Raw genomic sequence first — 55492 nt, forward strand, 5'->3', positions numbered from 1 at the left:
GAGATCGAGGGTCTGCGGCGCTATCCGAAGAGCCCGCAGGTCAGCGACATCCCCAGCCCGAACGGGCGCGGCGCGGTGGTCGGCGGCCAGCGCATCGACAGCGCCAGCTACGTGATCGAGCGCCCCGGCCACTACAGCCTGCCGGCCATCGAACTGCGCTGGCGGGATGCGGCCAGCGGCGAGGAGCGCAGCGCCCGCCTGCCGGCGCAGGAGTTCGAAGCCAGCGCCGGTAGCCGCGCCAGCGGGCCCTTCTCCATCGACGAGGAACTGCGCCGGCTCGGCCACGGCGCGCGGATCACCCTGTCCCGCCACGCCCCGGCGCTGCTGGCGACCTTCTGCCTCGGCGGCGCCCTGCTCTACTGGGGTCTGGCCTGGTGGCGCCCGGCATGGCGCGGCCTGGGGCGCATGCAGCGTGCATGGCGGAAGGCCTGGCAGGCTTCCGCCGCGCATGCCTGGCTGCGCATTCCGGCGCAGCTGCGCAGCTCTCCCGCGCGGCTCGACGCCCTCTACCTGTGGGCCCGCCGCGCCTTCCCCGGCGCCAGCCCGCGGCTGCTCGGCCAGCCGCTGCCCGCCACCCTGCGCCAGCGCCTGCTGGCACTGCTGGACGCCTGCTACGGCCGCGACGGCAAGCGCGAGGAAGCGCTCGCCGCCCTGCGTCGCGAGCTGCCGGCACTGCGCCGCCAGGCACGCCGCAAGCTCCGGGAAGCCGCGCCCGACGCCCTCGCCCCGCTCAATCCCGAGCCCCAGGCTCCACCCCGCCGCTCGTAAAAATACGCGGTCACTCGGCCATTCGAACTATCGCCACCCGCCGCAGGTGGTGCGTAACGTCTGCACACAATTGCAAGCTGGTGAAAACCAGCCGGATATGCCGCTGCCCGCGAACAGCCGTTCCGGGTGCCAAGAAGAACAACAGAGAACCAAGGAGTCAGTCACATGCGTACCTTCAACCGCCGGCTGGCGGGGCTCGCACTCGGTGCTGCCACGCTGCTCGGCGCTTCAATAACTGTCGCAGCCGACAAGCCGAACATCCTGGTGATCTTCGGCGACGATATCGGCCAGACCAACATCAGCGCCTACTCCATGGGCGTGGTCGGCTATCGCACGCCGAACATCGATCGCATCGCCAAAGAGGGCATGCTGTTCACCGACTACTACGGCGAAAACAGCTGCACCGCCGGCCGCTCCACCTTCATCACCGGCCAGGCCTCGCTGCGTACCGGCCTGACCAAGGTCGGCATTCCCGGCGCGCCGGTCGGCATCCAGGACCGCGACATCACCATGGCCCAGGCGCTCAAGGGCCAGGGCTACGCCACCGGGCAGTTCGGCAAGAACCACCTCGGCGACCGCGACCAGTTCCTGCCGACCAACCATGGCTTCGACGAGTTCTTCGGCAACCTCTACCACCTCAACGCCGAGGAAGAGCCGGAAGCCGCCTACTGGCCGCAGGATCCCAACGATCCCTTCGTCAAGCACTTCTCGCCGCGCGGGGTGATCCACTCCTACGCCGACGGCAGGATCGAGGACACCGGCGCGCTGACCAGGAAGCGCATGGAAACCATCGACGACGAGACCACCGCCGCCGCCCAGGTCTTCATCGAGAAGCAGGTCAAGGCGGACAAGCCGTTCTTCGTCTGGATGAACACCACCCGCATGCACCTGTTCACCCACGTGCGCAAGGAGCATCAGGGCCAGAGCGGCATGCGCGGCAACGAGTACGCCGACGGCATGCTCGAGCACGACGGCGACGTCGGCAAGCTGCTGAAGACCCTCGACGACCTCAAGGTCAGCGACAACACCATCGTCGTCTACACCACCGACAATGGCCCGAACCGCTTCACCTGGCCGGACGCGGCGACCTCGCCGTTCCGCAACGAGAAGAACTCCAACTGGGAAGGCGCCTTCCGCGTGCCGGCGATGGTCCGCTGGCCCGGCCACATCAAGGCGGGCGAAGTCTCCAACGAGATGTTCTCCGGCCTCGACTGGTTCCCCACCATCATGGCCGCCGTCGGCGTACCGGACGTGAAGGAGAAGCTGCTCAAGGGCTGGGCGCCGGTCGCCGGCGGCAAGACCTTCAAGGTGCACCTGGACGGCTACAACCAGCTCGACTACCTGACCGGCAAGGCCAAGCAGGGCGCGCGCAACGAGTTCTACTACTTCAACGACGACGGCGACCTGGTCGCCATGCGCTTCGGCGACTGGAAGGCGGTGTTCTGCGAGCAGCGCAAGCCGGGCGGCTTCGAGGTATGGAGCGAACCCTTCGTCTGCCTGCGCATACCCAAGCTGTTCAACCTGCGCATGGACCCGTTCGAAACCGCCGACATCGTCTCCGACCAGTACAACGACTGGCTGGTCAGGAACGCCTACCTGATAGGCATGGCTACCATGAAGTCCTCGCAGTTCCTGCAGACCTTCGTCGAGTGGCCGCCGAGCCAGCGCCCGGCCAGCTTCACCATCGACCAGGTGCGCAAGGCCGTCGATGCGAAGATCGCCGAGAAGATGAAGCAGCAACAGGCTGCACAGCAGCACTGAGGCTGATCGTTCCCTCTCCCCGCGCGGGGAGGGGGAATACCCCCACGAAATCCTCCCCGCCCCACCCGCCACGCGGTTTGACATCCCCCCGGCAGTCACCGAAGCTGCTCGCTCCGTGAAATCCGCCGCCTATCCACATGCCCGATAACAACAACGCCCCCAATCCGCTGGTGCGCCGCATCGCCTTCGGCCTCGCCTGCTTCCTGCTGGTCGCCGCCGCCGGCGCCTGGTGGTATGTGCAGAGCAGCACCCCGCAGCCGCAACTGGCGCCACGTCCGCAGCCGCAGCAGGCCAAGCCCGCCGCCCCGGCGAAGGTGGAAGCGCCGGCCAGCCTGGTCGCCGAGCAGCAGTGCCAGGGCTGCCACCAGGACCAGTTCAAGGACTGGCAGCGCTCGCACCACCAGAAGGCCATGCAGGAAGCCAGCGCCGATACCGTGCTCGGCGACTTCAACGAGGCGACCTTCAAGGGCACGGTGGAGACCACCCGCTTCTTCCGGAAGGACGGCGCATTCTGGGTCAACACCCCCGGCGCCGACGGCAAGCCGGCGGACTTCAGGGTCGCCTACACCTTCGGCATCGAGCCGCTGCAGCAGTACCTGCTGGAATACCCCGGCGGCCGCCTGCAGGCCCTCGGCGTGGCCTGGGATACGCAGAAGAAGCGCTGGTTCGAGCTGATGCCCGGCGAGCGCATCGACCACAAGGACGAGCTGCACTGGACCCGTCCGACGCAGAACGCCAACTTCATGTGCGTCGAGTGCCACACCACCGGCTTCAAGCGCAATTTCGACGCGCAGAAGGACAGCTTCGCCAGCCAGTGGCATGCGCTTGGCGTCGGCTGCCAGTCCTGCCACGGCCCGGCGTCGAAGCACCTGGAATGGGCGGCCAAGCCCGACCGCAATGCCGCGAAAGGCTTCGACGTGCCGCTCAAGGGCAGCGACAAGGTCACCCTGGTGGAAACCTGCGGCCGCTGCCACGCGCGCCGCGCGCCGCTGGCCGACGGCTTCGAGCAGAAGCACCGGCTGATGGACGACTACCTGCCGAGCAACCTCACCCGCGAGCTGTACCAGATCGACGGCAAGATCAAGGACGAGGTGTTCGAATACGGCTCCTTCACCCAGAGCAAGATGTTCGCCAAGGGCGTGAAGTGCACCGACTGCCACAACCCGCACAGCGGCGAGCTGAAGGCACAGGGCAACGGCGTCTGCCTGCAGTGCCACAACACCGCCGGCAAGCCGACGCGCCCCGGCATCGACGGCGCCGGGCTGAAGGCGAAGAACTACGACTCGCCGGAGCACCATCATCACCAGCCGGGCAGCCCGGGCGCGCAGTGCACCTCCTGCCACATGCCGGGCAAGTTCTACATGGTCAACGACTACCGTCACGACCACGGCTTCACCCTGCCCAACCCGGCCCATGCACAGCGCATCGGCGCGCCCGACGCCTGCCTGACCTGTCACCAGGACACCCCGGCGAGCAAGGTCGCCAAGCAGTTCCGCCAGTGGTTCGCCGAGCGGATACCGGAACGCCCGGCGCCGTCGAGCAACCCGGCGCCGCGCTACGACGACAGCCTGTGGAAGGCCCGTGAAGGCAAGCCCGGTGCCTCCCGCGCGCTGCACCTGGCGCTGGAATCCAGGGACCTGCCGGCGATCCGCCGCGCCACCCTGCTCGCCGAGCTGCCGGCCTACCCCAGCCAGCGCTCCATGGAGCTGGCCGCCATCGCCCTGAACAACGCCGACCCGCAGGTACGCCACGCCGCCGTCGAGGCGCTCGGCATGCTCGCCCCGCCGCAGCAGCAGCTCAGCCTGCTGGTGCCGCGCCTGGGCGATCCGGTGCGCGCGGTGCGCATCGCCGCCGCCTGGCAGCTGGCGCAACTGCCGCCGCAGCTGCGCGCCAGCATCGACTCGCTGCTCGGCAAGGGGCTGGAGGAGTACGAGCAGGTGCAGCTGAGCCTGGCCGAGCGCGCCGAGGCCAATCTCAACCGCGCCCTGCTGTACCAGGCGACCGGCCGCGCCAACGAAGTGGAATCCGCCCTGCGCGCCGCGCTGAAGCGCGATCCCGGCTTCCTCCCGGCGATCGTCAGCCTGTCGCAGTGGCTGGAGAACAACTACCGCGCCGACGAGGCCCGGCAGATCCTCGACGACGCCATCCGCCGCTATCCGCAGGCCGGCCTGCTGCAGCACGCCCGCGGCCTGAGCCTGGTGCGCAAGGGCGAGCGCGAGGCGGCGCTGAAGGCGTTCAGGGACGCCGTGCGCCTCAGCCCGGACGACGCCCAGTTCCGCTTCGTGCTGGCCATCGCCCTGCACGACAGCGGCCAGCCGGACGCGGCCAACCAGGAGCTGGAGCAACTCCTGCAGCGCCACCCGGCCAACCGCGGCGCGCGCCTGACCCTGGTGGACTACCTGCGCGAGGGCGGACAGATGCAGAAGGTGCAGATGCTGATGGCCGAGCTGGAGCAGCAGAATCCGGATGATCCGGCGTTGCGGCGGGAGTAAGGTTTTCGCCGGTACCCCTGCGGCGGATAACGCTGGCGCGTTATTCGCCCTACGCGCTACCGGCTGCACGAACCTGTAGGAGCGGGCCATGCCCGCGACATCGCAATGGGTCGCGGGCATGGCCCGTTCCTACAAATGGCACGCGGCAGAAAGCCTTCAGTCGAGCAGCGCCACCTGCACGTCGCGCGCCCCCTCGTAGGGGTTGCGCCCGTGCCAGACCTGCAGGTTGTCGAGGATCATGATGTCGCCGGGCTGCCAGTCCCAGCAGTAGGTGACTTCGTCGAGGGCCCGCATGAAGACCTCGATCTCCGCCGTTTCCAGTCTCTGGCCATTGCCGAGGTAGGTACCTGACGGATGCTTCTGCGCCTTGCGCACCGCTTCGTGCAGTTCGGCGTTCTCGCCTTCCGGCCGATAGGCATCGTGGAACACGTGCACCAGCGAGCGGTAGAGCTTCCTGCCGGTCCGCGGATGGGTGACGAAGGGTTCGAGCAGGTTGAACACGGTCAGCGTGCCGTTGTCGTTCCACAGCGGCTGCAGTCCGCGCTCGGCGCAGAGCCTTTCCACCTCGTCGGGATCGTCGGTGCCGAAACCGATGTTCCAGCCGATCGTCTCCATGACCTCCACCGAGCGCTCCATGCCGTCGCTCTTCGCGCCGTAGTTGCGGGTCAGGCGCACGCCCAGGCGTTCGATCTTCTCCACCAGTTCCGCCGGCAATGCATCGACCAGGTTGCGCACGTCGCCGATCACGGTTTCGCCGCCACGGGTGGCCGGCTGGCGGCAGAAGAAGGCGATGCGCTTCGGATAGTCGCGCATGTAGGCCATCTCCGAATGCAGCGGCAGCTTCACCGGCGCCGCCAGGCGGGTCGCTTCCATCACCCGCCCGCTGATCTGCGTGCGCGGCGCCACGCCGCCGGCATAGCCGGTCTCGAAGGTCGGGAAGAGTTCCACCAGGCGGGCGAAGTCGGCGGTTTCCCGGGTCGGGAAGCCGCGCAGGACGACGCCGCCGTGCTCGACGATCAATTGGTCCAGCAGCGGCCGGCAACGTTCCGCCCAGGCCCGGAAGCGCTGCGCATCCTGCAGCGCCGCACCGCGCGGCTGGATGAACAGCGGCGGCCTGCCGGGACGCAGGACGTGGCACTGCACGTCCGCGCCCAGCTCCGCCGCCTCAACGGGCCAGATACCCGGGTTCATGTCGTTCATACGCTGTCTCCTTGTTGTTCTTGTCGGACTGTATGGGGAAATCAGTTGCGGAAGGACGGATCGCTGCGATCCAGTTCGCGCAGCACCGCGGCCCACTCCTGGCGGCCGCGGTTCTTCAGTTGGCCGAACAGCGACTTGCTGGTTTCCAGCGCCTCGCGGCTCGGCATGATCAGCTCGCCGGCGGCCATGGCGTCGACCTGGATGCGGCAGGCGCATTCCAGCCAGTAGATGTTGAAGAAGGCCTCGGCGGCGGTGGCGCCGCACACCATCAGGCCGTGGTTGCGCATGATCAGCGCGTCGTGGCTGCCGAGGTCGGCGAGCAGCCGCTCCTGCTGGGCGAGGTCCACCACCGGGCCGGTGAAGTCGTGGTAGCCGACCCGGTCGTGGAACATGTGCGAATGCTGGGAGATCGGCAGCAGCCCGCAGGCCATGGCGGATACCGCCGAGCCGGCGCGCGAATGGGTGTGCAGGACGACATGCGCATCCGGACGGGCGGCGTGCACCGCGGTGTGGATGACGTAGGCGGCGGGATTGATGCTGAAGCCGTCGTCGGGCTTGTACAGCAGGGTGCCGTCGAGGTGGATCTTGTACAGGCCGGAAGCGGTGATTTCCTTGTACAGCATGCCGAACGGGTTGAGCAGGATGTGCTCGGGTTCGCCCGGTACCCGCGCGGTGATGTGGTTGTAGATCAGGTCGGTCATGCCGTACGCGTAGATCGCGCGGTACAGCGCGGCCAGTTCGACGCGCATCTCCCATTCGGCCTGGGAAATCTCGCCCTCGACCACCTTCGTCTCGATCCGATGCATCTTCGCCATCATTTCTCTTCTCCTTGGAATATCCGTGCCCAGTTATAGAGAAATGCCACGGCGATCGACGATGACCTGAACGGCCAATTCGGTTGACAGTTTTGGTCATGCCTTCCTAGATTCGGAACTTTCGTCCCAGCCAGATGACCCCGCGTAATGGACAACGCCAGCGTCTCGATGCACTACGTCCGTGCCATCGCCGCCCTCCTGCTCGAACGCTCCATCGATCCCGCCCCGCTGCTCGACAGCCTGGGCATCGATGCCGGGCAGCTCCACCACGCATGCGCGCGCATGCCGACGACCAGCTTCGTCGCCCTGTGGGACCAGGCCTCGCGACTGCTCGATGACGAGTTCATGGGCCAGGACAGGCGGCGCATGAAGATCGGCAGCAGCGAGATGCTCTGCCACCTGCTGATCCACTGCGCCACCCTCGGCGAGGCGCTGCAGCGCATGGCGCAGTTCTTCAACCTGCAGCTGGACGACTTCCATTGCGTGCTGGAAAGCGACGGCCCGCATGCGCGCCTGATCGTCACCGAGCGCCCCGGCGCGCGGACACCGCGCGTGCTCGGCCATGAGGTCCTGCTGCTGCGCCAGTACGCCATCGCCTGCTGGCTGGCGGGGCGGCGCATCGCGCTGCTCGGCGTCGGCTTCGCCCATGCCCACGCGGAGTATCAGGAGGAATACGAGCTGCTGTTCGACGCCGACTTCCACTTCGCCCAGCCGTATTCCTCGCTGACCTTCGAAGCCGCCTGCCTGCAGCTGCCGGTGGTGCAGAACAGCCTGACGCTGGACGCCTTCCTGCACGACATGTTCGACCTGACGCTGCACCGCTACAGCAATGGCAGCGGCCTCGCGGCGCGCATCCGGCGCAGGCTGCGCACCCTGCCCTACGACCAGTGGCCAGGCTTCGCCTGCGTGGCGCAGCGCCTCAACGTCAGCCAGTCGACCCTGCGCCGACGGCTGGAGAAGGAGGGGCAATCGTTCCAGGCGATCAAGGACGACTTGCGCAAGGATCTCGCCATCGAACAGCTCGGCTGCTCGACCCGCAGCGTCGGCGAGATCGCCGCGCAGCTCGGCTTCGCCGAACCCAGCGTGTTCCACCGCGCCTTCCGCAAATGGACCGGCACCTCGCCCGGGGAATACCGGCGGCGGTTGCAGGACGATCGAGACTGACGCAGGGCGGGTGCAACCCGCCGGGGGATGTCGCATCAGGGCGGCGGGGTTCACCCGCCCTACGGTGGAACGCACGGAACTCGCCTTGCGGCAAGCACTCTGAGGGGGACGCAAATACCCCAGGAGCAATCATGCGTTTCCGCAGTACCGCGATCACCCTCGCCCTCGCCGCCACTCCCTTCGCTTCGGCACTGGCCGAAGACGCCGGCTTCTGGCGTGGCCTCCTCTCCACCGGAGCGACCAGCGCCACCAGCTATCTCACCAGCCGCAACGACCACAAGCTGGTCGGCGCGGTGCAGGACGACGCCAGCAGCTACGTCGCCAGCGCCGGCGCAATCCGCGGGCCGTACCTGGAAGCCGCGCTGCAGCGACTGCGCGCCGACGACCCGCGGCTGGCCGGGGTCAGCGACCTGCAGCTGGCCAGCGCGATCCTCGCCGGCAGCGCCGAGTAAGGCTGCCATCCGGCGGTTTCTCTGAACCGCGCGGCAACTCCGGGAATCCCAATCCATGAAACGGGTATTCCCAGGAGTTGCCGATGCGAATCCACAAACTAGCCGCCACCCTCACCCTGCTCGCCCTGCCTGTCGGCGCGGCCATGGCCGACAGCTTCTGGCGCGACATCATCTCCTCCGGCGCCACCACCGCGTCGACCTACCTGACCTTCAAGCACGATGACAAGCTGCTGCTGGCCGCCCGCGACGACGCCGCCGGCTACGTCGCCAGCGACGGCGCCATCCGCGGCCCCTACTTGGAGTCCGCGCTGCAGAAGCTGCGCGCCGAGCATCCGGACCTGCAGCAGCGCAGCGACATGGAACTGGCCAACGCCATCCTCTCCGGGGATGGTCGCGGCGATGAGCACTGAGCCCCGCCGGCGCTGTCCCTGGCGAATGCCGCGGGCAGCGCCCGGGTTGTGGGGTTATGCTGCGCGGGAAGCCCACCCGCAGACACGGAGCGTCACGACATGCCTGACCTCATCCCGCCGCTGAGAATCGTGCTGGTCCTGCTCATCGCCAGCGAATCCTTCTGGTTCGCCAACCGCCTGTGCCGGGCGGTTGGCTTCGAACTCTCCTCGCTGATCCCGCCGCCGCTGTTCAACCTGATCGGGATGCTCAGCAGCGTGTTGCTGATCCTGCTGTTCTTCTTCCTGTTCCGGCTGGTGGGAAGGCTGAAACAGTAGGATGGGTGGAGCGCAGCGATACCCATGCCGCATGGGTTTCGCAGGCTCAACCCATCCTACGGGGGCTTCTTCCTGTTCCGGCTGGTGGGGCGGTTGAAACTGTAGGAGCGCGCCATGCGCGCGACAACGCGGCCGGTCGCGGGCATGGCCCGCTCCTACAGAAGCTGCTATCTCGTTGCCATCGTTCCCACGCCCCCGCGTGGGAACCATGTGAATATCCCGGAGCAATGAAAAAGGCCGCCCGCAGGCGGCCTCTCCCATCACTCACGCGGTCACTCGCGATAGTCGTCCACCGGCACGCAGGCGCAGAACAGGTTGCGGTCGCCGTAGACGTTGTCCACGCGGTTCACCGCCGGCCAGTACTTGAAGGCGCGGGTGTGTTCGGTCGGGGCCACCGCCTCGGCGATCTCGTACGGGCGCTGCCACAGGCCGGTGACGTCGGCCAGGGTGTGCGGCGCGCGCTTGAGCGGGTTGTCCTCGGCCGGCCAGTCGCCGTTCTCCACCTTGGCGATCTCGGCGCGGATACTCAGCATCGCCTCGATGAAGCGGTCCAGCTCGTGCTTGGATTCGCTCTCGGTCGGCTCGACCATCAGCGTGCCGGGCACCGGGAAGGACATGGTCGGGGCGTGGAAGCCGTAGTCCATCAGGCGCTTGGCCACGTCTTCCTCGCTGATCCCGGTCTGCGCCTTGAGCGGGCGCAGGTCGAGGATGCACTCGTGGGCGACGCGCTCGTTGCGGCCGCGATAGAGCACCGGGAAGGCCCCTTCCAGCCTGTGCGCCACGTAGTTGGCGTTGAGGATCGCCACTTCGGTGGCGTCGGCCAGCTGCGGGCCCATCATGGCGATGTACATCCAGCTGATCGGCAGGATGCTCGCGCTGCCCCAGGGCGCCGCGCTCACTGCGCCGTTCAGCGGGTTCGGACCTTCGATGCGCACCACCGGGTGGTTGGCGACGAAGGGCGCCAGGTGCTTCTTCACGCCGATCGGGCCCATGCCCGGGCCGCCGCCGCCGTGGGGGATGCAGAAGGTCTTGTGCAGGTTCATGTGCGACACGTCGGCGCCGATGTCCGCCGGGCGCGCCAGGCCGACCTGGGCGTTGAGGTTGGCGCCGTCCATGTACACCTGGCCGCCGTGGCTGTGGATGACTTCGCAGATGTCGCGGATGCCTTCCTCGTACACGCCGTGGGTCGAGGGGTAGGTGATCATCAGGCAGGACAGCTGGTCACCGGCTTCCTCGGCCTTGGCCTTGAGGTCGTCGAGGTCGACGTTGCCCTGCTTGTCGCACTCGACGATGACCACGCGCATGCTCGCCATGATCGCCGAGGCCGGGTTGGTGCCGTGGGCCGAGGCGGGGATCAGGCAGATGTTGCGCTGGGTGTCGCCGCGGCTCTCGTGGTACCTGCGGATCGCCAGCAGGCCGGCGTACTCGCCCTGGGCGCCGGAGTTCGGCTGCATGCAGATGGCGTCGAAGCCGGTGATCGCGCACAGCCAGCTTTCCAGCTCGTTGATCATCAGCCGGTAGCCCTCGGCCTGCTCGCGCGGCACGAAGGGGTGCAGGTTGGCGAATTCCGGCCAGGTGATCGGGATCATCTCGCTGGTGGCGTTGAGCTTCATGGTGCAGGAGCCGAGCGGGATCATCGCCTGGTTCAGCGCCAGGTCCTTGCCTTCGAGCTGGCGCAGGTAGCGCAGCATCTCGGTTTCGCTGTGGTGGCGGTTGAACACCGGGTGGCTCAGGTAGCCGGAGCTGCGCTGCAGTTCGGCCGGGATGCCTTCGGCGACCGCGTTGGCGTCCAGGCGCTCGACTTCCAGGTCGTGGCCGGCGCCGAGAACGATATCGAACAGGCTGGCGACGGTTTCCGCGCTGCTGGTCTCGTCCAGGCTGATGCCCAGGCGGTCCTCGCCGACGATGCGCAGGTTGTAGCGGGCGGCGCGGGCGCGTTCGAGGATCTCGGCCTGCTGCGCGCCGACGTCCAGGGTCAGGGTGTCGAAGAAGTGCTGGTTGACCCGCTTCACGCCCTTGGACTCCAGGCCGGAGGCGAGGACGGCGGTCAGCCGGTGTACGCGCTGGGCGATGCGCTTGAGGCCCTGCGGGCCGTGGTAGACGGCGTACAGGCTGGCGATGTTGGCCAGCAGCACCTGCGAGGTGCAGACGTTGGAGTTGGCCTTCTCGCGGCGGATGTGCTGTTCGCGGGTCTGCAGCGCCATGCGCAGCGCGGTGTTGCCGCGGGCGTCCTTGGATACGCCGATGATGCGGCCGGGCATGGCGCGCTTGAATTCGTCGCGGCAGGCGAAGAAGGCCGCGTGCGGGCCGCCGTAGCCCATCGGCACGCCGAAGCGCTGGGCGCTGCCGAGCACCACGTCGGCGCCCAGCTCGCCCGGCGGGGTGAGCAGCAGCAGGCTGAGCAGGTCGGCGGCGACGCAGGCGATGGCCTGACGGGCGTGCAGGTCGGCGATCAGGCCGCGCAGGTCGCGGATCTCGCCGCGGGTGTCCGGGTACTGCAGCAGCGCGCCGAACACCTCGTGCCTGCCGAGGTTTTCCAGTTCGTCCACCACCACTTCGAAGCCGAAGGCGTCGGCGCGGGTCTGCACCACGGAGATGGTCTGCGGATGGCAGTTGGCGTCGACGAAGAACAGGTTGCTCCTCGCCTTCGCCACGCGCTTGGCCAGGGCCATGGCTTCGGCGGCGGCGGTGGCTTCGTCGAGCAGCGAGGCGCTGGCCAGGTCGAGGCCGGTGAGGTCGATGGTCAGCTGCTGGAAGTTCAGCAGCGCCTCCAGGCGGCCCTGGGCGATTTCCGGCTGGTAGGGGGTGTAGGCGGTGTACCAGCCCGGGTTCTCCAGCACGTTGCGCAGGATGACGGTGGGGGTGATGGTGCCGTGGTAGCCGGTGCCGATCAGGCTGGTCCAGAGCTGGTTCTGCTGCGCATACCCCTTCAGCTTGGCCAGCGCGGCCTGCTCGTCGAGCGCGGCGGGCAGGTCCAGCGGGCGGTTCAGGCCGATCGCCGGCGGGACGGTCTGGACGATCAGCTCATCGCGGCTGGCGACGCCGAGCGCTTCGAGCATCTCGCGCTGCTCGGCCTCGTCGGGGCCGAGGTGGCGGCTGAGGAAGGCGTCGGGCTGGTGCAACTGGGAAAGCGAAGGCGTATGCGACATGGTATCTGTCTCGGACGTGGAGCCACCCCAGGGGGGGAACGGCTTCGAAAGGCTCATCTACAAGGCGTGGATGATGAAAAACAAGGCCCCGACGAATCGAGGCCTTGTTAAGGATAGCGGACGATCAGGCGTCGGCGTCGCAGGCGGCGCGGTAGCCATCGGCGTCGAGCAGCTTGTCCAGCTCGGCGGCGTCGGCCGGCTTCAGCTTGAAGAACCAGGAGCCGTACGGATCGCTGTTGATGTTCTCCGGGGTGTCGGCCAGGGCTTCGTTGATCGCGATGACTTCGCCGGAAACCGGCGCGTAGATGTCGGAAGCGGCCTTCACCGACTCCACCACACCAGCTTCCTGGCCGGCGGCGAGGCTCTTGCCGAGTTCCGGCAGCTCGACGAAGACCACGTCGCCCAGGGCTTCCTGGGCATGGTCGGAGATGCCCACGGTGACGCTACCGTCGGCTTCCAGGCGCGCCCACTCGTGGCTGGCGGCGTAACGCAGATCTGCGGGGACATTGCTCATGTTGTTTTTCCTCGAGGACTGGTCGACGGCGACGGCGAGTCGCCTATGCAATTTAGATCAGGGCCTTGCCGTGACGCACGAAATTCGGCCGAACGACACGAACCGGGTACCACTTGCCGCGAATTTCCACCTCGGCGCGGTCGCCGGTGGCGCGCGGAACGCGGGCCAGGGCGATGGACTTGCCGAGGGTCGGGGAGAAGCTGCCGCTGGTGATCTCGCCTTCGCCGACGCCGGCGACGCGCACCACCTGGTGGGCGCGCAGCACGCCGCGCTCTTCCAGCACCAGGCCGACCAGCTTCGGCTGGTCGCCGGCGGCCTTCTGCGCTTCCAGCGCCTTGCGGCCGACGAAGTCGCGCCCGGCCGGTTCCCAGGCGATGGTCCAGCCCATGTTGGCGGCCAGCGGGGAGATGGTCTCGTCCATGTCCTGGCCGTACAGGTTCATGCCGGCCTCCAGGCGCAGGGTGTCGCGCGCGCCGAGGCCGGCGGGGACGATGCCGGCGCCGACCAGGTCGTTGAGGAAGCCCGGCGCTTCGGAAGCCGGCAGCATGATTTCCAGGCCGTCCTCGCCGGTGTAGCCGGTGCGGGCGATGAACCAGTCGCCATCGGCCACGCCCTGGAACGGCTGGAGGTCGTTGATCAGCGCGGCGCGGGCCGGAGTCACCAGTTCGGCGGTGCGGGCGCGGGCATTGGGACCCTGGATGGCCAGCATGGCCAGGTCGGAGCGCTCGCCGAGGGTGACCTCGAAGCCTTCGGTGTGGGCCTGCATCCAGGCCATGTCCTTGTCGCGGGTGGAGGCGTTGACCACCACGCGATAGCCGTAGAGGCCCAGGTAGACGATCAGGTCGTCGACCACCCCGCCGTTGTCGTTGAGCATGCCGCTGTACAGCGCCTTGCCGGGCTCCTTCAGGCGCTCGACGTCGTTGGCCAGCAGACGCTGCAGGTATTCCTTGGCCTGCGGCCCGGTGACGTCGACCACGGTCATGTGGGAAACGTCGAACACGCCGCAGTCGCGGCGTACCTGGTGGTGCTCCTCGACCTGCGATCCGTAGTGCAGGGGCATGTCCCAGCCACCGAAATCGACGATCTTGGCGCCAAGTGCAACATGCAGGTCATAGAGCGGGGTGCGCTGTCCCATGGGTGGTCTCCTTCCGGGCGTGGCGGTGCGGGACACGAGTGCGGCCCCGCACGAATCGCGCGCATTGTAGCCGCAAGGCAGCACTTCGGACACCTCGTCCGACAGTCGAATCGACAGGCCCGGCTGGCACTCCGCCAGCCGGCCTCCGGGGCCCGTCAGGCGGCCTGGTGCGCGGAGCGGCGGATCAGCAGGATCACCGGGAACAGGCCGACCAGCACCAGGCTCAACGCCGGCAGCGCGGCGCGCGCCCACTCGCCCTCGCTGGTCATCTCGAACACCCGCACGGCCAGGGTATCCCAGCCGAACGGACGCATCAGCAGGGTCGCCGGCATCTCCTTGAGCACGTCGACGAACACCAGCAGCGCCGCGCTCAGTGCGCCGGGCAGCAGCAGCGGCAGGTAGACGCGGAAGAACAGCGGCGTGCCGGCGACGCCGAGGCTGCGCGAGGCCTCCGCCAGCGACGGACGGATGCGCGCCAGGCCGCTTTCCAGCGGGCCGTAGGCCACCGCCATGAAGCGGATCAGGTAGGCCAGCAGCAGCGCCAGCAGGCTGCCCAGCAGCAGCGGCTTGCCGGCGCCACCGAGGGCGGTGGACAGCGGGATCACCCAGTGATTGTCCAGCCAGCTGAAGGCCAGCATGATCGACACCGCCAGCACCGAACCGGGCAGCGCGTAGCCGAGATTGGCCAGGCCGACCGCCGAACGCACCGGGGCGGTTGGCGCCAGCCGGCGGGCGAAGGCCAGCAGCAGCGCCAGCGCCACCGTGACCAGCGCGGCCAGGCCGCCGAGGTAGATGCTGTGCAGGATCAGCCCGACATAGCGCTCGTCGAGGTCGAAGCGGCCGCGCTGCCAGCACCAGACCAGCAGTTGCATGAGCGGCACGACGAAGGCGCAGAGGAACACCAGCCCGCACCAGGCGCTCGCCGCCAGCGCCTTGAAACCGCGCAGGTGGTACAGCGCCGCGCCGCGCGGACGCTCGCTGGGCGCGGCGGCGCGGCCACGGGTGTAGCGCTCGCCGAGCAGCACCAGGACCACCCCGAGCAACAGCAGGCTGGCCAGCTGGGTGGCGCTGGAGAGGCTGAAGAAGCCGTACCAGGTCTTGTAGATGGCGGTGGTGAAGGTATCGAAGTTGAACACCGCGACGGCGCCGAAGTCCGCCAGCGTCTCCATCAGCGCCAGCGCCAGGCCGGCGCCGATCGCCGGCCGCGCCATCGGCAGGGCGACCCGCCAGAACGCAGCCCAGGGCGACAGCCCGAGCACCCGCGCGGCTTCCATCAGGCCCTTGCCCTGGGCGACGAAGGCGGTGCGCGCGAGCAGGTAGACGTAGGGGTAGAAGACCAGCACCAGGACGATGATCACCCCGCCGGTGGAGCGCACCCGCGGCAGGCGGAAGCCGCTGCCGAACCACTCGCGCAGCAGCGTCTGCAGCGGCCCGGCGAAGTCCAGCAGGCCGACGAAGACGAACGCCAGCACGTAGGCCGGGATGGCGAACGGCAGCATCAGCGCCCAGTCCAGCCAGCGCCGCCCGGGGAATTCGCAGAGGCTGGTGAGCCAGGCGAGGCTGACGCCGAGCAGGGTCACGCCGATGCCGACGCCGAACACCAGCATCGCCGTGTTGCCGAGCAGGCGCGGCATCTGCGTGTCCCACAGGTGCCGCCAGATTTCCCCGTCGATCTCCGCCCAGCTCAGCGCCAGCACGCTGAGCGGCAGCAGCACCAGTGCGGCGATGGCGAAAGCGATGGGATACCAGCGACGGGGAGCGGGATGGGACACGAAAACCTCATGTTCGGAAAACACTGCGCCCCGGATCGGGCCGGGGCGCTTTCGTTGAAGGCTCTTCGCAGGAGCGAGCTTGCTCGCGAACCGGGACACATCCCATGAAATTCGCGAGCAAGCTCGCTCCTACAGGGAAAGCGGCCCCGCCGCCATCAGTTCCAGCCGGCGCGATCCATCAGCTTGATCGCTTCGGCCTGGCGCTTGCCCGCGACCTCGACCGGAATGCTGTCGGCCTTGAACGAACCCCAGGCGGCGACTTCTTCGGACGGCGCGATCTTCGGATTGGCCGGGAATTCCTGGTTGAGGCTGGCGAACAGACCCTGGGCGTCGGGGCCGGTCATCCACTCGACCAGCTTCTTCGCCGCTTCCGGGTGCGGAGCATACTTGGTCAGGCCGATGCCCGACAGGTTGACGTGCACGCCACGGTCGGACTGGTTCGGCCAGAACAGCTTGACCTTAAGGTCCGGGTTCGCCTTGTGCAGGCGGCCGTAGTAGTAGGTGTTGACCAGGCCGACGTCGCACTGCCCGGCCTGGATCGCCTGGAGCAGCGCGGTGTCGTCGGAGAACACGTCGGTAGCCAGGTTGTTCACCCAGCCCTTGACGATTTCCTCGGTCTTCGCCTCGCCGTGGGTCTCGATCAGGGTGGCGGTGAGCGACTGGTTGTAGACCTTCTTCGCCGTGCGCAGGCACAGGCGGCCTTCCCACTTCTTGTCGGCCAGCGCTTCGTAGGTGGTCAGCTCTTCCGGCTTCACCCGCTCGGTGGAATAGGCGATGGTCCGCGCGCGCAGCGACAGGCCGGTCCAGCTGTCGGTGCTGGAGCGGTACTGCGCGGGGATGTTGGCGTCCAGCACCGGCGAGTCGAACGGCTGCAGGATGCCCATCTGCTCGGCCTGCCAGAGGTTGCCGGCATCCACGGTGAGCAGCAGGTCGGCCGGGGTGTTGGCGCCTTCGGCCTTGATCCGCTGCATGAGCGGGGCTTCCTTGTCGGTGATGAACTTCACCGCGACGCCGGTCTTGGCGGTGTAGGCGTCGAACACCGGCTTGATCAGCTCGTCGATGCGCGAGGAGTAGACCACCACCTCGTCGGCGGCCTGAACGGTACTGGCCAGTGCGGAGAACGTGAGAGCGGCGAGAAGACCCCTGCGTATCGACATGATGGCGATCCTTGGCTGATTTAAATGGAGCGAATGATAAGGAATAGCATTTACTGCCGGTTCGTGCAGTTGTGTCGAGGTATTTCATGGGATGTTTCTGCGCGGCCATGGTGGATCGGTGGAGCATGAGCCGCCCGCTTTTGTAGGAGCGAGCTTGCTCGCGATCCGTTGTTACTCCTGGCGATGTGGTGCCGGTCGAAACCATGGATCGCCAGCAAGCTGGCTCCTGCGAAGAGCGGCGATGGCGCCAGCGATCCACCCGTTGGCGGACCGCGGAGAGTTACACCCGCGCCAGCTCCGGCAGATCCCCGGACAGCCCCAGCGCCTGGCGCACGAACACGCCCTTGGCCTCGTGGTGCTGGTCCATCAGGCGCAGGCCGGCGTTGCGCAGCCAGCGCAGCGGCAGCGGATCGGCCTGGAACAGCCGCTCGAAGCCCTCCATCGCCGCCATCATCGCCAGGTTGTGCGGCATGCGCCGGCGCTCGTAGCGGCTCAGCACGCGCTCGTCGGCGATCGGCTCGCCGCGCTCGTAGGCGTGCAGCAGCACCTCGGCGAGGGTCGCGGCGTCGAGGAAGCCGAGGTTGACGCCCTGCCCCGCCAGCGGATGGATGGTGTGCGCGGCGTCGCCGATCAGCGCCAGCCCCGGTTCCACGTAGCGCCTGGCGTGGCGCTGGCGCAGCGGGATGCACAGCCGCGGGTCGGCCTGCTCGATCTCGCCGAGGCGGAATTCGAAGGCATGCCCCAGGGCATCGCGGAATGCCGCGTCGTCCAGCGCCATCAGCTTTTCCGCCTGTTCCGGCGTGGTCGACCAGACGATCGAGCACCAGCGCGAATCGCCTTCGAGGCTCAGCGGCAGGAAGGCCAGCGGGCCGTCGTCGGTGAAGCGCTGCCAGGCGGTGGCCAGGTGCGGCCGGGCGCAGCGCACGCTGGTGACGATGGCGTGGTGCATATAGTCCCACTCGCGGGTGGCGCAGCCGGCCAGGCGGCGCACCGCGGAATTGGCGCCGTCGGCGGCAATCACCAGCGGCGCGCGGATTTCGCGGCCGTCGGCGAGGGTCAGCAGCCAGTCGTCGCCGGAGTGGCGCAGCTGCTCCAGGCGCGCGCCGGGCACCAGGCCGATGGTGGACTGGTGCAGGCGCTCCAGCAGCGCGTCCTGCACCACACGGTTCTCGACGATGTGGCCGAGCACCTCGGCGTGCACGCTGGCCGCGCTGAAATGGATCTGTCCGGTGCCGGAGCCGTCCCATACCTGCATCTCGCGGTAGGGTTCGCTGCGCCGGGCGAGGATGCCGTCCCACGCATGCAGGCGCTGGAGGATGCGCCGGCTGGCCTCGGACAGCGCGCTGACGCGGGGCTCGAAGGCCGCCGCGGAATCGAACGGCCTGACCCCGAGCGGCGAGCCGTCCACCAGCAGGATCTCCAGGCCGCTGCCTTCGAGGGCCAGCGCCAGGGCGCTGCCGACCATTCCCGCACCGACTATCACCAGATCCGCGTGCATCTCGCTTCCTTATGCAGCCCGTGCCCGGGGCTTCAGCCGAACGTAGAGAGTCTTCTGCACCCGCGCCACCAGGGTGCCCTCGCCGTCGCGCACTTCCGCGTGCAGCTTCGGCAGGTACTTGTCGCCGCCGGCGGTCTGCGCGCGGATGTCGTCCAGCAGGCGCTGGTCGATGTGGAAGTCCGCGTACACCGGCCCCTTGCCGGGGCTGACGAATTCGATGTTGGCGGCCTTGTCCCAGACGATGTAGTCGCGCCCGAGGTTGTGCATCAGCATGAGCATGAAGAAGGGGTCGGTCATGCTGTACAGGCTGCCGCCGAACTGGGTGCCGACGTAGTTGCGGTTGAGCCGGCTCAGCACCATCTTCACCCGCACCTCGCGGAAGTCCGGGGCGATGTGGCGCACCCGCACCCCGGCGCCGAGGTACGGCGGGTAGAGATTCAGGACGAAGCGGAGCAGGCGGGCCTTGCGGGCCAGTTTGCGTGCGGACATGCGGGACCTATACCGGACGGGCGCCCAGCCCCATGGCCTGGCGGGCGAACCAGCGCTTGGCCGGCGGCAGCAGGTCGAGGCCGATCAGCCCCAGGTTGCGGCCGGCGACCAGCAGCGGCTGGGCGTTGGAGAACAGGCGGGTGACGCGATCGGAGAAGCCGACGGTCATCTGCTGGTCGAGGCGCTGGCCTTCGAGGTAGCGCTGCAGCACGGCGAAATCGCCGGGCGGCGCCTCTTCCTGCAGCAGCCGGTCGCCCAGCGCCTGGGCATCGCGCAGGGACAGGTTGAAGCCCTGTCCGGCGATCGGATGCAGGCTGTGGGCGGCGTTGCCGAGCACCGCGAGATGCGGGCGGATCTGCTCCTCGGACTCCGCCAGGCTGAGCGGATAGGTGTAGCGCGCGCCGACCTGGCGGAACGCGCCCAGGCGGTAGCCGAAGACATCCTGCAGCTCGCGGAGGAATTCCGTATCGGACAGCTGGCGCAGGCGTTCGGCGTCCTTCGACGGGCGCGTCCAGACCAGCGCGCAGCGGTTCTCCGGCAACGGCAGCAGGGCCATCGGCCCGTGTTCGGTGAAGCGTTCGAAGGCCTGGCCGCGATGGGCTTCCGACGGCGTGAGGTTGGCGATCAGCGCGGTCTGCCCGTAGGGCGCCACGTGCACGCCGATGCCGAGCTGCTCGCGCAGGCCGGAGCGGCCGCCGTCGGCGAGGATGGCGAGGTCGCAGTCGACCTGGCTGTCGTCGTCCAGGGTCAGCCGGTAGCCGTCGCCCAGCGCCTGCATGCGGCGCACCTCGGCGGGGCAGCGCCAGGTCACCAGTTCCGCATCGAGCGCGTGCCACAGGCACTGGCCGAGCCAGGCGTTCTCCACCACGTAGCCCAGCGCCGGCACGCCCTCTTCCATCGCGGTGAGGCGCGCGGAGCCGAAGCGGCCGCGGTCGGACACGTGGATCTGGGTGATCGGCTCGGCGTGGCGCATGACCTGCTGCCAGATGCCGAGGCGCTCGTAGATCTGCCGGCTGCCGTAGGACAGCGCGGTGGAGCGGGCGTCGTAGCTCGGCTGGTAGCTGTCGCCCGGGGCGAACGGCTCGACCAGCAGGATCTTCCAGCCACGCTCGCGGGCGCGGGACTGCAGCAGCAGCGCCAGGCTGGCGCCGACCAGGCCGCCGCCGACGATGGCGATCTGCGGACGCTGCATCTCAGGCGGCCCGTGCCCTGGCCGCGGCCATCAGTGCCTCGATCTCGGCGACGGTCTTCGGCACGCCATTGGTGAGCACCTCGCAGCCGCTCCTGGTCACCACCACGTCGTCCTCGATGCGCACGCCGATGCCGCGCCATTTCTTCGCCACGCTGGTGTTGTCCGGGGCGATGTAGATGCCCGGCTCGACGGTCATCGACATGCCCGGTTCGAGCACGCGCCATTCGCCGCCGACCTTGTATTCGCCGACGTCGTGCACGTCCATGCCCAGCCAGTGGCCGGCGCGGTGCATGTAGAAGGCCTTGTAGGCTTCGCTGGCGATCAGCTCGTCGACCTCGCCGCTGAGCAGGCCGAGCTTCACCAGGCCGGCGGTGATCACCCGCACGGTGGCTTCGTGGGCCTCGTTCCAGTGGCGGCCGGGGGCGATGTAGTCGAAGGCGGCCATGTTGGCTTCCAGCACCAGTTCGTAGATCGCCTTCTGCTCGGGGCTGAAGGTGCCGTTGGCCGGGAAGGTGCGGGTGATGTCGCTGGCGTAGCAGTCGATCTCGCAGCCGGCGTCGATCAGGATCAGGTCGCCGTCCCTGATCTGCGCGTCGTTCTCGCGGTAGTGCAGGATGCAGGCGTTGCGCCCGGTGGCGACGATCGAGCCGTAGGCCGGCATCTTCGCCCCGCCCTTGCGGAACTCGTATTCCAGCTCGGCTTCCAGGTGGTATTCGAACAGCCCCGGACGGCACGCCTGCATGGCGCGCACGTGGGCGCCGGAGGAGACTTCCGCGGCGTAGCGCATCACCTTCACTTCGGCGGCGCTCTTGTACAGGCGCAGGTCGTGCAGCAGGTGGTCGAGGGCGACGAACTCGTTCGGCGGCTGCGCACCCTGGCGCGCCTTGGAGCGGATCACGTTGATCCAGTCCATCAGCCGGCGGTCGAACTCGGGGTTGGCGCCGAGGGCGTAGTAGACGCGCTCGCGGCCCTCGATCAGACCGGGGAGGATGTCGTCGATGTCGCCGATGGGGAAGGCGTCGTCGGCGCCGAAGTCCTTGATCGCGCCGTCCTGGCCGGCGCGCAGGCCGTCCCACAGCTCACGCTCGGGATCGCGCTCGCGGCAGAACAGCACATACTCGCCATGCTCGCGGCCGGGGATCAGGGCCATCACCGCTTCCGGCTCGGGGAAGCCGGTGAGGTACTGGAAGTCGCTGTCCTGGCGGTAGACGTGCTCGACATCGCGGTTGCGGATGTACATCGGCGCGGCCGGCAGGATGGCGATGCTGTCGGGCACCATCTGCTCCATCAGCGCCTTGCGCCGACGGGCATATTCCGACTTGGGGATGCGGATCATGCAGGAACCTCAGTGCAGTGAAGGCTTCGGGGCCGGCGCGGCGGGCTTGCCGAACTCGGCGAACAGCAGCAGCGGAGCGACCCGCAGGTATTCCTGGACTTCCATGTAGTCGGTCTCGCCGTCCTCGGACTCGTCCAGCTGGCCCTGGACCTGGGCGATGGCGGCGATGTCCTGGAGCACCTCGTCGGCCTCGTCGGACAGGCTCGCCTGGCGCAGGGTCAGGCCGAAGCCGGCGAGGAAGCCCTGGCACCACTGGCCGAGGGCCGCGGCGCGCTCGGCCAGCGGCGCATCGTCGCTGGGCAGCAGCAGGAGCACGGCCATCTCGCCGGCGGCGAAGTCCTGCTCGACCATGCCGAGCAGCCCGCCCAGCGCGGCGCCGAGGCGCTCGTCGGGCTCGCCGCCGAGCAGTTCGGCGGCGGCCTGCTGCCATTCGGCCTGGTCGAAACCGGAGCCGGCGCAGACACGTCCGAGCAGGTGGCCGTGCAGCTCGGCGGGGGAAATCGGCAGGGGCGCCTCGGCGAGCAGGGCGGCGAAAGCGGTGTAGGCAGAGCTTGGAGAGGACATGGCGGAACCCGAAATAGACGGCAGGCCGGTGGAACAACCTGCTAGGCGCCATACCGGCGCTGCGAATAGAATGTGCCGAGTATCCTAGCATCGCCGGGCGCGGCAAGACCATGCGGGGCCGCCGCGTTGACCCCCTGCCCGGCCGGACCTATAAGTTCCGTTTACCCCATTGCCAAGCGAGGGCCCATGGACGACGCCGACCTGCACGCGCTGATCGCCAAGTTCGACCAGCTCCTCCAGCGCCTGGAGCAGCTCAGGGCGGAGAACCGGATGCTGCGGGCAAATGAACGGAACTGGCGCGAAGAGCGCGCGCATCTGATCGAAAAGAACGAATTGGCACGGCACAAGGTCGAAGCGATGATTTTGCGTCTGAAAGCCCTGGAGCAGGACTCATGAGCCAGTCGAACACCATCAACGTGCAGATTCTCGACAAGGAATACTGCATCACCTGTCCCGCCGAGGAGCGCGTCAACCTGGAAAGCGCCGCGCGCTATCTGGATGGCAAGATGCGCGAGATCCGTTCCAGCGGGAAAGTCATCGGCGCCGATCGCGTGGCGGTGATGGCCGCCCTGAACATCACCCACGACCTGCTGCACAAGCAGGCGCGCCTGGACAACGACGGCAGTTCCACCCGCGAGCGCGTGCGCGAACTGCTGGAGCGCGTCGACCGCGCCCTTAGCACCGATTCGCCGACAGGGGAAGACTGACCCTGCTTCCGGGCGTGGGGTATAATCGGCCCCGCTCCCTGGTGTGTTGGCCAGTCGGTGATGTCCCTGAGCCGATAACTGCAACAACGGAGGTTGCCAGTTGGGCTGGTGTGCATGTCCGCACGACGGAAAGCCTTAAAGCCTACTGCAACCGCCACCTTGAACTTTCGGGTTCAAGGGCTAACCCGACAGCGGCATCTCCGGGGAGCTTCATTTCCTTCATGATCCAGTCCCAAGACCTGTCCCGCGCCGCCCTGCGCCGCCTCCTGCGCGAGGCCCGCCGCGCGCTCACCCCGCACCAGCAACGCGCCGCCGCCCTAGCGCTGTACCGGCAGATGGCCCAGCACCCGCTGTTCCGCCGCGCCCGGCATATCGCCCTGTACCTGCCCAACGACGGCGAGATCGACCCGCGCCCGCTGCTGCGTGCCGCGCAGAAACGCGGCAAGGCCACCTACCTGCCGGTGCTCAGCCGCTGGCCGCAGACGCACATGACCTTCCAGCGCGTCGGCGATGGCGAGCGCTGGAAGCGCAACCGCTACAACATCCACGAACCCTTGCCGGACCGCGGCCGCCAGCGCAAGCCCTGGGCGCTGGACCTGCTGCTGGTACCACTGGTCGGATTCGACGAACGGGGTGGCCGGCTGGGAATGGGCAAGGGCTTCTACGACCGCACCCTGGCGTACCTGGACAGGCGCAGGAATTGGCAGAAACCGACGCTTCTGGGCCTGGCCCATGAGTGTCAGAAGGTGGATCGGCTGGAGATGGCCAGCTGGGACGTGCCGATGCAGGCGACGGTGACGGATGCGGGCTGGTACGGCGAACTCGCCCCGGCGCCGCAACCCGCGCGGCGCCGGATGGAGTGAATCAGGGCTGCTGCGAGTAGTGGGCCGGCAGCTCGGGCTGACGATCCCACAGACTCTGGGTGTAACCGGTGGTGACGACACCCAGACCGAAGATGATCACCAGTACCCACAACAAGTCAGGCTTGCGTTTCATCGATTGCCTCCCCCTTCCAGGCAAACTGTGCACGATGATGGCCGGCGGTTGGTTTTTATGTCCGTCCGGCGTACCAGGCTACGAAGCGGCGGCATTCTCCGACAATGGATGGCGTCCCGCAATTTGCAGAGCCGACCGGTCGTCGGAGTGTGTCACCATTGAAACAGCGGCAAAAACGGAGGCAAGGATCATGCCGTACTGGTTGATGAAATCGGAGCCCGACGAACTGTCCATCCACGACCTGCAGCGGCTGGGCAAGGCCCGCTGGGACGGGGTGCGCAACTACCAGGCGCGCAACTTCATGCGCAGCATGGCGCCTGGCGAGCTGTTCTTCTTCTATCACTCCAGCTGCCCGCAACCGGGCGTCGCCGGCATCGCCCGCATCGACGGCGAAGCCTACCCCGACCCCACCGCCCTCGACCCGCAGAGCCCCTACCACGATCCCAAGGCCAGCGCCGAGAAGAACCCCTGGAGCGCGCGCGACGTGAGCTTCGTCGAGGCCTTCCGCGAAGTGCTGCCGCTGGCGACGATCCGCGCCGCCGCCGGGCTCGACGAACTGGCGCTGGTGCAGCGCGGCAGCCGCCTGTCGGTGATGCCGGTGAGCGAGGAGCAGTGGCAGATCATTCTGGGGTTGGCCAGGCGCAACAAGACCGCGTAGGGCCATTCGCGAGCAAGCTCGCTCCTACAAAAAGCCCGCCCAGGCTGTAGGAGCAACTGTCTTGGTATCTCAGCGCATTTTTGTTCGCGAGCAAGCTCGCTCCTACGGGTGAAGCTTGGCCCCGCCCTACGTCCAACCGTTATTTCAGTGCGCGCGGGTAAACCTGTAGGAGCGGGCCATGCCCGCGACCTTCCGCCCCTACGCCATCTGCCCGATCGTCCTGCGGAAGCGCCATAGCGCCGCGCCGAAGAACGCCGCGCCGATCCCGGCGAGCGCCAGGAACTGCGGCCAGACGATCGCCAGCCCCGCGCCCCGATAGAGGATCGCCTGGGCCAGGCTGACGAAGTGGGTGGTCGGCGCCGCCAGCATGATCTGCTGCACCAGCTCCGGCATGCTCTCCCGCGGCGTGGTGCCGCCGGAGAGGATCTGCAGCGGCAGCAGCACCAGGATGGTCAGCAGGCCGAGCTGCGGCATCGAGCGCGCCACGGTGCCGAGGAAGATGCCCATTGAGGTGGTGGCGAACAGGTGCAGCGCGGCGCCGAGCAGGAACAGCGCCAGCGAGCCGCCGAGCGGCACGGCCAGCCAGCCCTGCACCACCAGGACGAGCGAAATCGCCGCCGCCACCAGCACCACCGCGCCCATCGACCAGACCTTGGCCAGCATGATCTCGAATGCCGACAGCGGCATCACCAGCAGGTGCTCCACCGTACCGTGCTCGCGCTCGCGGATCAGCGCGGCGCCGGTGAGGATGATCGACAGCATGGTGATCTGGTTGATCACCTCCATCACCGCGCCGAACCAGGCCTGGGTCAGGTTCGGGTTGAACTGCATGCGCACGTCCAGCCCGACCGGCATGCCCGGCTCCGCGCGATAGCGGCTGACGAACTCGCGCACCTCGGTGGCGACGATGTTCTGGATGTAGCCGGCGCCGGAGAACGCCTGGGCGGTCTGGGTGGCGTCGACGTTGACCTGGATCGCCGGCTGCCTGCCGGCCAGCACGTCGCGCTGGAAGTCCGGCGGGATGTCCAGGGTGAAGGTGTACAGGCCGGTGTCCAGGCCACGGTCCATCTGCGCCTGGTCGATCATCGCCGGCAGGCGGAAGTACGGCGGCTGGAAGGCGTTGACGATGCGCGTGGAAAGCTGCGACTGGTCCTCGTCGACCACCGCGATCGGCGCGTGGTGCAGGGTTTCCGGCAGGCCGGTGGCGGAACTGTAGATGCCCAGGGTGAAGGCCCAGAGGATCAGCGCCAGCATCGCGTAGTCGCGGCCGAGGCTGCGGAATTCCTTGATGCCGAGGTGCAGGATGTTCAGCAGGCGGCGCACGGCTCAGTCCTCCTGCTTCTTCAGGAAGCGCACGCTGAGCGCCAGCAGCAGCGGGATGGCGAGCAGCAGCGGCAGGTAGTAGCCCCACAGGTCGGCGAAGCCCAGCGCCTTGGAGAAGGCGCCGCGGCTGATCACCAGGAAGTGCGCGGTCGGATAGATTTCGCCGATCCAGGCGCCGGCGCCCTCCAGCGAGGACACCGGGTGGATCAGCCCGGAGAACTGGGTCGCCGGGATCATGGTGGCGATGGCCACGCCGAACACCGCGGCGATCTGGCTGCGCATGAAGGTCGACAGAAACAGGCCCATGCCGGTGCTGCAGGACACGTAGAGCAGCGCGCCGAGCAGCAGCGCCGGGAAGCTGCCCTTGAGCGGCACGCCGAAGGCGAACACCGCCAGCGCCACCATCAGCAGGAAGTTGACCATGCCCATCGCCACGTAGGGCAGCTGCTTGCCGAGGAGGAACTCCAGGCGCGTCACCGGCGTGACGTAGAGGTTGGTGATCGAGCCCAGCTCCTTCTCGCGCACCACGCCGAGGGCGGTGAGCATCGCCGGGATCATGATCAGCAGCAGCGGGATCACCGCCGGCACCATGGCCTTCAGGCTCTCCACGTCGGGGTTGTAGCGGTAGCGCAGTTCGATGGCGGACGGCGCGCCGGCCGTGTCGTAGGGAGCCTGCCGGGCCATCTCGGCGAGGTACTGGTTGTGGATGCCCTGCACGTAGCCGAGCACGGTGTTGGCGCGGGTCGGCATGGCGCCGTCGATCCACACGCCGACGGACGGCGCCGCGCCGCGCTTGAGGTCGCGGCCGAAGCCCGGCGGGATCTCGATGGCCAGGCTCAGCTCGCCGCTGCGCATGCGCCGGTCCAGCTCGGCGTAGTCGTGGATCGGCGCGCGCTCGATGAAGTAGCGCGAGCCGGCGATGTTCAGCGCGTAGGCCTGGCTGGTGGTGGTCTGGTCGCGGTCGAGCACGGCGAAGGACAGGTCCTCGACGTCCATGTTGATGCCATAGCCGATGATGAACATCAGCAGCACCGTGCCGAGCAGCGCCAGGGTCAGGCGGATCGGGTCGCGGCGCAGCTCCATGGCTTCGCGCCGCGCGTAGCTGAGCATGCGCAGCGGGCTGAAGTCCGAGCGCCGCGGACGGCGCTGCGCATCCTCGGCGAGCGTGGGTGCGGCGGGAGTCTCGCTCTCTGGCGCGGCGCCGGCTTCGCTGGCCTCCCGCAGCCAGGCGATGAAGGCCGCCTCCAGGCTGCCCAGGCCGCGCTGCGCAGTCAGCTCATCCGGCGTGCCGCTGGCCAGCACGCGGCCGGCGTGCATCAGCGAGATGCGGTCGCAGCGCTGCGCCTCGTTCATGAAGTGGGTGGAGATGAAGATGGTCACGCCGTCGTTGCGCGACAGCTCCACCATCAGTTCCCAGAAACCGTCGCGGGCCACCGGGTCGACGCCGGAGGTCGGCTCGTCGAGTATGAGGATTTCCGGCCTGTGGATAACCGCGACGGCCAGCGACAGGCGCTGACGGATGCCCAGCGGCAGGCGGCCGGGCAGTTCGTCGCGGACGTTCTCGAGGCCGAAGCGGCGGAGCATCTCCTCCACCCGCGGGCCGATTTCCTCTGCCGGCAGGTGGAACAGCCGGGCGTGCAGGTCGAGGTTCTGCAGCACCGTCAGCTCGCTGTACAGGGAGAACGCCTGGGACATGTAGCCGACCCGCCGGCGCGTCTGCATGTCATGGGCGTCCACCGCCTGGCCGAACAGCGCGCAGCTGCCCTCGCTGGCCGGCAGCAGGCCGGTGAGCATCTTCATGGTGGTGGACTTGCCGCAGCCGTTGGAGCCGAGGAAGCCGAAGATTTCCCCGCGCTCGATGCGGAAGCTGACGTGGTCCACCGCGACGAAATCGCCGAAGCGGCAGGTCAGGTCGTGGGCCTCGATGGCGATGCCGTCGCTCTGCGTGCGCGGCGGAATCTGCAGTTCGTGGTGGCCGCTGCGCTTGCCCTCGGGCAGCAGCGCGATGAACGCCGCCTCCAGCGATTGCGTGCCGGTGCGCTGGCGCAGCTCGGCCGGCGTGCCGGTGGCGAGCACTCTGCCCTCGTCCATCGCCACCAGCCAGTCGAAGCGCTCGGCCTCGTCCATGTAGGCGGTCGCCACCAGTACGCTCATGCCCGGATGGCCGGCGCGGATGCGTTCGATCAGCTCCCAGAACTGGCTGCGCGACAGCGGATCGACGCCGGTGGTGGGCTCGTCGAGGATCAGCAGGTCGGGATCGTGGATCAGCGCGCAGCACAGCCCGAGCTTCTGCTTCATGCCGCCGGACAGCTTGCCCGCCGGCCGCTCGGCGAAGGGCGCGAGGCCGGTGCTGTGCAGCAGGTCGGCGATGCGCCGCTCGCGCTCGGCCTTCTGGTGGCCGAACAGGCGGCCGAAGAAGTCGACGTTCTCGAACACCGACAGCGTCGGGTAGAGATTCTTGCCCAGCCCCTGCGGCATGTAGGCGATGCGCGGGCAGACCCGGCGGCGGTGCGCCGGGCTGCGCATGTCGCCGCCGAGCACGGCGATCTCGCCGTCCTGCAGCTTCCGCGCGCCGGCCAGCAGCGCCAGCAGGCTGGACTTGCCGACGCCGTCCGGACCGATCAGCCCGACCATGCGCCCGGCGGGAATCTCCAGGCTGACCTCGTCGACGGCGCGCGTCGCGCCGTAGCGCAGCGAGACGCCGGACAGGCGCGCCACGCTGTCGGCCGCGGCGTTCATTCAGGAACCCTGATCTGCAGGTCGGCCGGCCATTCGGCCTGAGGATCGAGACGCAGGTAGGCCATCCCCGGCACGCCGGTCTTCACGTAGCTGATGTGCCTGCGCAGCAGCTCCGGATCGAGGCGCGCCTTGACCCGGAACATCAGCTTCTCGCGCTCGCTGGCGGTCTCCACGGTCTTCGGGGTGAACTGCGCGACGCTGGCGACGTAGGACAGCTTCGCCGGGATCACGTACTGCGGCGCCGCGTCGATCACCAGGCGGACTTCCTGGCCCAGCTGCAACAGCCCGGCCTGGGGCGCCGGCAGGAAGAAGGTCATGTAGACGTCGCCGAGGTCGACCATGTTGAGCAGCTTGCCGCCCGCCGCCAGCACCTCGCCGGGCTGCGCCACGCGGTACTGCACGCGGCCGTCGCGGGGCGCCTTGAGCAGGCTGTCGTCGATGTCCGCCTGCAGCCGCGCGACGCTGGCGGTGGCAGCCTCGATGGCCGACTGGGTCTCGATCACCTGGGAACGCGCCGCCTCGATGCCGGCCTGCGCCGAGAGCACCTGCGAGCGCGACGCGGCCAGCGCCGCCTGGGCGCTCTGCAGCACCGCGCGGTCGTCGTCGAGCTGCTGTTGCGGCAGGGCGTTGCGTCTGACCAGCGCTTCGGTGCGGGTGAAGCGTTTCTGTGCCGCCGTCAGTTCGGCCTGACGCTGATTGACCACCGCGCTGGCGGTGGCCTGTTCGCTTTCCCGCTGCGCCACCAGCGCGGCGGCGGTGCGCTTGGCGTTCTGCGCCTGGCGCACCTGCGCCTCGGCCTGCGCCAGCTGAGCCTGGAGTACCTGGGTGTCCATGCGCGCGACCACCTGGCCGGTCTTCACGAAGTCGCCCTCGTCGACCAGGATTTCCGCGACACGTCCGGGCAGCTTGGTCGCCACGTCGACCTCGGTGGCCTCGATGCGGCCGTTGCCGCTGGCGAAGCCATCGCCCAGCCCGTCCGGCCTGAATGCCTGCCAGGCGAGTGCGGCGACCGCGGCGAGCGCCACGACGATCACGCCACGCCATAGCCAGCGCCGAGCATTCCCCTTCATCGACCTTCCTCCTCTGTGGTGCCGAAAAGCTTCGGCGCTGGGCAGGAAAGCGGGCTTGATTCAGGTCAGAGCAACCGGGAAATGTCCTACAACCACCTCAGAACGCAGCGATTTCCCTGGATGCCCGGGTCAGGGCTGGACGATCAGGTTGTTGAACAGCAGATCATCCACCAGCGGCTTGCCCTCTTCCGCACTGAGCGCCGCGCGCACCTGCTTGAGCGCGTCCTGGCGCAGCTTTTCCTTGCCTTCGGGATTGCCCAGGGTCTCGTCGGTCTGCTGGGCGAACAGCATGATCAGCTGGTTGCGGATCAGCGGCTCGTGGCGCAGGACCTTGCTCTCCGCATCCTTGCCGATGACCTTCAGGGCGATGTCGGCCTTGTAGTACTTCAGGCGCGGACCGCTGCCATAGTTGCCCACCAGCGCCGGAGCGATGTCGACGAACACCGGCTTGTTCGCCTCGTCCGCCGGTTTCTCCGAGGCCAGGGCGAAGGAACTGCACGACAGGGCCAGCAGCAGGGCGGGGATGATTCTCAAGGCGACGTCTCCGGACAGGGGTGGCCGCAAGCATAGCCAGACTCGCGCCCCGGCCCAAGCTATGCGCCGTCATAAATGGCGGAGATGCCGCTAGGCCCGCCCGGAGGCGCCCCTTAGACTGCCTTGATCCCAAGAAGGAGCGTTCCCGATGAAAGCCTTGTTGTGCAAAGCCTTCGGCCCCGCCGATACCCTGGTTCTCGAGGAAGTCGCCAGCCCGCAGCCGAAAGGCCACGAAGTCCTCATCGACGTGCATGCCGCCGGGGTCAATTTCCCCGACACCCTGATCATCCAGGGCAAGTACCAGTTCAAGCCACCCTTCCCCTTCTCGCCCGGCGGCGAGGCGGCCGGCGTGGTGGCGGCGGTGGGTGAGCAGGTCAGCCACCTGAAGCCCGGCGACCGGGTGATGGCGCTGACCGGCCACGGCAGCTTCGCCGAGCAGGTGGCGGTCACCGCGCACAATGCGCTGCCGATTCCCGCGGGCATGGACTTCACCACCGCCGCGGCCTTCGGCATGACCTACGGCACCTCCATGCACGCGCTGAAGCAGCGCGGCAACCTGCAGCCGGGCGAGACCCTGCTGGTGCTCGGCGCCTCCGGCGGCGTCGGCCTGGCCGCGGTGGAAATCGGCAAGGCCATGGGCGCCCGGGTGATCGCCGCGGCGAGCACCGACGCCAAGCTGGAAGTCGCCCGCGCCGCCGGCGCCGACGAGCTGCTCAACTACAGCGAGGGCAGCCTGAAGGACAAGCTCAAGGAGATCACCGGCGGCAAGGGCGTCGACGTGATCTACGACCCGGTCGGCGGCGCGCTGTTCGAGGACGCCTTCCGCTCGCTGGCGTGGAACGGCCGCATGCTGGTGATCGGCTTCGCCAGCGGCAGCATCCCCTCGCTGCCGGCGAACCTGCCGCTGCTCAAGGGCGCCGCGCTGGTCGGCGTGTTCTGGGGCGCCTTCACCAGGAACCAGCCGCAGGACAACCTGGCGAACTTCCAGCAGCTGTTCCGCTGGTTCGGCGAAGGCAAGCTGAAGCCGCTGGTTTCCCAGACCTTTCCGCTGGAAAGGGCCGGCGAGGCGATCGATCACCTGGGCCAGCGCAAGGCGATCGGCAAGGTAGTGGTCAAGGTACGCTGAACCTACGACCGGGAAGATCGCCTGCAATGGGCGATCTTCCCGGCGGATCATCTCCGGAATACTTCTGCAAGTTCACAACTGTTTCATATCCGCAACAACAATTACTGCGAAAGGAAATATCCATTAGCAGTATTCGATCGAACAGCCCCGGCAATATCACCCATACATATGAATAACCAACTTCCGCAGCAATAGCGGCGCAATTACCGCGCCCGCAGAAGTTCCCTCCATAATCGACATGGACGGTGACTGGCATGCGCAGGGTCATGGCTGTCTGTTTCATGGGTGTCATATGTGCAGGATGTAACGGGCTGGTCCGCCCGGATGTGGATGGTGCCACCGGCGCGAGTTATTTCCGTGTATTTTCCGGATTCCCCCTGCCCTATTTCTTCATGGCCTCGGCGGTCCAGTGGAACGAGGATTACGCGGTCACGGTACGCCACGCGACGCTGGTTCCCGGCAAGGTGCACAGCTGCAGCACCGGCTGCGACCTGGTGTTCATCCGCCACAGCTGCGACTGCCGGATCCCGCGCTGGCGCACGCCCCGTGCGGGCGAGCGCATCACCGCGGCCGGCGCCGGTCCCTATCTGCTGGGCGTACAGGGAACCGGCCGGGTGTATGCGGTGCCCTTCATCAATACCGACGAGAGTGGCGGCGAACGCTACGCGATCCATGACGCGCCCCTGGCCAAGGGCATGTCCGGCGGGCCGGTGATCGCCGGCGATGGCTCGGTGGTCGGAATAAATATCGGTATTTACTCCATGACGCTGAATGAAATAGACAACCCCGGTGTAAAGTCGGCGAAACGCATCAGCATATTCATCCCCTACGCCGTGATTCAGCGGGAGTGGGATATTCTCTATTCCAGACTTCCACCGGAAAGCCGGCCCAAACTTGCAGCCAGTCCTCCGGATATCTGAGATATATGTTTCATTGTTGAGACATATATAAGCGAAGTTACTGTTCCGACGTCATGAACGCGGCGCGTAGGCGAATACATCGGCGCGCATCTGATGCGCGTCCATGCCCGCCTCCACCAGCGCATCGAGGGTGCCATAGACCATCGCCGGCGAGCCGCTGGCATAGACGGTCAGGCCGCGCAGGTCGGCGAAGTCCTCGCACACCGCCTCGTGCAGCAGGCCGTGGCGGCCCGGCCAGTCGCACGGGTCGCTGACCACCTGGTGCAGGTGCAGGTTGGGCACGCCCTGCCACTGCTGCCAGTGCGGCAGCTCGTAGAAGTCCTCGGGCCGGCGCACGCCCCAGTACAGGTGCACCGGATGGGCGAAGCCCTGGGCGCGGCAGTGCTCGATCAGGCTGTGCATCTGGCCCATGCCGGTGCCGGCGGCGATCAGCACCAGCGGGCCGTCCGGCAGGTCGGCCAGGTGCGCGTCGCCGAACGGAAGCTGCACGCCGACCATGCCGCCGAGCTGCAACTGCTCCACCAGGAGCAGCGCATTGCCTTCGCGAGCGAGGATGTGCAGTTCGAGATCGCGCCCCTCGTGGGGCGCCGAGGCCAGGGAGAACGCCGAGCTGCCGTCTTCGCGGTCGATCAGCAGGTACTGCCCGGCGTGGTAACGCGGCGGTTTGCCGGCCGGCGCCCGCAGGCGCACGCGCCAGACATCGCCGCCCACCGGCTGGCAGAGGGTGACCTGGCAGGCCAGCTTGCGCAGCGGCAGCTCGCCGGGCGCGAGCACGCCATCCCAGTGCAGCACGCAGTCTTCCAGCGGCTCGGCGAGGCAGGTGAAGAGTTCGCCATGGTCGCGGACTTCGCCGTTCTGCTTCACGCTGCCTTCCACCAGCAGGGCGGCGCAGATGTGGCAGTTGCCGTTGCGGCAGCTCTGCGGGCAGTCGTAGCCGAGACGCCGCGCGGCATCGAGGATGCGCTCGCCGGGCTGCGCCTCGAAGGTGGTGCCGGAGGGTTGCAGGGTGACTCTCATGCCGCCGGCTCCTTGGCGAATCCGTTGGGTCGCGGGCATGGCCCGCTCCTACGCCAGGCAATGGCACCAGCTCCTGTAGGAGCGGGCCATGCCCGCGACAACGTAGCGACGCAGGCGAACCCATTTTCGACAAGGTTCATCAATCGATCCCCAGGCTCGCCCACATCTCGTCCACCCGCTGCTTCACCGCCTCGTCCTGGACGATGGCGCGGCCCCATTCGCGGTTGGTCTCGCCCGGCCACTTGTGGGTGGCGTCGAGGCCCATCTTCGAGCCGAGGCCGGAGATCGGCGAGGCGAAGTCGAGGTAGTCGATCGGCGTGTTGTCGATCATCACCGTATCGCGCTTGGGGTCCATGCGCGTGGTGATGGCCCAGATGACGTCGTTCCAGTCGCGGGCGTTGACGTCGTCGTCGGTGACGATAACGAACTTGGTGTACATGAACTGTCGCAGGAACGACCACACACCGAGCATTACGCGCTTGGCGTGGCCGGGGTACTGCTTCTTCATGGTCACCACGGCCATGCGGTAGGAGCAGCCTTCCGGCGGCAGGTAGAAGTCGACGATCTCGGGGAACTGCTTCTGCAGGATCGGCACGAACACTTCGTTCAGCGCCACGCCGAGGATCGCCGGCTCGTCCGGCGGGCGGCCGGTGTAGGTGCTGTGGTAGATCGGCTTCTTCCGGCGGGTGATGCGTTCGACGGTGAACACCGGGAAGCGGTCGACCTCGTTGTAGTAGCCGGTGTGGTCGCCGTAGGGGCCTTCGTCGGCCATCTCGCCGGGATGGATCACCCCTTCGAGGACGATCTCGGCGCTGGCCGGCACCTGCAGGTCGCTGCCGATGCACTTCACCAGCTCGGTCTTGTTGCCGCGCAGCAGGCCGGCGAAGGCGTATTCGGAGAGGGTGTCCGGCACCGGCGTGACCGCGCCGAGGATGGTCGCCGGATCGGCGCCGAGGGCGACGGCCACCGGGTAGGGCTTGTCCGGATGCTTCTGGCACCACTCGCGGTAATCCAGCGCGCCGCCGCGATGGCTGAGCCAGCGCATGATCACCTTGTTGCGGCCGATCACCTGCTGGCGATAGATGCCGAGGTTCTGCCGCTCCTTGTTCGGCCCGCGGGTGACGGTCAGGCCCCAGGTGATCAGCGGGCCGACGTCGCCGGGCCAGCAGGTCTGCACCGGCAGCTTCGACAGGTCGACGGCGTCGCCCTCCTCGATCACTTCCTGGCAGGGCCCGTCGCGCAGCACCTTCGGCGCCATCGACAGCACCTTCCTGAAGATCGGCAGCTTCGACCAGGCGTCCTTCAGCCCCTTCGGCGGCTCCGGCTCCTTGAGGAAGGCCAGCAGCTTGCCGATCTCGCGCAGTTCGCCGACGTCCTCGACACCCATGCCCAGGGCGACGCGCTCGGGCGTGCCGAACAGGTTGCCGAGCACCGGGATGTCGTAGCCGGTGGGCTTCTCGAACAGCAGCGCGGGGCCCTTGGCGCGCAGCGTGCGGTCGCACACTTCGGTCATTTCCAGCACGGGGGAAATCGGCACCTGGATGCGCTTGAGTTCGCCGCGCTGTTCCAGCACGCGGATGAAATCGCGCAGGTCGCGATACTGCATGAGGGCTCTCGATGGCGTGTCTTGCGGATGGAAGCGACAGTTTAGCCGCTAACACCCCCGCGCAGAAACACGAAGGCCGGGTTTCCCCGGCCTCCAGCGCTGATCAGCGACGCTTACTTGCGCTTCATCGAGTCGAAGAACTCGTCGTTGGTCTTGGTCTGCTTGAGCTTGTCGATCAGGAACTCGATGGCGGAGATCTCGTCCATCGGGTGCAGGATCTTGCGCAGGATCCACATGCGCTGCAGCTCTTCCTCGCCGGTCAGCAACTCTTCGCGGCGGGTGCCGGAGCGGTTGATGTTGATCGCCGGGAAGACGCGCTTCTCGGAAATCTTGCGGTCGAGGATCAGCTCCATGTTGCCGGTGCCCTTGAATTCCTCGTAGATCACCTCGTCCATCTTCGAGCCGGTCTCGATCAGCGCGGTGGCGAGGATGGTCAGCGAACCGCCTTCCTCGATGTTGCGCGCGGCGCCGAAGAAGCGCTTGGGCTTCTCCAGGGCGTGGGCGTCGACACCACCGGTGAGGACCTTGCCGGAGCTCGGGATCACGGTGTTGTAGGCGCGCGCCAGACGGGTGATGGAGTCGAGCAGGATGATCACGTCCTTCTTGTGCTCGACCAGGCGCTTGGCCTTCTCGATCACCATCTCGGCGACCTGCACGTGGCGGGTCGGCGGCTCGTCGAAGGTGGAGGCGACCACTTCGCCGCGCACGGTGCGCTGCATCTCGGTCACTTCTTCCGGGCGCTCGTCGATCAGCAGGACGATCAGGTGGCACTCGGGATTGTTGCGGGTGATGTTGGCCGCGATGTTCTGCAGCATGATGGTCTTGCCCGCTTTCGGCGGTGCGACGATCAGGCCGCGCTGGCCCTTGCCGATCGGCGAGCAGAGGTCGATCACGCGGCCGGTGAGGTCTTCCGTGGAGCCGTTGCCGGCTTCCATGGTCAGGCGCTTGGTCGGGAACAGCGGGGTCAGGTTCTCGAAGAGAATCTTGTTCTTGGCGTTCTCCGGACGATCGAAGTTGATCGAGTCGACCTTCAGCAGCGCGAAGTAACGCTCGCCCTCTTTCGGTGGCCGAATCTTGCCGACGATGGTGTCACCGGTACGCAGGTTGAACCGGCGGATCTGGCTGGGCGAGACGTAGATGTCGTCCGGGCCGGCCAGGTAGGAAGAGTCGGCGGAACGCAGGAAGCCGAAGCCATCCTGGAGAATCTCCAGTACGCCGTCGCCGGAGATTTCCTCGCCGCTTTTCGCATGTTTTTTCAGCAGCGCGAAAATGATGTCCTGCTTGCGCGAACGGGCCATGTTTTCGAGGCCCATGGCTTCGGACATTTCCAGCAATTCGGCAATCGGCTTTTGCTTGAGTTCGGTCAGGTTCATAAGAAAGGAGACGTAGAAAGAGATATGAGGGAACAAGCAGTGTGCTTGAAGAGCCGTGCCGCAGAAGACGGACAGGATCGCTTGGAATTCGATTTGGAGTGCGTGGCGACGGCTTGCAGGGGACAACGTAATCAACGTTGCGCGAGCGAATGTATCACCGCGATTTGGCCGGCGTCTAGGGGCCTGCAAGAAAAAAGCCCCGCTGATCGCGGGGCTCCTTGCCGAACGTCAAGTTCAGATGTTGCTGTCGAGGAACGCCGCCAGTTGCGACTTCGACAGGGCGCCGACCTTGGTCGCTTCGACGTTGCCGCCCTTGAACAGCATCAGGGTCGGGATGCCACGCACGCCGTACTTCGGCGGGGTGTCCTGGTTTTCGTCGATGTTCAGCTTGCAGACCTTCAGCTTGCCCTGATAGTCCTTGGCGATCTCGTCGAGCACCGGGGCGATCATCTTGCACGGGCCGCACCACTCGGCCCAGTAGTCCACCAGCACAGGACCGTCGGCCTTCAGCACGTCCTGCTCGAAGCTGGCATCGGTGACGTTGACGATATGTTCGCTCATGAATTCTCTCCGTGGATCGGATACGAAAAAAAGTGACCGCCATCATAGCCCGCCTTGGCTACCTCCGAAAGGCGCAGCTGATTGAGTCTGCCTATCGTCTCCCGGGCTGCAGCCAATCGGAAATCGGACTGTAATTTGGCGCATACCGCCTATCATGGCAGGATGTCGCGGTTATTTTTCCGGATTTCTCCACATGCCCCATACCCCTGCGAAGGCCTTCCCGCTGATCGCCGCCCTCGACCTCGGCTCCAACAGTTTCCACATGGTCCTGGCCAAGGCCGACCACGGCGAGATCCGCATCCTTGAGCGGCTTGGCGAGAAAGTCCAGCTGGCCGCCGGCATCGGCGAGGAACGCCTGCTCAGCGAGGAAGCCATGCAGCGCGGCTTCGACTGCCTGAAGCGTTTCGCCCAGTTCATCAGCGGCATGCCGCCGGGCTCGGTACGGGTGGTGGGCACCAACGCCCTGCGCGAGGCGCGCAACCGCGCCGACTTCATCCGCCGCGCCGAACCCATCCTTGGCCACCCGGTGGAAGTCATCTCCGGCCGCGAGGAAGCGCGCCTGATCTACCTCGGCGTCTCCCATACCCTGCCGGATACCGCCGGCCGCCGGCTGGTCACCGACATCGGCGGCGGCAGCACCGAGTTCATCATCGGCCAGCGCTTCGAATCGCAGCTGCGCGAGAGCCTGCAGATGGGCTGCGTGAGCTACACCCAGCGCTACTTCCGCGACGGCAAGATCACCCCGGCGCGCTACGCCCAGGCCTACACCGCGGCGCGCCTGGAACTGATGAGCATCGAGAACAGCCTGCGCCGGCTGGGCTGGGACGAGGCAGTGGGCGCTTCCGGCACCATCCGCGCGGTCGGCCTGGCGATCAAGGCCGGCGGCCACGGCAACGGCGAGATCAACCCGGAAGGCCTGGCCTGGCTGAAGCGCAAGATGTTCAAGCTGGGCGATGTCGACAAGCTCGACATCGACGGCATCAAGCCCGACCGCCGGCCGATCTTCCCGGCCGGCCTGGCGATCCTCGAGGCGCTGTTCGACGCCCTCGAACTGAACCGCATGAACCACTCCGAAGGCGCCCTGCGCGAAGGCGTGCTCTACGACCTGCTCGGCCGCCATCACCACGAGGACGTCCGCGAACGCACCATCAGCGCCCTGATGGAACGCTACCACGTCGACCTGGAGCAGGCCGCACGGGTCGAGGCGAAGGCGCTGAAGACCCTCGAACAGGTCGCCGACGCCTGGAACCTGAAGGACGACTGGCACCGCGAGCTGCTGGTCTGGGGCTCGCGGCTGCACGAAATCGGCCTGGACATCGCCCACTACCACTACCACAAGCACGGCGCCTACCTGATCGAGCACTCCGACCTGGCCGGCTTCTCCCGCCAGGACCAGCTGACCCTGGCGCTGCTGGTGCGCGGCCACCGCCGCAACATTCCGGCGGACCGCTTCGCCGAACTGGGGGAGGACGGCGACAAGCTGATCCGCCTGTGCATCGTGCTGCGCTTCGCCATCCTCTTCCACCACATCCGCGGCAACCAGCAGATGCCGGCGATCACCCTCAAGTGCGCCAGCAAGAGCCTGGAGATCCGCTTCCCGGACGGCTGGCTGGAAACCAGCCCGCTGACCCGCGCCGACTTCGAGCAGGAAGCCGAGTGGCTCAAGCGGGTGGGGTATCAGCTGCGGGTGAGCTGAGCGGAAGCTCGATCGTTCCCACGCTCCTGCGTGGGAATGCATCCCGGGACGCTCCCGCGTCCGTTGCTTCGCGGGCATGGCCCGTTCCTACAAGGCATGACACCCAGATGAAAAGGCCCTGCCGCGCAAGCGACAGGGCCTTTTTCGTACTCCGGCCGGGATCAGTGCGTATTGATCACCGGCGTGCACAGCCGCTCGAGCAGCATGGCCTGGGCGTTGCGCGGGTTCTGGTTGCCGGTGGGGCTCTGCCGCTGGTAGCTGCCGTCGGGCTGCAGGGTCCAGGCCTGGGTGTTGTCCGCCAGGTACAGCTCCAGCTCCTTCTTCACCCGCTGCACCAGCTTCTTGCCTTCAACCGGGAAGCAGGTCTCGACGCGCATGTCGAGGTTGCGCTCCATCCAGTCGGCGCTGGAGAGGTACATCTTCTCGTCGCCGCCGTTGAGGAAGTAGTAGATGCGGCTGTGCTCGAGGAAGCGGCCGATGATCGAGCGCACCTGGATGTTGTGCGAAACGCCGGGCACGCCCGGGCGCAGGCAGCACATGCCGCGCACCACCAGGTCGATCTTCACGCCGGCCTGGCTGGCCTTGTACAGCGCGCGGATGACCTTGGCGTCGGTCAGCGAGTTGACCTTGGCCATGATCTGCGCCGGCTTGCCTTCCGCAGCGGCGGCGGCCTCGCGGTTGATCATCTCCAGCAGGTTCTTCTTCAGGGTGAAGGGCGCGTGCAGGAGCTTCTTCATGCGCAGGGTCTTGCCCATGCCGATCAGCTGGTTGAACAGCTTGTGCAGGTCCTCGCACAGCGCCGCGTCGGCGGTCAGCAGGCTGTAGTCGGTGTACAGGCGGGCGTTGCCGGCGTGGTAGTTGCCGGTGCCGAGATGCGCGTAGCGGCGCAGCTCGCCATCCTCGCGACGGAGGATGAGCATCATCTTGGCGTGGGTCTTGAAGCCGACCACGCCGTAGATCACCACCGCGCCGGCCTGTTGCAGGCGGCTGGCGAGCTGCAGGTTGGATTCCTCGTCGAAGCGCGCGCGCAGCTCGATCACCGCGGTGACCTCCTTGCCGTTGCGCGCCGCTTCCACCAGCGCGTCGACGATTTCCGAGTTGGCCCCGGAGCGGTACAGCGTCTGCTTGATCGCCAGCACGTTGGGGTCCTTGGCCGCCTGGCGCAGCAGGTCGATCACCGGGGTGAAGGACTCGAACGGGTGCAGCAGCAGGACGTCCAGCTTGGCCAGCACGCCGAACAGGTTTTCCTTCTTCTGCAGCAGCTTCGGAATGGTCGGCGTGAACGGCGGGTTCTGCAGCTCGGGATGGCTGGCCAGCCCGGTGACGCTGAACAGGCGGGTCAGGTTGACCGGTCCGCTGACGCGGTACAGCTCGCTGTCGTTGAGGCCGAACTGCTTGAGCAGGTAGTTGGACAGGTGCGTCGGGCAGGTATCCACCACTTCCAGGCGCACCGCGTCGCCGTAGCGCCGCGAGAACAGCTCGCCGCGCAGTGCGCGGGCCAGGTCCTCGACGTCCTCGGCGTCCACCGAGAGGTCGGCGTTGCGGGTCAGGCGGAACTGGTAGCAGCCCTTCACCTTCATCCCGGGGAACAGGTCGTCGGCGTGGGCGTGGATCATCGAGGAAAGGAACACATAGTTGTCGCCCTTGCCGCCAACGTCTTCCGGCAGGCGGATGATCCGCGGCAGCGAACGCGGCGCCGGGATGATCGCCAGGCCGGAGTCGCGGCCGAAGGCGTCCATTCCTTCCAGCTCGACCATGAAGTTGAGGCTCTTGTTCACCAGCAGCGGGAACGGGTGGGTCGGGTCGAGGCCGATGGGGGTGATGATCGGCGCGATCTCGTCGCGGAAGAAGCGCCGCACCCAGGCCTTGATCTTCGGCGTCCAGTAGCGGCGGCGGATGAAGCGCACGTCGTGCTTGGCCAGCTCCGGCAGCAGGATGTCGTTGAGGATGCTGTACTGGCGGCCGACCTGCACGTGCACCTGCTCGCTGATCCGCGCCAGCGCCTGGTGCGGCAGCAGGCCGTCGGCACCGGCCTGTTCGCGGGCGAAGGCGATCTGCTTCTTCAGCCCGGCGACGCGGATCTCGAAGAACTCGTCGAGGTTGCTGGAGAAGATCAGCAGGAACTTCAGGCGTTCCAGCAGCGGGTAGGACTCATCCAGCGCCTGTTCCAGCACGCGGATGTTGAACTGCAGCTGCGAGAGTTCGCGATGAATGTAGAGGGCGCTGTCATCGACGTTGATCGCCGGCGGCGCCACCACTTCACTGGGTGCCGGAGCCGCAACCTCCACGGCGGCGGGCTCGGGCAGTTCGGTTGCGGTGGTTCCAGCTTCGAGCAGTTCGGTGGTGCTAAGGCCTTCGGTATTCATCGCAAGTCTCGTCAACGGGGAATCATTTCCCCTTTTTCAGTTGTTCTGCCGCGTGTCTGGCGAAGTAGGTCAGGATGCCATCGGCGCCGGCCCGTTTGAAGGCCAGCAGGGATTCGAGGATCACCGCCTCGCTCAGCCAGCCATTCTGGATGGCCGCCATGTGCATCGCGTACTCGCCGCTGACCTGGTAGACAAAGGTCGGCGCGCGGAATTCGTCCTTGGCCCGGCGCACGATGTCCAGGTAGGGCATGCCCGGCTTGACCATGACCATGTCGGCGCCTTCGGCGAGGTCGGCGGCGATCTCGTGCAGCGCCTCGTCGCTGTTGGCCGGGTCCATCTGGTAGGTGGCCTTGCTGCCCTTGCCGAGGTTGGCGGCCGAGCCGACCGCGTCGCGGAACGGGCCGTAGTAGGCGCTGGCGTACTTGGCCGAGTAGGCCATGATGCGCACGTTGGTGTGGCCGGTGGATTCCAGCGCCTCGCGGATCGCGCCGATGCGGCCGTCCATCATGTCCGACGGCGCGACCACCTGGGCGCCGGCTTCGGCGTGGGACAGCGCCTGCTTGACCAGCACGTCGACCGACTCGTCGTTCATCACGTAGCCGTTCTCGTCGAGGATACCGTCCTGGCCGTGGCTGGTGAACGGATCGAGGGCCACGTCGGTGATGATGCCGAGTTCCGGGAAGCGCTCGCGCAGGGCGCGGGTGGCGCGCTGGGCGATGCCGTCGGGGTTGTAGGCCTCGGCGCCGTCGAGGGACTTCTTCTCCAGCGGCGTCACCGGGAACAGCGCCAGGGCCGGGATGCCCAGTTCCACCAGCTGCTCGGCTTCCTTCAGCAGCAGGTCGATGGACAGGCGCTCGACGCCCGGCATCGACGGCACGCTTTCCCGCTGGTTCTTGCCGTCGAGGACGAACACCGGAAGGATCAGGTCATCGACGGTCAGCACGTTCTCGCGCACCAGGCGACGGGAGAATTCGTCGCGACGGTTGCGGCGCAGGCGGGTGAAGGGGAAGGCACGTTCGGCGGAAATGAAGCTCACGGCGTACTCCAGGGCCCAGGCAAACAGGCACAGTCTGACAGTTATAAAGGATAATTATGACCGATAGGTTACACGCGGTGACAGTGACTCAGGGTCACGCCGGCATGACTGCGTGCCGGGCATTCATGATTGACATCAGCAACACCCCTCAAACTTGTCTGAAAGGACATTGGCCGAAGGCCCGACGCCTTCCCCCGCGGCGACAACCGCGTTAGGCTGCGCGTTCATTTCGCTCCGTTGCCTCCATAATGCTTCAACAATTCCTGCAGGATTTCGGCTACCTGGCGCTATTTCTCGGCACCTTCTTCGAGGGCGAGACCATTCTGGTGCTGGCCGGCTTCCTCGCCTTCCGTGGCTACATGCAGCTGGAGTGGGTCGTCGCGGTCGCCTTCCTCGGCAGCTATGCCGGCGATCAGCTCTGGTATTTCCTCGGCAGGCGCCACGGCCGCAAGATGCTGGCGCGCAAGCCGCGCTGGCAGAAGATGGGCGACAAGGCGCTGGACCACGTACGCCGCCATCCGGACCTGTGGGTGCTGAGCTTCCGCTTCGTCTACGGCCTGCGCACCGTGATGCCGGTGGCCATCGGCCTGTCCGGCTATCCGCCGCGGCGCTATCTGCTGCTCAACGGCATCGGCGCGATCGTCTGGGCCACCGTCCTCGGCGGCGCGGCCTACACCTTCGGCAGCGTGCTGGAAGGCATCCTCGGCAACGTCAAGAAGTACGAGCTGATGGTGCTCGGCGGCTTCGTCGGCATCGGCCTGCTGCTCTGGCTGCACCGGCGCATCAAGAACAGCCGCAACAACGGCTGACGGCTTCTCGGCGTATTCCTCTGGTTCGGCGGCCCGGCGAATCGTTATCCTTGGGCCAGAACAGAATCTTGCCGCCCGGCAAGACCCGAACAGGAGCAGTCCATGCACAAGAAAGTTGCCGTTCTTCTCTCCGGCAGCGGCGTCTTCGATGGCGCCGAGATCCACGAAAGCGTCATCACCCTGCTGCGCCTCAGCCAGCGCGGCGCCGATGTCCAGTGCTTCGCGCCCAACGTTGCCCAGCACCACGTGCTCAACCACCTGACCGGCGAGGAAATGCCCGAGACGCGCAACGTGCTGGTGGAGTCCGCGCGCATCGCCCGTGGCGCGGCGAAGGACATCCGTGAAGCCAGAGTGGAAGACTTCGACGCACTGATCGTGCCCGGCGGCTTCGGTGCGGCCAAGAACCTCTGCGACTTCGCCTTCAACGGCGACCAGTGCCAGGTGCAGCCGGAGGTGCTGGCGCTGGCCCAGGCCTTCGCCGCGGCGCACAAGCCGGTGGGCCTGATCTGCATCGCCCCGGCCATGGCCGCGCGCATCTACGGCCAGGGCATCGAATGCACCATCGGCAACGACGCCGACACCGCCGCCGCGCTGGAGCGCATGGGGGCCAAGCACGTCGAGTGCGCGGTGGACGACATAGTCGAGGACAGCCGCCACAAGCTGGTCACCACCCCGGCCTACATGCTGGCCCAGTCGATCGCCGAAGCGGCTTCGGGCATCAACAAGCTGGTCGACCGCGTCCTCGAGCTGGCATAGGTCAGCGGCTTCAGGCGGCAGGCGAAATGCGGCCCTGCGCTCTTGCCTGTAGCCTGTAGCCTGTAGACTGCCGCCTATTTGTTCAACCGGGTCAGCAGGCGATCCAGCGAATTGGCGAACGCCTGCTTGTCCTTGTCGCCATAGGGCGGCTGGCCGCCGCCCATCTGCCCCTGGTCGCGCAGGTCGGTGAGCAGGTTGCGCAGCGCCAGGCGCTCGCCCATGTTCTTCGGGTCGAACTCGCGGCCGCGCGGGTCCAGCGCTACGACGCCCTTCTTCACCAGCCGGTCGGCCAGCGGCACGTCGCTGCAGATCACCAGATCGCCCGGCTGCGCCTGCTCCACCAGGTAATCGTCGGCCGCATCCATGCCGCTCTCCACCACCACCAGCCGCACGCAGGCGAACGGTGGCTTGACCTGCGGCTGCCCGGCGACCATCACCACTTCCAGCCTGCGCTTGAGGGCGAACTTGGCGACCAGGTCCTTCGCCGCCCGCGGGCAGGCGTCGGCATCGATCCAGATAAGCATCGGAAAACGTTCCTCGAAAAGCACGACGGCCAGTATCGCACTGGCCGTCGTGAATTGCCGGCGTGACCGTCAGGAGGCGTTGGCCGCCGCCCGGCGCCGCTCGGCGATGCGGCTGCGGCCGTAGAGCACGACGATCGCCAGCAGCGCCAGGGCCTGAGCCGACAGGGAGTACGCGTCGGCCTTGATGCCGAGCCAGTCGAAGTCGAAGAAGGGCACCGGGCGGGTGCCGATCACCCCGGCTTCCTGCAGGGCCACCACGCCGTGGCCGGCGAACACCACCGACAGCGCGCAGAGCAGCGCCGCATTGATGCTGAAGAACAGCCCCAGCGGCAACTTCACCGAACCGCGCAGGATCACCCAGGCCAGGCCGATCAGCAGCACCACCGCGCCGGCCGCGCCGGCGATCACCGCGCCATGCCCGGCCGGACCGGCCTGCAGCCAGAGGGTTTCGTAGAACAGGATGACCTCGAACAGCTCGCGGTAGACCGAGAAGAACGCCAGCACGGCGAAGCCGAAACGCCCGCCGCCGCCGACCAGGCTGCTGCGGATGTAGTCCTGCCAGGCCGCGGCATGCCGGCGGTCGTGCATCCACACGCCGAGCCAGAGCACCATCACGCAGGCGAACAGCGAGGTGAAGCCTTCCATCAGCTCGCGCTGGGCGCCGCCGATGTCGATCACGTAGGCCGCCAGCGCCCAGGTGGCGAAGCCGGCGACGAAGGCCAGGCCCCAGCCGACGTGCACGCCGCGCACCGCCTGCTGCTGGCCGGTCTTGCGGAGGAAGGCGAGAATCGCGGCGAGCACCAGGATCGCCTCGACGCCTTCGCGCAGCAGGATCAGCAGGGCGGAAACGAAGCTGATGGAAGTGCTCAGCGAATCGCCGCTGAGCGCCTCGCCGGCCTCGTGCAGCTTGCCCTTGGCCAGTTCCAGCTGCTGCGCCACCTGCGCTTCGGGCAGGCCATCGCGAAGCGCCTGGCGGTAGGCCATCAGCTGCTTCTCGGTGGTCTTGCGCAGGTCCGCGTCGACGTTGTCGAGGGAGCTTTCCACCAGCTCGAAGCCTTCCAGGTAGGCCGCCACGGAGAGGTCGTAGGCCTGGTCATGGTCGCCGGAGCGGTAGACCGCGAAGCTCTTGTCCAGGGTGGCGGCGGTGTAGTCGATCAACTGGCCCGGCCCGCGATGCTCCAGCGGCGGATGCGCACGCAGGGCGCGGAAGCTTTGCGCGGCGGCTTCGCCATCGTGCTCGGCGACTTCCGCCGGAGTCTGCGCGGACAGCGCCGCCAGCGGATAGGCATGGGCCGGATCGGCCTTGGCCTCGGCGGCGCTCAGGCCGGCCACGTAGGCCGCCAGGTCCCAGCGCTGGCGCTCGTCGAGCTGGTCGGCGAAGGCCGGCATGTCGGTGCCGGAAACGCCCAGGCCGATGACGTTGCGCAGGTCGTACAGGCTCAGCTGGTCGAGGCGCGCGCGGTCGGTCAGGTTGGCCGGCGGCGGTTCCAGGCCGATCCCGGCCGGGCCGTCGCCCTTGCCGGCGTCGCCGTGGCAGATCGCGCACTGCTGGGCGAAGAGCGGCGCCCCGCGGCTCGGGTCCGGGGTGATCGCCGGCGTCTGCACCACCTGGTAGAGGTCCGCCACGCGCGCCTCCAGATGCCGCGCCTGTTGGGCGACCGTCCTGCCTGGCCGGCGCTGTTCGATGGCCTGGCGCAGGCTCGCGCTGTCCTTCTCCAGGTCCGCCCGCCCGGGGTTGGCCGGCAGGGTCAGGATCAGCGCCTGGAGGCTCTCGGCGAACTCCAGCTGTTCCTTGTATTCGGTCGGGTTGGTGATCTGCCCGTCGCTTACCGTGGCCGGGTAATCGGCCGCCAGGTAGCTGAGCAGATGCAGGGCTTGGGAGGGGTCGACAGCCGTGTCGGCGAGGGCTCCGAGGCTGAAAATGCCGACAAGGGGCAGCAGCCAGACGAGAAGTTTGGAGGGGCGCATAAGGAAGGGAAATGAGAATGGAAGAGATTCAATTGTCACCGCGTATTTCAGGCGATGCAAGGCGAAACTGCCCTCGGCCCCGGCGCGAAGCCCGCCAGGGCACGGCTGGCGGGGCTCAGGCCGGTGCGCGACGGACCGTGGCGAGCAGCGCGGCGGCGCCGACGAAGAGCGCGGCGAAGGTGCGGTTCATCACCCGCTGCTGGCGCGGCGAACGCAGCAGGCGCAGGACGCGGGCGGCCAGGCCGGTGTAGCCGGCCATGACGATCAGGTCGACGCAGATCATGGTCACGCCCATGATCAGGTACTGCATCGCCAGCGGCCGGTGCGGGTCGATGAACTGCGGCAGCACGGCGAGCATGAACACCACCGCCTTGGGGTTGCTGGCGTTCACCAGGAAACCGCGCAGCACCAGCGTCAGCGGTCGTCCGATGGAGCGCGGCGCGTCCTCGGTCTGCATCACCTGCGGCGGCGAGGACCATTGTTTCCACGCCAGATAGACCAGATAGGCCACGCCGAACCACTTGATCAGGCTGAAGGCCAGCGCCGAGGCCGCCAGCAGCGCGCCGACCCCGGCGGCGACCACGGCGATCTGCAGCGCCAGGCCGATCTGCAGGCCCAGGGCATTCCAGTAGCCACGGGCGAAACCGTATTGCAGGCCGCAGGACATCGAGGCGATGGCCCCGGCGCCGGGCGACAGGCTGATCACCCAGCAGGCGATGAAGAAGGCGAACCAGGTACTGGCGAGCATGGGAACCTCGACGGCGTAATCTTTTGTTACGGGAAGCCGCCAGTGTGCCCTACTCCCGCGGCGCCGCCCAGCCTGACCTTGCAGGAGCGAGCGTGCTCGCGAACATACCCCGCAGCGGTAGTTGGTTCGCGAGCAAGCTCGCTCCTACGAAAGAAAAAGCCCGGCGCGATGGCCGGGCTCCTTCACAGCAGAACCGGGATCAGTCCGGCATTTCCTTGCGCAGCTTCACCGGCTCGACGCCGCGACGCCGCGCCAGGGCGCCGCGCAGGCGGATGTTCAGCGCCTCCACGGCCAGGGAGAAGGCCATGGCGAAGTAGACGTAACCCTTCGGCACGTGAACCTCGAACGACTCGGCGACCAGCACGGTGCCGACCACGATGAGGAACGACAGGGCGAGCATCTTCAGCGACGGGTGCTTGTCGATGAAGTCGCTGATGGTGCCGGCCGCCAGCATCATCACGCCGACCGAGATGACGATCGCCGCGACCATCACCGGGACGTTCTGCACCAGGCCCACCGCGGTGATCACCGAGTCCAGCGAGAAGATGATGTCGATGATCGCGATCTGCACGATCACGCCCATGAAGCCACGCTGCGCGCCGGACTGCTGGCCGCCCTCTTCCGCGCCTTCCAGGCTGTGGTAGATCTCCATGGTGCTCTTGAACAGCAGGAACAGGCCGCCGAAGAACAGGATCAGGTCGCGCCCGGAGATGCCCTGGTCGAACAGGTGGAACAGGTCGGCGGTCAGGCGCATCACCCAGGTGATCGACAGCAGCAGCAGGATCCGCGTACCCATCGCCAGGGCCAGGCCGAAGAAGCGCGCCTTCGGCTGCTGCGCCGGCGGCAGGCGGCCGACCAGGATCGAGATGAAGATGATGTTGTCGATGCCAAGGACGATTTCCAGGGCGGTCAGGGTCAGAAAGGCAACCCAGATCTCAGGGCTTGTCAGCCATTCCATAGTGGGGGGGTATCCGTCAGGAGATAGTGGGGAGGTTCGGCCCGCGCCAGCGGCGGATGGCCTTCTGGAAGAACAGGCTGTTGGGAACCTGGAGCAGCGCGCCGCTGGCGCCGTTCTCCGCGGTTTCCTCCAGGGTGGTGTAGAGCAGGTTGATCGCCACCACCCGGCCCTTGGCGCCGGGCTTGTCGGCCGACTCGATGACCTCGACCAGGTCACCCAGGCGGAACGGTCCGACGGTGAAGATCAGCAGCGCGCAGAACAGGTTGGACAGCACGCTCCAGATGGCGAAGAAGGCCACCGCGGCGACCGCCGCGAAACCGGTGATCGCCGACCACAACACTGTGGCGGAAACGCCGAGGCGCTCCAGCACCATCAGCAGCGCCGAGCCCATGATCAGCCAGCGCAGGCTGCCGCGCAGTGGCAGCAGCAGTTCCGGCGGCAGCGGGTAACGCTGCGCCAGACGGTTCAGGCCGCGCGCCACCAGGCGCTGCAGGGCCCAGGCGCAGAGCAGGATGAGGATGAGCTGCAGGCCGCGCTGCAGCGGCTCGCGCCATTCGGCCAGCAGGGCAAGGATGTCCATCACTCACTGGCCTCCAGTTCACTCTGCAGCGCTTCGAGGGTTTCCAGGGCGAGCAGCCAGGCCTCTTCCAGCTCGCCCTCCTTCGCCTTCAGGCTGGCCTGCTGGGCCAGCAGGTCGCGCAGCTCGTCCTTGCGCGCCGCCTCGTAGATCGCGCTGTCGCCCAGGCGCTCTTCGACGCTGGCCAGTTTCTCGTGCAGCTTGCCGAGTTCCTTCTCCAGCTTCTCCGCCTCGCGCTTGTGCGGCGCCAGCTGCTGGCGCAGGGCGGCGGCGGCCTGGCGCTGGGCGCGCCGGTCTGTCCTCTCGGCGGCCGGCGCGGCATCGCCGACCGGCGCCTGGCGGGCGCGGAAATCCACCAGCCAGCGGGCGTAGTCGTCGAGGTCGCCGTCGAATGGCTGCACGCGGCCGTCGGCCACCAGCAGGAATTCGTCGGTGGTGCTCTTCAGCAGATGCCTGTCGTGGGATACGACGACCACGGCGCCGGAAAATTCCTGCAAGGCGAGGGTCAGCGCCAGGCGCATTTCCAGGTCGAGGTGGTTGGTCGGTTCGTCGAGCAGCAGCAGATTGGGCTTCTGCCAGGCGATCAACGCCAGCGCCAGGCGCGCCTTCTCGCCGCCGGAGAAATTCAGTACCGGCTCGTCGCAGCGGTCGCCACGGAAGTCGAAACCGCCGAGGAAATCGCGCAGGGTCTGCTCGCGCTCACCCGGGGCAATGCGCTGCAGGTGCAGCAGCGGGCTGGCCTTGGCGTCCAGCGAGTCGAGCTGGTGCTGGGCGAAGTAGCCAATGGCGAGATTCTCGCCGCGCTGCAGATGTCCGGAGAGCAGTTCGAGATCGCCGGAGAGGGTCTTGATCAGGGTCGACTTGCCGGCGCCGTTGGGACCGAGCAGGCCGATCCGCGCGCCCGGAGTGAGCTGCAGCTTGACCTTCTCCAGCACGGTCTTGTCGCCGTAGCCGAGACGCGCCTCGGACATGTCCAGCAGCGGGCTGGAAATCTTGTCCGACTCGCGGAAGCTGAAGTCGAACGGCGAATCGACGTGCGCCGGCGCCAGTTCCTCCAGGCGCTCCAGCGCCTTGATGCGGCTCTGCGCCTGGCGCGCCTTGGTCGCCTGCGCCTTGAAGCGGGCGATGAACTTTTCCATGTGCGCGCGCTGCGCCTGCTGCTTCTCGTAGGCCTGCTGCTGCTGCGCGAGACGTTCGGCGCGGGTGCGTTCGAAGGCCGAGTAGCCACCGCGGTACAGGGTCAGCTTGCGCTGCTCCAGATGCGCCACGTTGTCGACCACCGAATCGAGGAAGTCGCGGTCGTGGGAGATCAGCAGCAGCGTGCCCGGGTAGCCCTTCAGCCACTCCTCCAGCCAGAGGATGGCGTCGAGGTCGAGGTGGTTGGTCGGTTCGTCGAGCAGCAGCAGTTCGGACGGGCACATCAGCGCCTGGGCCAGGTTGAGGCGCATCCGCCAGCCACCGGAGAAGTCGCCGACGCGGCGCTCCATCTGCTCCGGGGTGAAGCCGAGGCCGGCCAGCAGCTTGCGCGCGCGGGAGTCGGCGGTGTAGCCGTCGGCGCTGTCCAGCTCGCTGTGCAGGCGCGCCAGGGCGGTGCCGTCATGGGCCTGCTCGGCGGCGGCCAGGGCGGTCTGGATTTCGCGCAGGCGCACGTCGCCGTCGAGGACGTAGTCCACCGCCAGGCGATCGAGGGTGTCCACCTCCTGGCGCATGTGGGCGATGCGCCAGTCGGCCGGCAGCTGGCAGTCGCCGGCATCCTGGCCGAGCTGGCCGCGCAGCAGGGCGAACAGGCTGGACTTGCCGGCGCCGTTGGCTCCGATCAGGCCGACCTTCTGGCCGGCGTGCAGGGTGAGTTCGGCACCTTCCAGCAAGCGCTGGGGGCCACGCTGTAACGTAAGATTCTGTAGTCGGATCATGGCGGCGGAGTTTATCAGCTTCGTCTGACACTCGCGTGGGAGCACTTTATGACGGCTGATGTCTGGTCATTCGCCCTGGCCCTGTATGCCCGGCCCGGCGTCGAGGATGCCTGCCTGCAGCTGCAGGATGCCGGCGCGGACGTCCTGCTGCTTCTCACCGGCGCCTGGCTCGGGCGTGCCGGCGTGGACTACAGCGAGGAACGCCTGGGCGCACTGCGAGCCGTGGCTGCGCCCTGGCAACGGCAGGTCATCGCGCCGCTGCGTGCACTTCGGCAGAGCTGGCGCACGCAGGCGCAGCAGGACGAGCAACTGGCGGGGCTGCGCGAACAGATCAAGCGGCTGGAACTGGAAGCGGAAAAGATGGCCCTGTCCCGGCTGGAGGACGTGGCCCTGGACTGGCATGGCGATGGCGCGGACGACCTGCAGCGCTGGCTCGAGGGTTGCGCCGGAGAGGCCGGCCGGCAATGCCGCGTTGCGCTGGAAGAACTGCGCAACGCGGCCTGCCAGGACGCCTGATCAGGATGCGCTGGACGGCGTGCTGGGAGTAGTAGTGCCAGTCGCCGGAGCGGACGAAGGAGTTACCGACGCGGCAACGCTGCTCGCGGCCGGAGCCGGAGTCGCTACGGCGCTCGGCGTGGGCGCGGCTGCGGGAGCAGGAGCGGCCGGCTTCGCAGTGGCGGCCGGTTTGGCGGCAGGCTTCGCGGCGGGCTTCGCGGCGGGCTTCTTCGCCGCAGGCTTGGCGGCCGGTTTGGCTGCTGCCGGTTTGGCTGCTGCGGGTTTGGCGGCGGGCTTGGCTGCCGGCTTCGCTGCAGCGGGCTTGGCTGCCGGTTTCGCCGCAGCGGGTTTGGCGGCGGCCTTGGCTGCCGGCTTCGCTGCAGCAGGCTTGGCTGCCGGCTTGGCTGCGCTCTTCGCCGCCGGCTTCGCGGCTGCGGCGCGGGCTGCTGCAGGCTTGGCTGCCGCCGGTTTGGCAGCGGCCTTGGCTGCCGGTTTCGCCGCGGGTTTCGCAGCGGCAGGTTTTGCCGCCGCCTTGCTCGCCGGCTTGGCGGCAGGCTTGCTCGCCGCCGCTTTCGCGGCCGGCCTGGCGGCGGGTTTCGCGGCAGGCTTGGCAGCCGGTTTCGCGCTGGCTTTCGCCGCAGGTTTCGCAGCGGCAGGTTTCGCCGCGGCAGGCTTGGCGGCTGCCCTGGCGGCCGGTTTCGCTGCGAATTTCGCCGCCGGCTTGGCCGCCGCTGCGGCAGTCTTGCGGGTATCCAGCGTCTTGCCCACGGCTTCCTTCACCTTGGTGACGCCCTGGGCGAGCTTCAGGCTGTCCTGCACATCTTTCTTCAGGCCGCTGATGTAGTTGCGGGTTTCGCTTTGACGGGACTTCAGGGTGTCCAGCGCATCTTCCAGCTCATCGATGGTGCTCTTGGCCCTGGCCTGCGCCTTGGCCTTGCCGGCCTGGGCAGCCTCCTGCAATTTGGTGCGCGCCTTGTGCAGCTTGTCCTGTGCCTTGACGCGCTGCTTCTCGAGTTTGGCGAGAAGTTTTTCGGCATCGACCAGCGCCTGCTTGCAGGCACTTTCGAGGTGCTCGACCAGGCTGTGCGAAAGTTGATGGAGCAGGTGCAAAGGAGTTGCGACAGGTTTCTTGTTAGCCGACATGACGTGCCTCCTGGCGGACGTTGGTTGCGCCCATACTAGACCCGCACGCGCACTCGCGCCATTGCTCTCATCAGGCTGTAACCCGCGCCAGGCATAATCTTCAGCCGCTTCGAGCACGCGCCGGAGACATCCATCGTTCGAAGCCTTCGCGCGCAGCGCTGAAAATGGCGCAAACGAAAACGGCGCGACTCCCGTGGCAGTCGCGCCGTTGCTGACTTTCCGGCCTTGTCAGGCGGTGGTCGCGCCCTGCTTGTGCGCGTTGTGCAGCACTTCGATCAGGCAGTCTTCCAGCTCGAAACGCTCATGCAGGTTCTGCCGCAGCTTCTTCAGTTCGCTGTTCAGGCAGGCGCCTTCACGGCAGTCGCCGTTGTCGCAGCGATCGTTGAAATCCAGGGCATGGGCGGTGATCGCTTCGATGCGCGGATAGATCTGCTTGGCCAGCTCCAGCCCGCGCCGGTCACCGAAGGCCTGGGCTTCGCTCATCAGCAGTTCGTAGACCTCGAAGTGTCCGGCCGAAACGTAGTCGACCAGCAGCTGACAGAAATTCTGCAGAGACTCGGAATTGATGGTCAGCGCCTGATCGCGCTCCAACGCGTCGAAGGCCCCGACCAGTTCATGACGAGCCTGCAGCCAGCGATCGATCAGCTGATGCACACCTCCCCAGCGTTCCTGGGCATTGCGGCAGCTCTCGAGCATGTTGTCCTCGCTTCCCTTTCAGCCATCCCGGCATGGTTCGCCGGGACTTTATTGTTGGATTGTTGCCCGCGCATTGCCCTTCACCGCGGTGGCATTCCGGCAGGGCGGAAACCAGAGTATGCCCGCAGGATGCCCCCTTCAAGACGCCCGGAGATAAAAATTCATACGAGCGTTTAATCGGCAGGCCGCGGCAGCGCAGGGCTCGCGCGGCCGCGGAAAATCGCTCAGGCGCGGCGGAAGAACTGGATGACGGCGACCACGATGAAGCCGATGAAAGCCAGCAGGCTCCACTCCGGAATGCTCAGGCCGAACAGCGTCCAGTTCACTTCCGCGCAGTCGGCGGAACCATGGAAGATCTGCCGCAGCGTTTCGGCGAAGGGCATGGTTTCCAGCATGTAGTCCAGCGGCGGCAGGCAGGACGGCAACTGGTCGTGCGGCAGGGTCTGCAGCCACACCTGGCGGCCGGCGGTGAAGATACCGCCCAGGCCGCTGAGCAGGATCAGCACCGAGTAGACGCGCCGTCCGCGCTGCGCCGGGTTGTGCAGGGCGGCGAGCAGGGAAAGCGCGCCGCAGATGACGAAGAAGATGCGCTGGACGATGCACAGCGGGCACGGTTCGAGACCCACCACGTACTGCAGATAGAAGCCGCTGCCCATCAGGACGACGCTGGCGAGGAAGGCGAGGAAGAACAGGGAACGAGGGCTGGCCAGGTTCATGGAAGCTCCGCAGCAGGAAGAGAGGAAGCAGCTAAGCCCGCTACGGTAGAGGAAAGTCCGCGGCCGTTTCAAGGCAGCGGACTAGACTGAAGCGCGCAGCCCCCAAGGAGTTTCCGCGCATGCATCGCCATTCCCTGTCCGCCCTCGCGCTGCTGGCCGGACTCGCCGCCACGGCCGACGCCGCGCCGCTGGATGACATCAGGCTTCCGCAAGGCTTTCGCATCGAGGTTCTCAGCGACCAGCTGCCCAACGCCCGCGCCATGACCTGGGGCGCCAAGGGCACGCTGTTCGTGGGCAGCAGGAACGGCGGCAAGGTCTACGCGCTGCAGCCGGAAAGCGGCAAGGTCAGGGTGATCGCCGATGACCTGGACATGCCGGTCGGCGTGGCCTTCCAGGATGGCGACCTGTACGTCTCCTCGGTCAGCCGCATCGTCGTGCTGCGTGACATCGAGTCGCACCTGGACGATCCGCCCGAACCCGAGGAACTGCCCGCCGAGTTCCCCGACGAGACCCACCACGGCTGGAAGTTCATCGCCTTCGGCCCGGACGGCAAGCTCTACGTGCCGGTCGGTGCGCCCTGCAACATCTGCCGCCCGGAGCGCGAGCGCTACGCCAACCTGCAGAGGATGAACCCCGACGGCAGCGGCCGCGAGGTGATCGCCCATGGCATCCGCAACACCGTCGGCTTCACCTGGCATCCAGAGACCGGCCAGCTGTGGTTCACCGACAACGGCCGCGACATGCTGGGCGACGACCTGCCCGGCGACGAGCTGAACCGGCTCGGCAAGGTCGGCGAGGATTTCGGCTATCCCGACTGCCACCAGGGCGACACTCCCGACCCGGAATTCGCCGCCAAGCCCTGCTCCGCCTTCACCCCGCCGGTGGCCAGGCTCGGCCCCCACGTCGCCGCGCTGGGACTGCGCTTCTATACCGGCACGCAGTTCCCGGCGGAGTACCGCAACAACCTGTTCATCGCCGAGCACGGCTCGTGGAACCGCAGCGAGAAGATCGGCTACCGGGTGTCGCGCATCGAGCTCGACGATGATGGATCGTTGAAGCGCCAGAGCGTGTTCGCAGAGGGCTGGCTGGGCAAGGATGGCTCGGTGAGCGGCAGGCCGGTCGACGTCCTGGTGGCGCCGGACGGATCGCTGCTGGTGAGCGACGACAAGGCGGGGGCGATCTATCGCATCAGTTACGGGAAGGAGTGAGCGGCAGCATCGATCGTTCCCACGCTCCCGCGTGGGAACCATGAAACTGTCTTGGTATCTCGGCGCATTTTGTTCGCGAGCAAGCTCGCTTGTATGGCGTTAGGGTAGGAGCGAGCTTGCTCGCGAATCCCGTGTAGGAGCGCGCCATGCCCGCGATCGCGCGCATGGCGCGCTCCTACAGGGAGCTCCGAGCAGCGCATGGTGGATGGCGCTTTTCCATCCACCATTCCCGGCACAGGAATGGTGGATCGATGAAGCCTGATCCACCCTACGCCTGCTCAGCCACCCGCGGCAGCGTGGCGGGGACCGGTGCGGCGATCAGGCCGACGCCTTCCTGGAACAGCTGGTTGCTGCGCTCCACCTCGCCCATGTGCGCCAGCAACCGCGCCAGTTCCGCGCAGGTTTCCGCGCTGCGCTGGCTGCGCAGGCTGGCCTCCAGGTACTCGCGGGCCTTGCCCCACAGCTTGTTGTTCAGGCACAGGCGGCCGAGTGTGAGCAGCAGCTGCGCATCGTCGGGGCGCGACTTCAGCCAGGACTCGGCGGTCTGCAACTGGCGCGCCGGATCGCGGCCGCGGGCCAGTCCGTACAGGTGCACCAGCTCGGCGTCGTACTCCTGCTTCAGCGCAGTGCGCAGGACTTCCTCGGCCTCTTCCGGCGCGCCCAGGCGCAGCAACTGGCGGGCGTAGGTCGCCACCAGCAGCGGCTTGCCCTGCAGGCTCGCGGGCACGCTGCGCCAGCGCTGGGTCAGCGGCTGCAGGGTGGTCTCGCCCTGTCCCAGTCCCTGCTCGCCGGCGGTCTCCAGCGCGGCGGCCCAGACGCGGCGTTCGAGGTCGCTCAGCTCGGCATTCTTCAGCACCCGCTCCTTGCGCAGCTCGGGCAGCAACTGCAGCAGCGCCGGCCAGTCGCGCAGGGACACATGGAGCTGCTGGAGCAGGCGCAGCACGGTCGGATGCTTCGGCTCGCGCTCGTGCAGATCGACCAGCGTGGTGCGGGCCTGCTCCAGCTCGCCGCGCCTGATCAGCAGCTGCGCACGGGTCAGGCCGACCGCCAGTTCGCTGCCCGGCTCACGC

At 67.4% G+C, this 55492-nt stretch carries 51 protein-coding genes and 1 other RNA gene (2 of these 52 running past the window's edge); 19 read left to right on the forward strand and 33 right to left on the reverse strand.

Features of this window, described 5'->3' with window-relative positions:
• The 3 genes from BLR75_RS04745 to BLR75_RS04755 all read left to right on the forward strand — a co-directional run.
• Positions 1-768, forward strand: partial view of a BatD family protein gene (locus tag BLR75_RS04745; protein ID WP_084313878.1) — the 3' portion only. It extends 567 nt beyond the left edge of the window; 768 of the gene's 1335 nt are visible here — the last part of the coding sequence; the start codon falls outside the window, past its left edge; the stop codon is at positions 766-768.
• A gap of 165 nt (positions 769-933) precedes the next feature.
• The gene (locus BLR75_RS04750) at positions 934-2529 is read left to right on the forward strand and encodes an arylsulfatase (protein WP_084313877.1); all 1596 of its coding nucleotides are present in this window, start codon (positions 934-936) and stop codon (positions 2527-2529) included.
• 137 nt (positions 2530-2666) lie between these two features.
• Positions 2667-5021 carry a tetratricopeptide repeat protein gene (locus BLR75_RS04755; RefSeq protein ID WP_084313876.1) on the forward strand — a complete coding sequence of 785 codons (2355 nt, stop codon included), beginning with the start codon at positions 2667-2669 and terminating at the stop codon, positions 5019-5021.
• 156 nt (positions 5022-5177) lie between these two features.
• Here BLR75_RS04755 and BLR75_RS04760 read toward each other — a convergent pair whose 3' ends face one another.
• Positions 5178-6221: a TauD/TfdA family dioxygenase gene (locus BLR75_RS04760; RefSeq protein WP_084313875.1), complete on the reverse strand. Its 1044-nt coding sequence runs from the start codon at positions 6219-6221 to the stop codon at positions 5178-5180.
• A gap of 41 nt (positions 6222-6262) precedes the next feature.
• Positions 6263-7036 carry a class II aldolase/adducin family protein gene (locus BLR75_RS04765; protein WP_217633572.1) on the reverse strand — a complete coding sequence of 258 codons (774 nt, stop codon included), beginning with the start codon at positions 7034-7036 and terminating at the stop codon, positions 6263-6265.
• Between the two features lie 147 nt (positions 7037-7183).
• Between BLR75_RS04765 and BLR75_RS04770 the strand changes: the two genes are divergently transcribed.
• From BLR75_RS04770 to BLR75_RS04785, 4 genes are all read left to right on the forward strand, one after another.
• Positions 7184-8200 (forward strand): AraC family transcriptional regulator, encoded by a 1017-nt coding sequence (locus BLR75_RS04770; RefSeq protein WP_084313874.1) that lies wholly within the window; start codon positions 7184-7186, stop codon positions 8198-8200.
• 128 nt (positions 8201-8328) lie between these two features.
• On the forward strand, positions 8329-8652 hold the full coding sequence (locus BLR75_RS04775) for a DUF2388 domain-containing protein (RefSeq protein ID WP_371858141.1): 324 nt from the start codon (positions 8329-8331) through the stop codon (positions 8650-8652).
• A gap of 83 nt (positions 8653-8735) precedes the next feature.
• On the forward strand, positions 8736-9062 hold the full coding sequence (locus BLR75_RS04780; RefSeq protein WP_084313872.1) for a DUF2388 domain-containing protein: 327 nt from the start codon (positions 8736-8738) through the stop codon (positions 9060-9062).
• Positions 9063-9161: 99 nt separating this feature from the next.
• Positions 9162-9377, forward strand: a complete 216-nt coding sequence (locus BLR75_RS04785; protein WP_084313871.1) for a hypothetical protein — start codon at positions 9162-9164, stop codon at positions 9375-9377.
• A 272-nt stretch (positions 9378-9649) separates the two neighbouring features.
• On the opposite strand, the gene gcvP is transcribed toward BLR75_RS04785, so the two are convergent.
• The 10 genes from gcvP to BLR75_RS04835 form a co-directional block, all read right to left on the reverse strand.
• Complete coding sequence (gene gcvP / locus BLR75_RS04790) at positions 9650-12526, reverse strand: aminomethyl-transferring glycine dehydrogenase (protein WP_084313870.1); 2877 nt, start codon at positions 12524-12526, stop codon at positions 9650-9652.
• A gap of 124 nt (positions 12527-12650) precedes the next feature.
• Positions 12651-13040: a glycine cleavage system protein GcvH gene (gene gcvH, locus BLR75_RS04795; RefSeq protein WP_084313869.1), complete on the reverse strand. Its 390-nt coding sequence runs from the start codon at positions 13038-13040 to the stop codon at positions 12651-12653.
• A gap of 52 nt (positions 13041-13092) precedes the next feature.
• Entirely contained in the window at positions 13093-14175 is a 1083-nt protein-coding gene (gene gcvT, locus BLR75_RS04800) for a glycine cleavage system aminomethyltransferase GcvT (RefSeq protein WP_084313868.1), read from the reverse strand.
• A gap of 155 nt (positions 14176-14330) precedes the next feature.
• Positions 14331-15947 (reverse strand): ABC transporter permease, encoded by a 1617-nt coding sequence (locus tag BLR75_RS04805; RefSeq protein ID WP_084313932.1) that lies wholly within the window; start codon positions 15945-15947, stop codon positions 14331-14333.
• Between the two features lie 155 nt (positions 15948-16102).
• On the reverse strand, positions 16103-17104 hold the full coding sequence (locus BLR75_RS04810) for an extracellular solute-binding protein (protein WP_084313867.1): 1002 nt from the start codon (positions 17102-17104) through the stop codon (positions 16103-16105).
• Between the two features lie 280 nt (positions 17105-17384).
• Positions 17385-18602 carry a 2-octaprenyl-3-methyl-6-methoxy-1,4-benzoquinol hydroxylase gene (locus tag BLR75_RS04815; protein WP_084313866.1) on the reverse strand — a complete coding sequence of 406 codons (1218 nt, stop codon included), beginning with the start codon at positions 18600-18602 and terminating at the stop codon, positions 17385-17387.
• Between the two features lie 9 nt (positions 18603-18611).
• The gene (locus BLR75_RS04820; protein WP_084313865.1) at positions 18612-19091 is read right to left on the reverse strand and encodes a DUF4442 domain-containing protein; all 480 of its coding nucleotides are present in this window, start codon (positions 19089-19091) and stop codon (positions 18612-18614) included.
• A gap of 7 nt (positions 19092-19098) precedes the next feature.
• A complete protein-coding gene (gene ubiH / locus BLR75_RS04825) occupies positions 19099-20283 on the reverse strand; it encodes a 2-octaprenyl-6-methoxyphenyl hydroxylase (protein ID WP_084313864.1) in 1185 nt (394 codons plus the stop codon).
• 1 nt (position 20284) lies between these two features.
• Positions 20285-21619 (reverse strand): Xaa-Pro aminopeptidase, encoded by a 1335-nt coding sequence (pepP, locus tag BLR75_RS04830; protein WP_084313863.1) that lies wholly within the window; start codon positions 21617-21619, stop codon positions 20285-20287.
• A gap of 9 nt (positions 21620-21628) precedes the next feature.
• Positions 21629-22183 carry a UPF0149 family protein gene (locus BLR75_RS04835; RefSeq protein WP_084313862.1) on the reverse strand — a complete coding sequence of 185 codons (555 nt, stop codon included), beginning with the start codon at positions 22181-22183 and terminating at the stop codon, positions 21629-21631.
• A gap of 186 nt (positions 22184-22369) precedes the next feature.
• Between BLR75_RS04835 and BLR75_RS04840 the strand changes: the two genes are divergently transcribed.
• The 4 genes from BLR75_RS04840 to BLR75_RS04855 all read left to right on the forward strand — a co-directional run bounded on the left by BLR75_RS04840 (position 22370) and on the right by BLR75_RS04855 (position 23753).
• Complete coding sequence (locus BLR75_RS04840) at positions 22370-22579, forward strand: TIGR02449 family protein (RefSeq protein ID WP_084313861.1); 210 nt, start codon at positions 22370-22372, stop codon at positions 22577-22579.
• Positions 22576-22890, forward strand: a complete 315-nt coding sequence (locus BLR75_RS04845) for a cell division protein ZapA (protein ID WP_084313860.1) — start codon at positions 22576-22578, stop codon at positions 22888-22890. Before BLR75_RS04840 ends, BLR75_RS04845 begins: the two co-directional genes overlap by 4 nt.
• Before the next feature lie 32 nt (positions 22891-22922).
• Positions 22923-23101: non-coding RNA, 6S RNA (gene ssrS, locus BLR75_RS04850), on the forward strand.
• A 10-nt stretch (positions 23102-23111) separates the two neighbouring features.
• Positions 23112-23753: a 5-formyltetrahydrofolate cyclo-ligase gene (locus tag BLR75_RS04855; protein WP_084313859.1), complete on the forward strand. Its 642-nt coding sequence runs from the start codon at positions 23112-23114 to the stop codon at positions 23751-23753.
• A gap of 1 nt (position 23754) precedes the next feature.
• Here BLR75_RS04855 and BLR75_RS27165 read toward each other — a convergent pair whose 3' ends face one another.
• Positions 23755-23886, reverse strand: coding sequence for a hypothetical protein (locus tag BLR75_RS27165; protein ID WP_255312819.1), 132 nt, complete (start codon positions 23884-23886; stop codon positions 23755-23757).
• Positions 23887-24076: 190 nt separating this feature from the next.
• On the opposite strand from BLR75_RS27165, the gene BLR75_RS04860 reads away from it, so the two are divergent.
• Positions 24077-24544 carry an EVE domain-containing protein gene (locus BLR75_RS04860; protein ID WP_084313858.1) on the forward strand — a complete coding sequence of 156 codons (468 nt, stop codon included), beginning with the start codon at positions 24077-24079 and terminating at the stop codon, positions 24542-24544.
• Between the two features lie 198 nt (positions 24545-24742).
• Here the strand turns inward: BLR75_RS04860 and BLR75_RS04865 are convergent, their stop codons facing one another.
• The 4 genes from BLR75_RS04865 to BLR75_RS04880 form a co-directional block, all read right to left on the reverse strand.
• Complete coding sequence (locus BLR75_RS04865; protein WP_084313857.1) at positions 24743-25867, reverse strand: ABC transporter permease; 1125 nt, start codon at positions 25865-25867, stop codon at positions 24743-24745.
• Between the two features lie 3 nt (positions 25868-25870).
• Positions 25871-28606 carry a ribosome-associated ATPase/putative transporter RbbA gene (gene rbbA / locus BLR75_RS04870; protein WP_084313856.1) on the reverse strand — a complete coding sequence of 912 codons (2736 nt, stop codon included), beginning with the start codon at positions 28604-28606 and terminating at the stop codon, positions 25871-25873.
• A complete protein-coding gene (locus BLR75_RS04875) occupies positions 28603-29676 on the reverse strand; it encodes an HlyD family secretion protein (protein ID WP_084313855.1) in 1074 nt (357 codons plus the stop codon). The genes rbbA and BLR75_RS04875 overlap by 4 nt, the downstream gene beginning before the upstream one ends.
• A gap of 129 nt (positions 29677-29805) precedes the next feature.
• Positions 29806-30210: a flagellar basal body-associated FliL family protein gene (locus BLR75_RS04880; RefSeq protein ID WP_084313854.1), complete on the reverse strand. Its 405-nt coding sequence runs from the start codon at positions 30208-30210 to the stop codon at positions 29806-29808.
• 148 nt (positions 30211-30358) lie between these two features.
• Between BLR75_RS04880 and BLR75_RS04885 the strand changes: the two genes are divergently transcribed.
• Together BLR75_RS04885 and BLR75_RS04890 are read left to right on the forward strand one after the other, a co-directional pair.
• Entirely contained in the window at positions 30359-31336 is a 978-nt protein-coding gene (locus tag BLR75_RS04885; protein WP_084313853.1) for an NADPH:quinone oxidoreductase family protein, read from the forward strand.
• 254 nt (positions 31337-31590) lie between these two features.
• Positions 31591-32256 carry a trypsin-like peptidase domain-containing protein gene (locus BLR75_RS04890; RefSeq protein ID WP_245726102.1) on the forward strand — a complete coding sequence of 222 codons (666 nt, stop codon included), beginning with the start codon at positions 31591-31593 and terminating at the stop codon, positions 32254-32256.
• A 51-nt stretch (positions 32257-32307) separates the two neighbouring features.
• Here the strand turns inward: BLR75_RS04890 and BLR75_RS04895 are convergent, their stop codons facing one another.
• From BLR75_RS04895 to trxA, 4 genes are all read right to left on the reverse strand, one after another.
• Positions 32308-33273, reverse strand: coding sequence for a CDP-6-deoxy-delta-3,4-glucoseen reductase (locus BLR75_RS04895; RefSeq protein WP_084313852.1), 966 nt, complete (start codon positions 33271-33273; stop codon positions 32308-32310).
• Positions 33274-33412: 139 nt separating this feature from the next.
• The gene (gene ubiD / locus BLR75_RS04900; RefSeq protein ID WP_084313851.1) at positions 33413-34879 is read right to left on the reverse strand and encodes a 4-hydroxy-3-polyprenylbenzoate decarboxylase; all 1467 of its coding nucleotides are present in this window, start codon (positions 34877-34879) and stop codon (positions 33413-33415) included.
• A 113-nt stretch (positions 34880-34992) separates the two neighbouring features.
• Positions 34993-36252 (reverse strand): transcription termination factor Rho, encoded by a 1260-nt coding sequence (gene rho, locus BLR75_RS04905; protein ID WP_084313850.1) that lies wholly within the window; start codon positions 36250-36252, stop codon positions 34993-34995.
• 234 nt (positions 36253-36486) lie between these two features.
• On the reverse strand, positions 36487-36813 hold the full coding sequence (gene trxA / locus BLR75_RS04910) for a thioredoxin TrxA (RefSeq protein WP_084313849.1): 327 nt from the start codon (positions 36811-36813) through the stop codon (positions 36487-36489).
• Positions 36814-37006: 193 nt separating this feature from the next.
• On the opposite strand from trxA, the gene ppx reads away from it, so the two are divergent.
• Entirely contained in the window at positions 37007-38509 is a 1503-nt protein-coding gene (gene ppx / locus BLR75_RS04915; protein ID WP_084313848.1) for an exopolyphosphatase, read from the forward strand.
• 161 nt (positions 38510-38670) lie between these two features.
• Here ppx and ppk1 read toward each other — a convergent pair whose 3' ends face one another.
• Entirely contained in the window at positions 38671-40875 is a 2205-nt protein-coding gene (ppk1, locus tag BLR75_RS04920; RefSeq protein WP_084313847.1) for a polyphosphate kinase 1, read from the reverse strand.
• Between the two features lie 22 nt (positions 40876-40897).
• A complete protein-coding gene (hemB, locus tag BLR75_RS04925) occupies positions 40898-41911 on the reverse strand; it encodes a porphobilinogen synthase (RefSeq protein WP_084313846.1) in 1014 nt (337 codons plus the stop codon).
• A gap of 245 nt (positions 41912-42156) precedes the next feature.
• Between hemB and BLR75_RS04930 the strand changes: the two genes are divergently transcribed.
• Positions 42157-42720 carry a DedA family protein gene (locus BLR75_RS04930; RefSeq protein ID WP_090416003.1) on the forward strand — a complete coding sequence of 188 codons (564 nt, stop codon included), beginning with the start codon at positions 42157-42159 and terminating at the stop codon, positions 42718-42720.
• Between the two features lie 102 nt (positions 42721-42822).
• Positions 42823-43476 carry an isoprenoid biosynthesis glyoxalase ElbB gene (gene elbB / locus BLR75_RS04935; protein WP_084313844.1) on the forward strand — a complete coding sequence of 218 codons (654 nt, stop codon included), beginning with the start codon at positions 42823-42825 and terminating at the stop codon, positions 43474-43476.
• 74 nt (positions 43477-43550) lie between these two features.
• Here the strand turns inward: elbB and BLR75_RS04940 are convergent, their stop codons facing one another.
• From BLR75_RS04940 to BLR75_RS04965, 6 genes are all read right to left on the reverse strand, one after another.
• Positions 43551-44000 (reverse strand): YaiI/YqxD family protein, encoded by a 450-nt coding sequence (locus BLR75_RS04940; RefSeq protein WP_084313843.1) that lies wholly within the window; start codon positions 43998-44000, stop codon positions 43551-43553.
• Positions 44001-44069: 69 nt separating this feature from the next.
• Positions 44070-45968, reverse strand: a complete 1899-nt coding sequence (locus tag BLR75_RS04945) for a cytochrome c/FTR1 family iron permease (protein ID WP_084313842.1) — start codon at positions 45966-45968, stop codon at positions 44070-44072.
• Between the two features lie 115 nt (positions 45969-46083).
• Positions 46084-46716, reverse strand: a complete 633-nt coding sequence (locus tag BLR75_RS04950; RefSeq protein ID WP_084313841.1) for a LysE family transporter — start codon at positions 46714-46716, stop codon at positions 46084-46086.
• Positions 46717-46915: 199 nt separating this feature from the next.
• The gene (locus tag BLR75_RS04955; protein WP_084313840.1) at positions 46916-47674 is read right to left on the reverse strand and encodes a TerC family protein; all 759 of its coding nucleotides are present in this window, start codon (positions 47672-47674) and stop codon (positions 46916-46918) included.
• Positions 47675-47690: 16 nt separating this feature from the next.
• Positions 47691-48254: a mechanosensitive ion channel family protein gene (locus BLR75_RS04960; protein WP_084313839.1), complete on the reverse strand. Its 564-nt coding sequence runs from the start codon at positions 48252-48254 to the stop codon at positions 47691-47693.
• Entirely contained in the window at positions 48254-50164 is a 1911-nt protein-coding gene (locus BLR75_RS04965) for an ATP-binding cassette domain-containing protein (protein WP_084313838.1), read from the reverse strand. The genes BLR75_RS04960 and BLR75_RS04965 overlap by 1 nt, the downstream gene beginning before the upstream one ends.
• Before the next feature lie 48 nt (positions 50165-50212).
• Between BLR75_RS04965 and BLR75_RS04970 the strand changes: the two genes are divergently transcribed.
• The gene (locus BLR75_RS04970; protein ID WP_084313837.1) at positions 50213-50680 is read left to right on the forward strand and encodes a TIGR02444 family protein; all 468 of its coding nucleotides are present in this window, start codon (positions 50213-50215) and stop codon (positions 50678-50680) included.
• Here BLR75_RS04970 and BLR75_RS04975 read toward each other — a convergent pair whose 3' ends face one another.
• The 3 genes from BLR75_RS04975 to BLR75_RS04985 all read right to left on the reverse strand — a co-directional run bounded on the left by BLR75_RS04975 (position 50681) and on the right by BLR75_RS04985 (position 53214).
• Positions 50681-51802, reverse strand: a complete 1122-nt coding sequence (locus tag BLR75_RS04975) for an AlgP family protein (RefSeq protein ID WP_084313836.1) — start codon at positions 51800-51802, stop codon at positions 50681-50683.
• 228 nt (positions 51803-52030) lie between these two features.
• Positions 52031-52498: a sigma D regulator gene (rsd, locus tag BLR75_RS04980; RefSeq protein ID WP_084313835.1), complete on the reverse strand. Its 468-nt coding sequence runs from the start codon at positions 52496-52498 to the stop codon at positions 52031-52033.
• 224 nt (positions 52499-52722) lie between these two features.
• Positions 52723-53214, reverse strand: a complete 492-nt coding sequence (locus tag BLR75_RS04985) for a disulfide bond formation protein B (protein ID WP_084313834.1) — start codon at positions 53212-53214, stop codon at positions 52723-52725.
• Positions 53215-53333: 119 nt separating this feature from the next.
• On the opposite strand from BLR75_RS04985, the gene BLR75_RS04990 reads away from it, so the two are divergent.
• Positions 53334-54422 (forward strand): PQQ-dependent sugar dehydrogenase, encoded by a 1089-nt coding sequence (locus tag BLR75_RS04990; protein WP_084313833.1) that lies wholly within the window; start codon positions 53334-53336, stop codon positions 54420-54422.
• A 268-nt stretch (positions 54423-54690) separates the two neighbouring features.
• Here BLR75_RS04990 and BLR75_RS04995 read toward each other — a convergent pair whose 3' ends face one another.
• A protein-coding gene (locus BLR75_RS04995) for a heme biosynthesis HemY N-terminal domain-containing protein (RefSeq protein WP_084313832.1) crosses the window boundary here: on the reverse strand, positions 54691-55492 show its 3' portion. The gene runs 440 nt beyond the window's last position; the window shows 802 of its 1242 coding nt (coding positions 441-1242); its start codon lies beyond the right edge, outside the window; it ends in the stop codon at positions 54691-54693.

The sequence above is a fragment of the Pseudomonas jinjuensis genome (assembly GCF_900103845.1).
In the GTDB taxonomy this organism is placed as follows: domain Bacteria; phylum Pseudomonadota; class Gammaproteobacteria; order Pseudomonadales; family Pseudomonadaceae; genus Pseudomonas; species Pseudomonas jinjuensis.

What these genes read in the sequence shown, in the direction of transcription:
- rho (WP_084313850.1), bottom strand. Translation starts at nt 36,252, where the DNA reads ATGAACCTGACCGAACTCAAGCAAAAGCCGATTGCCGAATTGCTGGAA.
- BLR75_RS04835 (WP_084313862.1), bottom strand. Translation starts at nt 22,183, where the DNA reads ATGTCCTCTCCAAGCTCTGCCTACACCGCTTTCGCCGCCCTGCTCGCC.
- ppk1 (WP_084313847.1), bottom strand. Translation starts at nt 40,875, where the DNA reads ATGAATACCGAAGGCCTTAGCACCACCGAACTGCTCGAAGCTGGAACC.
- ubiH (WP_084313864.1), bottom strand. Translation starts at nt 20,283, where the DNA reads ATGCAGCGTCCGCAGATCGCCATCGTCGGCGGCGGCCTGGTCGGCGCC.
- ppx (WP_084313848.1), top strand. Translation starts at nt 37,007, where the DNA reads ATGCCCCATACCCCTGCGAAGGCCTTCCCGCTGATCGCCGCCCTCGAC.
- BLR75_RS04945 (WP_084313842.1), bottom strand. Translation starts at nt 45,968, where the DNA reads ATGCGCCCCTCCAAACTTCTCGTCTGGCTGCTGCCCCTTGTCGGCATT.
- BLR75_RS04765 (WP_217633572.1), bottom strand. Translation starts at nt 7,036, where the DNA reads ATGGCGAAGATGCATCGGATCGAGACGAAGGTGGTCGAGGGCGAGATT.
- gcvT (WP_084313868.1), bottom strand. Translation starts at nt 14,175, where the DNA reads ATGGGACAGCGCACCCCGCTCTATGACCTGCATGTTGCACTTGGCGCC.
- BLR75_RS04860 (WP_084313858.1), top strand. Translation starts at nt 24,077, where the DNA reads ATGCCGTACTGGTTGATGAAATCGGAGCCCGACGAACTGTCCATCCAC.
- BLR75_RS04875 (WP_084313855.1), bottom strand. Translation starts at nt 29,676, where the DNA reads ATGAAGGGGAATGCTCGGCGCTGGCTATGGCGTGGCGTGATCGTCGTG.
- BLR75_RS04990 (WP_084313833.1), top strand. Translation starts at nt 53,334, where the DNA reads ATGCATCGCCATTCCCTGTCCGCCCTCGCGCTGCTGGCCGGACTCGCC.
- BLR75_RS04785 (WP_084313871.1), top strand. Translation starts at nt 9,162, where the DNA reads ATGCCTGACCTCATCCCGCCGCTGAGAATCGTGCTGGTCCTGCTCATC.
- BLR75_RS04950 (WP_084313841.1), bottom strand. Translation starts at nt 46,716, where the DNA reads ATGCTCGCCAGTACCTGGTTCGCCTTCTTCATCGCCTGCTGGGTGATC.
- BLR75_RS04970 (WP_084313837.1), top strand. Translation starts at nt 50,213, where the DNA reads ATGACGGCTGATGTCTGGTCATTCGCCCTGGCCCTGTATGCCCGGCCC.
- BLR75_RS04885 (WP_084313853.1), top strand. Translation starts at nt 30,359, where the DNA reads ATGAAAGCCTTGTTGTGCAAAGCCTTCGGCCCCGCCGATACCCTGGTT.
- BLR75_RS04780 (WP_084313872.1), top strand. Translation starts at nt 8,736, where the DNA reads ATGCGAATCCACAAACTAGCCGCCACCCTCACCCTGCTCGCCCTGCCT.
- BLR75_RS04770 (WP_084313874.1), top strand. Translation starts at nt 7,184, where the DNA reads ATGGACAACGCCAGCGTCTCGATGCACTACGTCCGTGCCATCGCCGCC.
- gcvP (WP_084313870.1), bottom strand. Translation starts at nt 12,526, where the DNA reads ATGTCGCATACGCCTTCGCTTTCCCAGTTGCACCAGCCCGACGCCTTC.
- BLR75_RS27165 (WP_255312819.1), bottom strand. Translation starts at nt 23,886, where the DNA reads ATGAAACGCAAGCCTGACTTGTTGTGGGTACTGGTGATCATCTTCGGT.
- BLR75_RS04975 (WP_084313836.1), bottom strand. Translation starts at nt 51,802, where the DNA reads ATGTCGGCTAACAAGAAACCTGTCGCAACTCCTTTGCACCTGCTCCAT.
- BLR75_RS04955 (WP_084313840.1), bottom strand. Translation starts at nt 47,674, where the DNA reads ATGGAATGGCTGACAAGCCCTGAGATCTGGGTTGCCTTTCTGACCCTG.
- BLR75_RS04855 (WP_084313859.1), top strand. Translation starts at nt 23,112, where the DNA reads ATGATCCAGTCCCAAGACCTGTCCCGCGCCGCCCTGCGCCGCCTCCTG.
- BLR75_RS04965 (WP_084313838.1), bottom strand. Translation starts at nt 50,164, where the DNA reads ATGATCCGACTACAGAATCTTACGTTACAGCGTGGCCCCCAGCGCTTG.
- rsd (WP_084313835.1), bottom strand. Translation starts at nt 52,498, where the DNA reads ATGCTCGAGAGCTGCCGCAATGCCCAGGAACGCTGGGGAGGTGTGCAT.
- BLR75_RS04985 (WP_084313834.1), bottom strand. Translation starts at nt 53,214, where the DNA reads ATGAACCTGGCCAGCCCTCGTTCCCTGTTCTTCCTCGCCTTCCTCGCC.
- BLR75_RS04840 (WP_084313861.1), top strand. Translation starts at nt 22,370, where the DNA reads ATGGACGACGCCGACCTGCACGCGCTGATCGCCAAGTTCGACCAGCTC.
- BLR75_RS04760 (WP_084313875.1), bottom strand. Translation starts at nt 6,221, where the DNA reads ATGAACGACATGAACCCGGGTATCTGGCCCGTTGAGGCGGCGGAGCTG.
- BLR75_RS04810 (WP_084313867.1), bottom strand. Translation starts at nt 17,104, where the DNA reads ATGTCGATACGCAGGGGTCTTCTCGCCGCTCTCACGTTCTCCGCACTG.
- BLR75_RS04895 (WP_084313852.1), bottom strand. Translation starts at nt 33,273, where the DNA reads ATGAGAGTCACCCTGCAACCCTCCGGCACCACCTTCGAGGCGCAGCCC.
- BLR75_RS04890 (WP_245726102.1), top strand. Translation starts at nt 31,591, where the DNA reads ATGCGCAGGGTCATGGCTGTCTGTTTCATGGGTGTCATATGTGCAGGA.
- rbbA (WP_084313856.1), bottom strand. Translation starts at nt 28,606, where the DNA reads ATGAACGCCGCGGCCGACAGCGTGGCGCGCCTGTCCGGCGTCTCGCTG.
- BLR75_RS04820 (WP_084313865.1), bottom strand. Translation starts at nt 19,091, where the DNA reads ATGTCCGCACGCAAACTGGCCCGCAAGGCCCGCCTGCTCCGCTTCGTC.
- BLR75_RS04940 (WP_084313843.1), bottom strand. Translation starts at nt 44,000, where the DNA reads ATGCTTATCTGGATCGATGCCGACGCCTGCCCGCGGGCGGCGAAGGAC.
- ubiD (WP_084313851.1), bottom strand. Translation starts at nt 34,879, where the DNA reads ATGCAGTATCGCGACCTGCGCGATTTCATCCGCGTGCTGGAACAGCGC.
- trxA (WP_084313849.1), bottom strand. Translation starts at nt 36,813, where the DNA reads ATGAGCGAACATATCGTCAACGTCACCGATGCCAGCTTCGAGCAGGAC.
- elbB (WP_084313844.1), top strand. Translation starts at nt 42,823, where the DNA reads ATGCACAAGAAAGTTGCCGTTCTTCTCTCCGGCAGCGGCGTCTTCGAT.
- BLR75_RS04755 (WP_084313876.1), top strand. Translation starts at nt 2,667, where the DNA reads ATGCCCGATAACAACAACGCCCCCAATCCGCTGGTGCGCCGCATCGCC.
- gcvH (WP_084313869.1), bottom strand. Translation starts at nt 13,040, where the DNA reads ATGAGCAATGTCCCCGCAGATCTGCGTTACGCCGCCAGCCACGAGTGG.
- pepP (WP_084313863.1), bottom strand. Translation starts at nt 21,619, where the DNA reads ATGATCCGCATCCCCAAGTCGGAATATGCCCGTCGGCGCAAGGCGCTG.
- BLR75_RS04815 (WP_084313866.1), bottom strand. Translation starts at nt 18,602, where the DNA reads ATGCACGCGGATCTGGTGATAGTCGGTGCGGGAATGGTCGGCAGCGCC.
- BLR75_RS04750 (WP_084313877.1), top strand. Translation starts at nt 934, where the DNA reads ATGCGTACCTTCAACCGCCGGCTGGCGGGGCTCGCACTCGGTGCTGCC.
- BLR75_RS04960 (WP_084313839.1), bottom strand. Translation starts at nt 48,254, where the DNA reads ATGGACATCCTTGCCCTGCTGGCCGAATGGCGCGAGCCGCTGCAGCGC.
- BLR75_RS04845 (WP_084313860.1), top strand. Translation starts at nt 22,576, where the DNA reads ATGAGCCAGTCGAACACCATCAACGTGCAGATTCTCGACAAGGAATAC.